We start from the raw sequence: 51,149 nt of genomic DNA, 5'->3' as shown, positions 1-51,149 counted from the left end.
TGCGGGCATCGTGAAAAATCTATGGCAAAGAAAGCCTTATGTTCTCATAACTGACGATTAAATCGCACCTTCCCTAATGACAGGGTTTTCCCCGCCTATTTTGAGCCGGGTAAACTCAAAAACTCGACGCTGGAACATCGACTGTTAAACCAGCGGGTAAGGATCGCCCTTGAGGAAAAAGGTGGCACAGGCTGGCTTAACGGCGACCGGGGAGAATTTATGTCGCGATACCCTGGCGTCCGGCACCGACCGGACGGCATTATTACCTTAAGCAGCGGTGCCATCATTGCAGTGGAAACAGAGCGAACGATGAAAACCCGCGCCCGTTACATCAGCATCATTAACAGTCATCTGGCCGCCAGCGACGCCGGACGCTGGCACTATGCAATGTATGTTATGCCGGATGATAAAACTACGGAGTCGTTGGTCAGGCTGTTTGGCAGCATCAGGACGGTGATGAGAAACAGCGTTCCTGTTCCATTTGATGTGAAGAACCGAGAAATGTTTATCTTCCGCACCCTCGATGAACTGGAAAATAGTGTCAAGGATAAACAAGGGCCCCCCTCCACATCTGTCGGTGATGATGAAGGGAGGGAACGCCATGCATGATATTCTGACTCATGGCGACTGCCTTGACGTACTGCGCAATATGCCGGGCAACTCTGTGGACAGCATCGTGACCGACCCGCCTTATGGTATTAAATTCATGGGTAAGACATGGGACTATGATGTTCCCTCACAAGCCATCTGGGAAGAATGTCTGCGCGTACTCGAGCCCGGTGGTCATCTATTGTCCTTCTCGGGATCCCGAACTCAACACCGGATGGCAGCGCGTATTGAGGATGCGGGCTTTGAAATACGTGACATGATTGTATTTCTCTACGAGACCAGCAATGCTGCGCAGGTCCTCATTGAAAGTTTGTCGCCGGAACAGCTCAAATTGCTGGATGCGGCATTTGGACGTGACGGAATGCTGGGCTGGGTATATGGCTCGGGTTTTCCGAAATCTCACCACGCGTTGAAACCGGCTATGGAGCCCATTACCCTTGCCCGTAAGCCATTCAGGGGATCCATGGCATCGAATGTTCGCGTTTATGGTACCGGCGCTCTGAACACCAGCGAATGCAGGATCCCACTGGCAGAGGGGGAATCACCCTATGATTATCCAAATGGACCGGGAGGTTCCGATCCTAACCACATGTGGCGAGGCAGAAATAAAGGTGATGGGGGTACCGCCAGGCAAGGAAACCCCGATGGCCGATGGCCTGCCAATCTTATCCATGATGGCAGTGACGAAGTGCTTGCCTGGTTCCGGGATAACCCTCAGCAGGTAGAAATTAGCAGCGCCAGTCGGTTCTTTTATTGTGCGAAAGCCAGCAGAAAGGACCGTGGTGAGGGTAACAATCATCCATGTGTAAAGCCCACAGAGCTGATGCGGTACCTTTGCCGCCTGATTACTCCACCGGGCGGCACTGTCCTTGATCCCTTTATGGGAAGTGGAAGCACCGGCAAAGCCGCAGCGATGGAAGATTTCTGTTTCATCGGTATTGAGCGCGAAGCGGATTATGTGAACATTGCTCGCAGGCGTATCGCGGCAGCACGTAGTACCACGGTTCGTTCTGGTAATGCAGAAAGGCACATTGATAAATGAAGTATCAGCCCTACAGGGTTTTAAATAGTGGCAAGGATACTCGGATGTTCTTTACCTATATTTTCGCATACCCACCACTGCAAAGAATTGAAGTCAGGTTAAATGACTCAAAAGTGTATTATCTCAGATTTGAACTTACACTTTTATGACTCAAGGCCATAACTTAATCTGAAAGGCAACTTTATGCTAAATGCAGACATTATTGTCAACCAAATCATCCGAAAGAGTAACTGATAAGGCACTGGTAGTATCTGCATTTTTATCAGTACCTTACTAAGATTTACTTTTCAATCTAATAATTAACCAGCCACTACTGTCTGCTCATTTAATTTTGGATTATTAATATCCATTGTTGCATCAATACGTATTTTCCTAACATAAATGATACCGGGTAAGGAACGTGTTTGGAGACGTCCTGCCGATTCTTTAGAACGGGTCGGCCAAGCGTTAGCATGCAAGGTCATGGTCAGGATTTCGGGTCAGGGTCACCGCCGCATCTGTAATTTGGTTTTTCTGGACAGTTAAGGTGGACTTCTTTTCACAGTTAGCGTTCATCGGTACTTCTCCTGCATGTTTCATATACCGGCAGGCAATGCACATTGTTTTCTGCCTGCCAGACCACAATTATGCTTTCCACCCGCCACCGAGCACTTTATAGAGAGTGACGTGCTGAGTAAGAGCCCCGACTCGCGCTGAGATTTCAGACTTTTTTGCGTCAAAGAGTGTGCGCTGAGCTACAAGAACATTGAGATAGTTATCAACGCCCTCACGGTACCGCTGCAGGGCAAGGTTGTAGTAACGCGTATTAGCCACTGTATCCTGAACACGTGCAGTCAGCTCATGACGGTAGGTATTCTGCCCGGCCATGGCATCTGATACTTCTTTAAATGCCGTCTGGACCGCTTTCTCATAATTTGCGATTTCCACGCGTTTGGATATTTCAGCCACATCAAGATTTGCGCTGTTTTTTCCGCCGTCGAAAATGGGGAGGCTGATGCTGGGCACAAAAGACCATGCGGCTGTTCCGCCCTCAAGCAGATGTCCGAGGCTCTCTGAGGCTGACCCGCCTGAGGCTGTCAGGCTTATGCTTGGAAAAAAGGCGGCTCTTGCTGCACCGATGCGGGCATTTGCAGCCCTGAGCGTATGTTCGGCAGCAATAATATCAGGTCTTCCCGTTAAAACTTCTGAAGGTATGCCGGATGGCAGTGACTGAAAACGCCAGTCATGCTTAAGCGTCGCATTGCCTGCAAGATCTTCCGGCAGCTCTGTCCCGACCAGTAACCTCAGCGCATTGATGTCCTGCTTAACCAGCCTCTCATACTGAGCGAGCTCTGCCTCAGCACTTCTGACCGACGTCTCAACCTGTACAAGATCCTGCTCGCTGCTGACTTTCATTTCATAACGCTGTCTCGCAAGCTCGTATGTTTCTTTCTGGCTTTTTAGCGTATCAGCAGCCAGTTTCAGCAGATCATTGTCGGCGCAAAGAGTCAGATAACTGCTCACAACGTCAGATACCAGGCTGATTTGCGTTGCCCGGGATGAAGCTTCCGTAGACAGATATTTTTCCAGTGCCTCGTCCCTCAGATTTCTGAGCCTGCCAAAGAAGTCGATTTCCCACGATGAAACGCCCAGGTTCGCCTCATACTGCTGGTAAGTAACCGGGCCGGTTGACCGTGTAGAATAGAGGTTTCCCGGAAGGTGTGCAGATGTCTGGCTTCCGTTCGTGCTGATGGCTGGCATCAGGGCCGAACGCTCAACCCTGAAACTTGCCCTGGCCGTCTCGACATTAAGTACTGAAACCTTCAAATCGCGATTGTTTTCCAGCGCCAGGCCGATAAGCTGCCGGAGTTGCTCATCGGCAAAAAAATTCTGCCATCCAGTCTCTGAAGCCAGAATGGCTCCCTGAACCTCTTTCCGATGGCCATCATTCTCTAAGCGGTCACTGACCGGTAACTCAGGACGTTCATAATGTGGCTGAAGATTACATCCTGTAAGAACGGTAACGAGTAATGCTGGTATGAATGAAAAACGTATAACTTTTATCATTTAAACATCCTCAGTCGCGCAGATTAAAACTTTAAGCACGATATCTTTTCCTGAAATAAGGTATATTTTCTAAAACTTCTGACGAGACGAAAATAATGATGAAGCAGAAACCCAAAGTTTCACTCCCGAAAATAGGTGAACGGAACATAATAACTGCAATTCAAAAATCCCGACTCAAGGTACCTTTTGTTCTTTTCTGTAAAACTGAATAATTCCAGGTCACAGCCTTTTTTTCTTACAACGCCGAGTTTCGGCAGGTGCACGCGGTTAACGTCCAGAATAAAATCCTGAAAACCGACAGATCTTCCGTTGTAGTGAAATTTCAGATAGTTTGCCGCTGGGATAGTAATTTCCGTCGTCTCTTTACAGCTAAAAATATCTTTTCCCTTTTCCGTCGCAGTTATATAACAAATATCGACTATTCCGGGCGTATCCGGACTTGAGTGAAAGGTTGTCATTCCCCAGACCTGCTCAGGAAGGAAGTGAGTGTCACATAAATATCGTCGAAAAAAACGGTGCCTGACGTCCATGTTAAAAAGTTCAAATTTTTCCAGAACACAGGAAAATTTGTTCACCGTACCAGAAAGTACGCGACACGGTAGAGACACCACTTCCGGTTTCCCTACCGGGTATGAAGTCTTACAGGCAGGCGGAAAAAGTTGTGAACAGTCCCAATCGCTTACTCTGCGGTAACGTCCTGGCGGTTGACCGAAGAGTTCTCTGAATGATCGGGTGAATGTCTGCTGTGATGAAAACCCATATTTAATCGCAACATCAATTACACCTGACCGGGTAAGCCGGAGTTCTGCCGCAGCGCAGGATAACTGGCGCCGGCGTATATATTCGCCCAGTGTCATTCCGGTCGAATTCAGATAAGCACGCTGCAGATGCCATTTTGAATACCCTGATCTTGACGCAACCTTATCGATGGTGAGCTTAGTACTGAGCTGCGTTTCAATCCACGCAACGAGTTCTGATATCACGTCATGATTCATTACTCATCTCCTTTTTTTCAAGAACCATATCAAACACAAGGTTCAGTGCATCCGTACCTTTGCGAAACAGCAGGGTATCTCCCGGCATCAGTGTCCCGGTCCTGAGCGCACCGATAAAAACATAGAAAATCAGCGGTGTCAGTGTTTCAGCCTCGGTATCAGATTTTACTTCTCCGCAGGCCTTTCCTCTGAGAACAGCAACGTGGATCAGGGCCAGTAGTTTGTCAGCACTGTTTTCACCCAACAGTTCCCGGGGACATTCACTGCCAAAAACGGCCAGTTCGATAGCATTTCTGAGATGCCTGTTCTTCTGAACTTCCTTCAGCCCTCTGAGCATGCAATGGCGCAGGCCGGAGAAGGGCATCGTGCTGCGGCTGACTGTCTCCGCTTCAGAAAAAAATACAAAAGGTGCCCGCTCTATAACTTCCCTGAGCAGATCGTGTTTTTCAGTGAAATGCCAGTAAATGGCTCCCCGGGTGCATCCGGCTCTCTCGGCGATCACCTGTAAGGTTGTACGCATGATCCCTTTTTCCCGGAAACACTCCTCCGCTGCATCGAGTATCTGCCGCCGGGTTTGCTCCGCTTCCAGCCTGGTTCTGCGCATATATGTTCCCCCATCGATAACCTGGCGCCGCTAAGTAAGGCGCTTTAGCAACCAGAGGCATTGCAGTGGCCCACCGGCATTTAGAGCGGTGGGCCACTGTATATCAGTGCCCCGAGTCTTCGCCGGCAGTAATAGAATCTGCTTTTTGTTTTTTACTGAAAAAACCTGCGACAAGAACGTAGAAGAGCGGGATATAGAATATCGCCAGTACCGTTGCCGTCAGCATGCCGCCAACGACACCTGTCCCAATGGCATGCTTACTTCCTGAGCTGGCACCGAATGCTATTGCAAGAGGAATAACTCCCACGATAAATGCCAGCGACGTCATGATAATAGGGCGCAGACGCACTCGTGCCGCTTCAAGAGCTGCTTTACCAAGGGGCATGCCGTTTTTTTCGTGTAGCTCTCTGGCGAACTCAACTATCAGTATGGCGTTCTTGGCCGACAGTCCGATGGTTGTCAGTAAACCGACCTGGAAAAATACGTCATTACCCAGCCCCCTCAGAAGCGTCGCACCCACAGCACCAATTACGCCCAGAGGAATGACCAGCATCACGGAGAAAGGAATGCTCCAGCTCTCATAAAGCCCTGCCAGACAGAGAAAAACAATGATCAGGGAAAGGGCGTACAGGGCAGGGGCCTGCGAGCCGGACAGACGTTCTTCAAAGGAGAGCCCTGTCCAGGCGACATTAACGCCAGAAGGCAGTCTGGCGGCGATATCTTCAACCGCCTTCATCGCATCGCCTGAGCTGTATCCCGGCGCAGGCTGACCAAGGATCTCAACCGCAGGAATGCCGTTATAACGTTCCAGTTTAGGGGAGCCGTAAATCCACTTTCCGGTTGCAAAGGAGGCAAATGACACCATTTCCCCGTCGCTGTTACGTACATACCATTTGTTAAAGTCCTCAGGAGAAATACGCGAGTCCGCCTCCCCCTGTATATAAACTTTCTTGACGCGGCCGCGATCATTGAAGTCATTCACATAAGTTGAGCCCCATGCCGCTGACAGGGTGTTGTTAACGTCACTCAGACTCAGTTTCAGTGCCTGAACTTTTTCATCATCAATCAGAATCTGGTACTGGGGCTCGTCGTTCATCCCGTTGGGACGCACCATCTGCAGCGCAGGATTTTGCGCCGCCATTCCCAGAAACATATTGCGGGCCTCCATAAGCTTTTCGTGCCCTCCCCCACTGTTATCCTGAAGGAAAAGGTTAAACCCGGTCGCGTTACCCAGTTCCATTACGGCTGGCGGGGCAAAAGAAATCACCGTCCCCTCTTTGATTGTGGAGAAATATCCCATCGACCGGCCGGCCAGTTCAAACACACTGCCCTTACGTTCACTCCAGGGCTTGAGTCCAACAAACACCATCGCGGACCCCTGGCCCCGGCCGGCAAAGTTGAAGCCGTTGATCAGCATGGTGGTTGAAACCATATCTTTTTCCTGTTCCAGAAAATAATCTGAAATTTTCCTCAGTATTTTCTGGGTCTGCTCTGCACTGCTGTTGGGCGGCATCTGAACCTGCACAAACAGATTTCCCTGATCCTCATCAGGCAGGAAGGACGTCGGTATCTGCGGGAACAAAGCAACCAGCAGCGCAATGATGGCCAGAAAGAAGAGCATGGCTCTTTTCCTGGCTCTGAGGGTGCGCTCAACACCCTTATGGTAGAGCGCCGTTCCATTCTCGAACTTGCGGTTGAACCAGCCAAAAAAACCTTTTCCTGTATGCCCATGTCCGGATGGTTTCAGAATGGTTGCGCACAGAGCAGGCGTGAAAATCAGTGCAACAATCACCGACAGCGCCATTGCAGAAACTATCGTGATGGAAAACTGACGGTAAATAACGCCGGTCGATCCGCCAAAGAAGGCCATTGGGAGGAAGACGGCTGACAGAACCAGTCCGATACCTACCAGCGCACCGGAGATTTGCTCCATAGATTTTCGGGTGGCTTCCAGCGGGGAAAGCTTCTCCTCCTCCATGAGCCTTTCCACGTTCTCAACAACAACAATGGCATCATCCACAAGAAGGCCAATCGCCAGCACCAGGCCAAACATGGTCAGGATGTTTATGGTAAAACCAAAAGCCGTCATCATGCCGAAAGTGCCCAGCAGAACAACCGGGATTGCCAGTGTGGGGATTAGGGTAGCCCGCAAGTTCTGCAGGAAAAGCAGCATGACGATAAAGACCAGAACGATTGCCTCAACAAGCGTATGGACAACGCCTTCAATCGAGGCACTGATAACCGGTGACGTGTCATAAGGATAGATAACCTCCACTCCCTCTGGCAGCCCTGGTTCCAGTTCCTTCAGTTTTGCCTTCACGGCATTAATGGTATCCAGTGCATTCGCACCCGTTGCAAGGCGTAAAGCGATAGCGGTACTGGGAAGATCTTTTCCGTATTTAGACTGTATGGAAAAACTCTCAGACCCCAGGCTGACTTCCGCAACATCTTTCAGTAAAACACGTGAACCATCCGGCTGGACTTTCAGCAGAATATTTTCGAACTGCTCGGGTTTAGTGAATCTTGTTTTTCCAATGACCGTCGCACTAAGCTCAAGATTATTTTTTGCTGGCAGCCCCCCCAGCTGGCCCGAGGATATCTGAACGTTTTGTGCCTGTATGGCCGAACTGATATCTGACGGTGTCAGTTTGTAGCCGTTGAGTTTTTCAGGATCCATCCAGATACGCATCGCATACTGAGACCCCATCATGGTGAAGTCCCCTACCCCGGACACGCGGGTCAAAGGATCCTGCAAATTTGAAACAAGGTAGTCCCCCAAGTCGAAACTGCTCATACGCCCGTCAGTGGAAACAAGGCCTGCAAGTATCAGGAAATTGATCTGATATTTCGCCACACGGATACCCTGCTGCTGTACCTCATCAGGGATCAACGGCGTCGCCAGAGATAACTTATTCTGCACCTGAACCTGTGCGATATCAGAATCAGTTCCCTGATTAAAGGTCACGGTTATCGTGAATGACCCGTCAGAGTTGCTCTCTGATTTGAGGTAGCGTAAGTTATCCAGCCCGTTAAGCTGTTGTTCAATTACCTGAACGACGGTGTCCTGAACGGTGTCTGCTGAGGCGCCCGGGTAAGAACCTGATACGGCTACCGCTGGTGCGGCAATATTTGGATACTGGTTGACAGGCAAAGTGATAATAGATAATGCCCCGGCGAGCATTATCACGATGGCGACAACCCATGCAAGAACCGGCCGGTCAATAAAAAAGCGTGACATCAGAGCTCCTTAGTGAGGCTGAGAATTTTTCTGGTTCTGCATTTCCGGGGATGCTATCCGGACTTCATTACCAGGGCGGGCATTCTGCGTACCGTCAACGATGACGCGGTCGCCACTCTCCAGCCCTTCGCTGATTAACCACTGATTAGCCACCACGCGCTCAGTTATGACTAGTTTGCGAATGACTTTGTTGTCCTCCCCGACTATTAGGGCTGAAGCCTGTCCGGTCGGGTCTCGCGTAATGCCCCGCTGTGGAACAAGTAATGCATTTTCCCGTATTCCTTCCTGTAACTTCGCCCGGACGAACATACCTGGCAGCAATCTTCCCTCCGGGTTTGGAAATTCAGCCCGGATGATGACCGAGTCGGTACTCTCATCCACGGTAACTTCCGAAAGCCTGATACGCCCCGGGTACTGATATTCCCGGCCATTGTCCAGCATCAGCCTGACTTCTGCTTGCTGCTGCCCATCTCTTTTCAGATGGCCTGCCGCAAATTCATCCTGAAGTTTTAAGAGCGATGTGGATGACTGCGGGATATCAACGTAAATGGGATCAAGCTGCTGTATCGTTGCCAGCGCATCAGTCTGATTAGCTGTCAGCAAAGCCCCCTGGGTGACTGATGAACGGCCAATACGGCCTGAAATAGGTGCAGTAATACTTGTATAGCCAAGGTCTATCCGCGCCGAATCAACATCCGCCTTAGCCTGCAACCAGCTTGATCGGGCGTCATCCCTGTCCTGCTGGCTGATGGCACTGGTTTTAACCAGTCTTTCATATCGCTGTGCCAGCAGCCTGGCAGACTCAAAACTGGCTTCGGCTTTGGCCAGCGTGGCCCGGTAGGGTGCAGGATCTATCTGGTACAATATTTGTCCCGCCTGAACCATACTCCCCTCTTCAAAAAGACGTTTCTGAAGGATGCCACCCACCTGTGGCCTGACTTCTGCCACACGGTAGGAAGCGGTACGGCCTGGAAGTTCGCTGGTCAGCGGGACGTTTGTCGTGGCAAGTGTTACGATCCCGACTTCAGGAACTGAAGATCGTGGCGGAGCAGGTGGCCGGTCACAGCTGGCAAGCAATACCACGGTTAAAATTGCCAGCAGAGGCCTGGCGGGTCGAAAATGCACTGACATTATGAAAGCCCTTGGCAGATTGAATATTCATTCTAGTATATTCATACTAAAACATATCTTGCAATAGCATTGAGACAGGAAAAGAAGATGAGTGATTTGCCTGACCTGGAAACGGGCGTTAAAAGTAAGGAAAGAAGAAAGCAGGTGATTGATGCAGCAGCAAAATGTTTCCGTGAACTCGGTTTTCATGGATGCAGCATTGCCAAAATCTCCAAAGCCGCTGGCATGAGCCCCGGACATATCTACTATCACTTCGCCAATAAGGAAGCGATTGTTGAGGCTCTGGTATCTCACCAGGAAAGTTCGCTTTATGAGCTCATCAACGAGATAGCGCTCTCTCCACCAGATGAAAGAATTGCGGTCAGTTTAAAACGGCACACAGCGAGAATGGTGGATATCCATACGTCCCCGGAATTCAACGGATTGTGGCTTGAAATTGCGGCCGAAGCATCACGGAATCCAGGCGTTGCTGAGGTTCTTCAGCTTTCCCACGATGGGATCCACGCCAAATTAGAGGAAGAATTCCTTAAAAGGGCCCGGACGAATTCGGATGCGGATATGCATAGAATTCGTACAGGAATGGATGTCATTGCCTCGCTGTTCAGCGGGCTATCGCAGCATGCCGCAACAAGGGCACTCGGTAGTGAGTGGGACAAGCAGTTATTCATAAATATGGTTAATGAGATTATCGAGTGCTTATTTGGAGAATACTGAGTCCGGCTGTGCCGCATGGCAGTGCGTCACTACCGTGAATCTGTGACACAGAGGTCTGTCATGCACCTTCAGGAACATAACGTGGCTCACACGGCGTCATAGGGAACGGGTTGACTTAATGGCGGGACTGCACCCTCAGTATGTCCTCACGCTCTATTCCCCTTCCAACTGCTGGTGATGCAGCATCGGGCCATCACTGGCGGTCGTTTCACGCCGCCAGCCTGAACTGATAGGAATTTTCCTTTACACGAATGGATTTTTAGCCAGTATCTGTCTGAGTTGCAGATGTTGGTCACCAGAGGGTTGTGTTGTTGATCTGCCTGTTTTGATTTCGCAGTAATGTATAAATTTCGCGTGAGATATATCGCTTCAGGCAGCGTATTGCTTCCATTTTTGTATGCCCCTCTGATACTCGCCTGGAGATATATTCCTTCGTTTTAGCGTCAGTTCGTAAACGTCCGATGGCTATGATGTGAAGTGCACTATTCGCAGCTCGATCTCCGCCCCGGTTAAGTCGGTAACGGTTCGTTTTTCCAGAAGAGACAGGAACAGGGCTGACACCACACAGGACCGCAAAACCCGATTCTGATCTTAATCGTTGGGGGTTGTCTCCGGCAGTGATCAGCAACTGCGAAGAGCTTTCGTATCCAATAGAATTACGTTTAATCAGTTCAGGTGCCAGCTCATCGACAATTGCCGCAATCATGACGTCCAGATCAGCAATTTCGTCATGTAATTCGAGATAGCGCCGGGCAAGGGACTTTAATGCAATGTGATAAACGTTTGTAACATTGTGGTATTCACTGGCATCAGGCCTACCGGATTCCAGAGTCCTGATGAGCTGCATGCGCGTCATATTTCTGAGCTGTTCACGTAATTCATCCGGAGCAGAGATAATATTGGAATGGATAATTTGGAGAGCGACTCTGCGGGCTGATATCGCTGTTTTTCGGCAAGTTTTTAAGACTCGCAGAGATTCAATCATGCCATCGCGCGTTTTGGGAGTAACTGTCCTTATACCGGAGAATGCTGCATAAGCAGCACACTCAGCATCAATCGTGTCACTTTTTCCCCGTTTGCGTCGTTCCATCCGATCTGGCGCAGTCACCTCAAGAACTTCTAACCCCGCATTCTGGAAATAGCGAAGCAGTCCTGAGCCATAGGTGCCTGTGCACTCAACGCCAATTCTCTTTAACGCCCCAAATGAAGCCATCCATGCCAGCATCTGCCGGTAACCTTGTCGTGTTGCTGAAAAATACTGGGTCCCCAGAACTTTATTGTTCTGATCTACGATAGCGGCAACGTGTAAATCTTTATGTGTATCCACGCCACCCACAACGGTGGCTTCGGTAACGTTATCAGCCATGACAGAACTCCTGTGAGGAAACAGAGTTGAATCTCCAGACAGATAACCCGGACAGGATAGTAATGAGACAAGCCGTCAGGCCCTTCTTGAGTCACGCGCACCGGTGAGGAGATGCCTCGCATGAATGCGCTTCCGGCAACCGACGAGTCCAGGGCAGGACACAAAAGGTCGATCGCTGTGTGAGTCAGGATGCGGGAAGGCCTTCACTGCATAAGTATTCACACCAATCAGGTTAAACGGTAAGCGTCCAGCGAAGACCGTATTGACAGGATGACCCGGAGATTATTCCCCGGGCAGGGAGGCGCGCCATGGCAGTAACTCACCGACGCGGTTCACCGGCCAGTCGGCTATTACCGACAGCACGTAACGAAGATAACATTCAGGATCGATGCCGTTCAGCCGACAGCTCCCGATAAGTCCGTACAGCTGCGCACCACGATCGCCACCGTGATCTGAACCGAAGAACAGCCAGTTTTTCCGCCCCAGACTGACCGTCCGCAGCGCGTTTTCCGCGATGTTATTATCCGGCTCAGCCCAGCCGTCGCTGGCGTAGTATTTCAGCGCTTCCCACTGATTGAGTGCGTACGCGAACGCCTTCGCCAGCTCCGAGTGCCGCGAGAGAGTTTGCTGTTTTTCACGCAGCCATCCTTCCAGCGCGTTCAGTAACGGCAACGTTTTTTCCTGCCGGACAGCAAGCCGTTCCGCCGCGCTTTTACCCCGGATGGCCGACTCGATGACGTACAGTTCGCCGATACGATGCAGCGCTTCGCTTGTCGTCTCCGAGGGCGTTCGCACGTGCACGTCGTGGATTTTACGCCGCGCGTGCGCCGGTAATCCCCCCGAAAAACCGGTGTGTTCATAAGTAGAATTCTCTCGTAATCTGAACCGGGGAGATCTCTATGAAAAAATCACGTTTTACTGACAGCCAGATCATGTCCATTCTGAAGCAAGCCGAGGCCGGAACACCGGTGGCTGAACTGTGTCGTGAACATGGCATGAGCAACGCCAGTTTCTATAAGTGGCGTTCGCGTTTTGGCGGGATGGATGCTTCCATGATGACTCGTCTGAAAGAACTGGAAGACGAAAACCGTCGCCTCAAAAAAATGTATGCTGAGGAGCGCCTCAAAGCCGAACTCATTCAGGAGGCCATGGCAAAAAAGTGGTGAAGCCATCGCATCGAAAGCAGATGGCTCAGGATGCGGTCAGGAGCCGGAATGTCAGTATAAGTTTTGCCTGCCAGTTGTTTGTTGTCAGCGAAAGTTGCTATCGTTATCAGCCTCAACTGAATGAGGAAAATGAGGTCATTGCTGACTGGCTGCTCCGCATCACTGGTATCTGCGGTCACGGCTTCCGGACGATTGCATGCAGTGCCCTGATGGAGTCGAGGTTATGGTCGCAGGATGCAGTTGAGCGCCAGATGAGTCATCAGGAGCGCAACACCGTGCGTCTGGCTTACATTCATAAGGCTGAGCATCTGGAAGCCTGTAAGGCAATGATGCAGTGGTGGTCGGATTATCTGGATGCCTGCCGGGAAGCATATGTGCCGCCGTATATCCAGGGTCAGGAAGACAGCCACAAAGTGGCGTAATGCATCGGGCATAATAAGAACATGAATAATGCCGTATCAGCCTATGCTGGCACGGCATTATTCATTTATCGGCCACCTGCAGTCCAACAAAGCGAAGTTTGTTGCCCGCTTTGCGGATGAATTTCAGGCGCCCGACAGTTTTCATACCGCTTAAGTTCTAAATCGCCACCTGACGGCGGAAGGCCGTTCACTTAATGTATGCGTTCAGGTCAATACATCGCGCGCCCCCAGTAAGTACGGGATGGAACCTGAAAAACTTGATGCCTTAATTCGCAAACTCCGTCCCTTTGAGAACCTGCGAGTGGAACAGGTTAAGCACGCTATTGCCAGCGGGTTGCAGTTCGCTCGTTGATCTCGACGGAAACTCATTAGTAAGCGTCAGACACCTGATGCTGAATGGCCAAGTGTCTGGTGAAGTTATAACTAGAAATCCCAACTCAGCTTCGCTATCACCGCACGCTCTGCCCCATAGAAACAGCCCTGAGATTTGGTAAAGCAACTGGTAACGTACTGACGATCGGTAAGGTTTTGGGCGGTGACCTGAACTTTTCCACCTTTTAGATTGGGAGTCAGATGTCCCAGATCATAATGCACTTCGGCATCCATCACACCATAGCCAGCGGTGCTGAACTGGTTCTCCATCGTGCCGCCTTTGGTGCCATTGCTGAAACGCCCCCCCACACCTGCACTAAACCCGGAAGCAAAGCTGGACTCCGGCGCTTCCCAATTGACCCACAACGAACCGAAGCGGGTAGGTATACGCAGTGGGGTGCGCCCAACGACATCGCGATTGCTGTCCTGGGTATATTCCACATTCTGCCAGGTCATGGATCCGATGATGCTGAACTGGTCAGTCAGCTGGCCACGCGCTTCTAACTCGATGCCGCGGGAACGAATCTTCCCGCCCTGTACCGAGTAGTTGATGTTGTTGGGATCGGTGGTCAGTACTTTATCCTGCGTCAGGTTAAACGTGGCAATGGAAAAGAGTGCTGGCAGCACTTTGGGCTGATACTTCACCCCGGCCTCGTATAGCTCACCACGCGAAGGATCAAATGCATTACCGTTAGCGTCAACGGAATTTGTCGGCTGGAATGATTGAGCGTATGTGAAATACGGGGCAACACCATTATCAAACAGATAATTGACGCCGGCACGCCAGGTTGTGGCTTCATCACGCTGTTTGGTATCTGCGCTGTAACCCATTAAGTCAGTGGTACGCACGCTTGACCAGTCATGACGCACCCCCACCGTGGCGCGCCATTTTTCATAGCTCAATTGGTCCTGAGCATACAAACCGGTCTGTGTATTCATCAGCCGCGTATCCTGATAGTTTTCAGGCGTGCCGTAGATGGCCTGGCCATAAACCGGGTTGTAGATATCCAGCGTGGGGACATCATAAGAAGCGGCGTAATTGCCGTGCCCGGTAAAGCGATCCCAGCTCATGCCAACCAGAAGTTGATGATCAATATCCGCCGTAGTGAAATGTCCGAGCAGCTGATTGTCGAGACTGATGGTATTGAAATGCTCATCAGAAGCGGCTATTGATCGGTTGATGGTACGCATATCGTCCTGCAATCCGGCAAAAATCACTGCGTTATATTTTGATGTCATCTGACTGTAGCGACCATTCAGGGTGACGCCCCAGTCATCATTAAAGTAGTGTTCTGCGCTATAGCCAACAGAGGCCTGCTTACGCAAAAAGGTATTATGATCCGGCTCGCCTGGATAAGCGTCTGTCGGTAATTTACCGTTAGGATTGTATTTGGCCGTACCGGCAACAGGCAGGGAAGTCTGGGCTGCCATTTTAGGATCATTTTGCGCACGCGCATAAATCGTGAGCTTGTTATAGTAGTCAGGCTGAAAAGTAATGGAAGGCGCTAACGCCCAGCGCCGCATTTCGGTGCCCCGCTCCTGACCTTCTTTGGTAGTTACCGTCCCGACCACGCGGTAAAGTACCGTGCCGTCATCATTGACTTTTCCGCCAAAATCGAAAGAGCCGCGCTGATACTGATGATTCCCCCCTTCCAGCTCAACATGGCGAATGGTCTTCGCAGTGGGAAGTTTACTCTGCATCGCGATAATTCCACCCGGACTGGCCAGGCCATACAGCACAGAAGACGGGCCACGCACCACGATAATATTCTCCAGCAGGAAGGGGTCAACCTGTTGATAGCCATAAACAATCCCGTTGTTCATGCGCAATCCGTCGAGAAACTGATCGTTAAATCCGGTGGAACCGTAATTGAATCCGCGAATTGAGAACTGGTCAAACGCACTCACCCCACCCCATTGCTCCGCCGCCACGCCTGGTGTGTAACGCAGCGCTTCATTTAAAGAGCGAACGTTCTGCATATCCATCTGTTGACGAGTAATCACTGAGATCGACTGAGGTGTTTCCAGTAATGGCGTATCACTTTTGGTTGCGCTCTGACTGTGCGTTGCGACCAATCCACTGCTGTCGGCAGATTCGGCGACGACATTCATCGTCTCTTCTGCACTGGCCTGCGATGCCACCATGATTGCCATCAAGGCCAGGCTGAGTGGTTTCAGCGATGACCATTTCCGTGCCCTGTTTTGCATAAGGTCCCAAACCCCCTAAAAGGTGAAATGATAATTATTTGCAATGTTATAACATAACAATTAACGCGTAGTCATCTATTCTGTTTTTTTTGTTGTCAGTACAGGGGGGAATGGAGGCACTCGATATTACTGTGAGTGCCTGAAGAGAAAGGATTATCTGTCGTGGGTAGGATGCTGAGCCTCAATTAATGTCCGATAATGCCCCTCTTTTATGGCCATTAAGCTGGCGTGATCGCCACACTCAACGCAGCGGCCTTGCTCAATAAAGGCAATTTGGTCGGCTGCGCGAATGGTGGATAAACGATGCGCCACAATCACCACCGTTTTATCCGCCACCAGTGCGTCTATCGCTTGCTGTACATGGTATTCAGATTCACTGTCCAGCGATGACGTAGGCTCGTCCAGTAACACGACCGGAGCATCTTTAAGAATGGCACGCGCAATCGCCACCCGCTGGCGCTCTCCACCCGACAACGCACTCCCCGCTTCACCCGCCCGTGTCTCATAGCCCTGCGGAAGACTTTCAATGACGTGGTGAATATGCGCTTTACGTGCAGCGTTGACGATCTCCTCCTGCGTGGCGTGCGGTTTACCTAACGCAATGTTATTCGCCAGCGTATCGTCCATCAGCCACACATCCTGAAAGACCACCGAAACCTGTGCTAATAGCTGATCGGGGGGGATATGCTTTAACTCCGCACCTCCAAACGTGATAGTGCCCTGCTGTGGATCGGCAAAGCGGCTCATCAATCGGGTTAGCGTGGTTTTCCCCCCGCCCGAGGGGCCGACCAAGGCTGTCAGGGATTTTTCCGCAATGTGTAGCGTCACATTCTGGAGTGCAGGTTTTTCCTGCTGCTGATAGTGAAAACTGACATTGTTCAGCGTAATCGCAAAGTGCTGTGGTTGGTGGAATGGCAGTTCAGTGATCAGATCCGCTTCGTTGAGCACCGCATTCACCCGCTGCAACGCCGCGTCCGCCAGTTCAAACAGGCGCACCATGGAAAGCCCCAATGTCAGAGGCTCGACCAGTTGCGCCACCAGCACCGTCAGGCAGAGCAGTGATGCCAGCGGCAACTGTTGCGTTGCGCATAATCCCATCCCCAACGCGACGGTAGCCACCAGAGTGAGCTGGATGATCAGTTGTGCTTTGGCAATCAGCCGCGCAGAATTGCCGCTTTGATGCTGCACCTGATGCTGGTGAGCAAAAACCCCGCGTAAACAAGGCGCGTTCAGGCCAGATCGGCTGCTGGCACGTAACATCGCCTGCCCCTGCACATACTCAACAATGGCTGCGCTGGCTGCCGCATCCACTTCATCAATGCGCAGAAAGTCCTGATTGGCATCACGCTGTGCCCGTCGTATCAGCGGCACGATGAGTCCTGTTCCCGCCAGAACCAGCGCCCCCAGACGCCAGTCCAGCATGAAGATCAACACCAGCACCACCGCAGGTACCACCGCCAGTTGAATCGCCAGCATAGCCAGTGAAGAGAGCGCCGTTGCCGCAAAGGTGACGTTATTGCCAAGGATCGTTGCCAGATCGCCGCTTTTTCGCTGGGCCAGCTGCTCCAGCGACATGGCACGCAAGCGATGTGCCAGCCGCTGACGCATGGCCTCCGTCACGCGATGCCAGTAGTCATAGACAAAAGCCATTTCACGCCAGCGCACCATGCCTTCAAGCAGCAGCAAGACAATGAGCACCACCAGCCAGCTCAGGATGTCACGCACGGGCAGTGCGCCCGGTGTTAACACGAGCGAAAACAGCGGCAGTGTGATAATCCAGCCCGCGGCCTGCAACATCGCCGCCGCCACCGCACACGCTAACGTCCGGCGAAATGGCGCAGCGAACTCCCCTGCCACCGCGATCATGTTGTGATAAATGCGCATCATGCTTCTCCCTCGCGCTTTAACGTCCACTGACTGGCAAGCTGATAGTGCTGCCACAGCCGCGCGTAATAACCCCCCTGATTCAGCAGGTCAGCATGACGGCCTTGCTCAGCCACTCTGCCTTTGTGCATCACCACAATCACATCCGCGTCGATGACCGTTTGCAAACGATGAGCAATAGTGATCACAATGCGATCCGGCGCGAGTTGCGCCAGTGCCTGCTGAATATGCCTTTCGTTGTGTGCATCGAGATAAGAGGTTGCTTCATCCATCACCAGCACGGGCGCATTGCTCAGCAGTGCGCGGGCCAGGCTCACACGCTGACGCTGGCCGCCCGATAACGAGCTCCCTCGCTCACCGATCTGCGTGTTTAATCCTTGTGGCAGTGCCGAAACGATCTCGCTCACCCCCGTCGCGGCCATAACGTGCTGCAACGCTGCATCACTGGCTTCGGGCGCAGCCAGTCGTAGATTTTCCTCCAGCGTGCCACTGATAAGAAACGGCTCCTGTAATACCAGCGCCATCTGCTTCAACAACACATCACTGCGCATCTGGCGGATATCGCAACCACCCAGCATAATGCTACCCTCTGTCACGTCATAAAAACGCGGGAGCAGGCGCGCCAGCGTCGATTTTCCCGAACCGGAAGCCCCGACAATGGCACAGCGTGTTCCCGCTGCGAGCGTGAATGACACGTCGCTGAGTGCAGGCTGCGGCTGATCCGGATAGTGAAAACTGACCTTGTTCAGGCTGAGTGCGTGTCCTTGCGGTTGCTGCGGATGTAGTGGCTCTGGCAGCACGTCCTGCCGCAGCACCTCTTCAATGCTGCCTGAGGCCGCGCCAGCGTCATTCAGATAGTTAGCCAGGTGCACTAACGGTTCGAGCGCTTTGATGGGTAACGTACCCAACATCAACGCCAGCAGCCACTGCGCCAGGGTAACCTGCCCGGCTTGATACAGCACAAAACCTGCTATCATCAGCACCGCAGCCGTCGGTAACGCGGCACCTGCCAGACGATTGATTTTCCAGGGCACTTTGCTACCTGTCATCCAGGTTTCCACCGCCAACGTAAACTGTTGCAGCCGCGCGTTAAAGCGCCGCCAACCCGCGGCGCCATTATCAAAGGTACGCATGACCGCCATACCCTGCACCAGTTCAATCACCCCGGCATTGACTGACTCACTGGCCTCATTGTATCGGCTGCGTTGCTGGGGATTTTCACGCGCCATCATTGCCATACACACGAGGTTTATCGGCAAAAACAGCAACGCCACCAGCGCCAGCCGCCACTGCACCAGCGCCAGCACCAGCAGCGCGGCCAGCGGTTGACTCAGACTGGCACCGATAAACGGCACCGCATCCGCCACCGCAATGTGCAGCGCTTTAACATCCTCCTGGAGGATTTTACGTAACCGCCCACTGCCCCATTGTTGTACCACTCCAAGCGGTAAACAACTGAGGTGCTCCACAAGACGCTCGCGCAGTACTTCCTCTAATTGATAACTGGCTTCGTGAGCCCGTGCTTCTGCCTGTAAGCGTAACCAGAATGCCAGCACCAACAGCAGCACACTGCCGGTGAGGGCGATAAATGACGACGGTGGTAACATCGGGACAGACAGTAATGGCGTCACCGCCCATGCCAGCAGAGCTATGCCGCTGACGTTTAGCAAGCCCGCCACGCTGCCAAAAAGAAGTGCAAGGTTAAGTGAGCGCGCCACCTTCGGCACGCCTGCCACTAACCTGCCAGGCTGGCCCAGTAACTTCATTTCAGTCCCTCATTCACCCGCTGCGCCACGGCTTGTGCGTTGGGCGTATCGATGCAACTGAAGTGATTACCCGCAATCGAAGTGACCTGCAGTTCGCCCAGGCAGACGTTACGCCAGAAGTTCAGCGTATTGTCATCCATACCCGGTGCGAATCCAGAGCCCTGATTGGGCAACAGGAAGCGGATATCGCCGACATAAGTGCTGGGGGTGAAGTGCGCGGCACGGAAACTTTGGCGGAATACGCGGAACAGGCCCAGTGCCATTTCGGCTGGCATCTGCTGACCGGTGAACTGTTCAACACCCGCGACATAACGCGCAAAACGCTCTTCAATCGGTAATGCCTGCATCTGTTGGAAAAACAAGCCCGCCGCGCCGGGTAACTGCGCCAGCGCACCCTGCGGAATGCGGCCATGATGTTGCTCAATCACCTGCATAAAGCCCTTCACTAATGCATCGCCATCGACCTCACCGAAACCGGCCTGCGCCAGCGTAATGTGCAGATTGGGGATAAACAGCGATTCGATCATCAGATCATCCTGCACCTCGAACAGTACCGGATGGCTGCTGATCAGCACCAGGTCAGCGATTTCTGCGCCCTGCTCACTGAGGCGACGCGCCACTTCTACAGCAAACAACCCGCCCAGACAGTAGCCAATCAGCTGGAAGCGGCTATGTCCGGTGGCCAGCAGGCGTTGTGCGTAATCATCTGCCATGCGCTCAACCGCCTGTTGTGGGGACAAGGCGCAATATTGTGCGGTATCGGCAATCACAATGCCGATGACCGGCCCGCGCGGATCTTTCTCCAGCTCCGCCAGCATCGGGCGGAAGCAATCCATGGTACCCAGGCCGGCATGGAACACCACCCGCAGCGGGCCTTCACTCCCGCCCCTCATCGGCAGCAGAATACCGTTGCTGCCCTCAGCCCGCCCCTCGATTTCTGGCTGCAGTTTCTCTCCGGCTTGAGGCGCTGCGGCAGCCGCATCAGGCGCATGCTGCGAACGGATAGCCTGCGCCAGCGCCCGCACCGTTGGGCCATTCAGCATATGACGCAGCAAAACATCAAAGGGTATATCTCCCATCTGCCAGGGGTCAGCGGCCAGCACCTGCCGCAGCTTGCCTGCCATGCGTGCCATGATCAGCGAGTCAGCCCCCAGGTTATACACATCCTGGTCGAGCGCGATCTGTTTAATTCCAAGCGTTTCAGCCCAATGCTGGCACAGCAACTGCTCAAGCGCATCCCCCTGCGGTTGCAGGCCTGGCGGCGTGTCATGCTCTGCAGCCTCCTCGACCCACCAGTTGACGACTGTATTACGATCTACTTTTCCGTTTGCCGTTAGCGGCAGTGCTGCAACCGACTGAATCTGCGCCGGGATCATATAGCGCGGTAATTTCTGTTGCAGCGCATCAAGTAGCACTTGCGGATACAGCGGCAGACGATCGCGTTTGATTTGTTGTGCCAGCAAATGGAAGCCCTGATGATGCAGCACGTGACCTGGTCGCGGCAGGCACAGCACCGGATCACCGCTGACCGATTGCATCAGCGCCTGCCAGCCATGCTGATCAAGATAGCTCTCATGCTGACGTTCGCTGTCTTCCGGTGGCGTCATCATGAATGCCTGAGAAGCCATGATCCACGGACATTCACGCGTCGGCTCCGTCAGGATCACCCAGCCTTGTGGCGCGGTCAGTAACTGGATATTTTCCAGTGCCCGGCGTTGGTCACGGGCGTTTTCCAGTACCCCGGCGGCCAGCACAATATCAAAGCTCTCCGGGCAATAGCCCTGCGTGCGAACATCATCGTCAATATTCAGCAGGCCAAAATGCATGCCCGCTCGTTGGCCGTAGCGGGCACGCGCTTCAGGCAGGAAGAAGGCCGCCACATCAGTAAAGTGGTATTCAATCGTCTGTTCGCTCAACGCTGCCAGCACATCCGCCGTCGTGCCGCCAGTGCCTGCGCCAACTTCGAGGATACGTAAAGGCCGCTGGACGCGCTGCTGTGCAATCAGGCTCGTCAGGGCACTGACAGCCTGGTTCAGGTACTTCGCCATCAGATTTTCACGATACAGCGCCTGCACGTTGGTCAGTTGCCCCTGCGGGAACAGCAGCTTCTGAGCATCAATACGCCCTTCGAGCAGCCCGGAAAGATTCTCCAGGTTGCTGCGGATGTAAGCCAGAAATGCCGGGGCATCGAGCAGAGGTTGCCACAGCGCGTCAACCTGCTGCCAGCTGTAATCAGGCAAAGCGCCAGCCTGCGCAAGCATCGCTTGCCAGCGGCGCACCAGCCAGAAGAAGCGAGAATTCACGGGTGTTTCTCGTAGCTGAGCTTCACTGAACTCATCATTAAGACCATAAGATTGCAGCGTGTCGCGCATCTGTTGTAATACCACAGCATCCAGGGCTGTCATCGCCTGTTGTAACTGCGTAGCGGTGATGTTCTGCACAAGACCTGCGGTTGCGGTATCAATACGATCTGTCAGGCGGTCGTAATCCACGGGGTTCGCTGGTTGACGCTGCGCGCTGACTAATGCCAGAAGTTGTCGCTGGTTACCTTCGCCATGGGGCACCACGCAAGCACTCTCCACGCCCTGTAAAGCGCTAAGCGCCGCTTCGATTTCCCCGGGTTCGATGCGGTGACCTTTGATTTTGAGCTGATTGTCCGCGCGGCCAAGAAATTCCAGTTCACCGTTCGGCAGATAGCGGGCGCGATCGCCGGTCCAGTACAGTCGCTGTTGATCATGCGGATGATGGATAAAGTGGCGCGCAGTTTTCTCAGCATCTTTAAGATAGCCTTGCGCCAGTCCCGCACCGCTGATGTAAAGATTGCCAGGCAACCACACAGGGCAATCCGCCATGTTTTCATCCAGCACGCGGAAGCCCTGATTGCTGAGCGGCAGACCGTAAGGGATGCTGCGCCACATGGCATCACGGCCCTGCCAGCAGTGATAGTTAGACCAGATGGCTGCTTCAGTCGCACCACCGAGCGCTACCAGCTGAAGCTGTGGCAGACGCGTCGCCAGTGATTCCGGCAGCGTTAAAGGGATCCAGTCACCCGAGAGTAATGCCAGTCGCAAACTCGCCAGTTGCTGGTGCTGGAGCGCACTCTCCAGCATCTGCATCAGTGCAGGCACGCTGTTCCAGAGGGTCACTTGTTGTGATTCGATGCATTCAATCCAGTGCGAGGGATCGGTGGCGCGTGCCGGTTCAGGATAGATTACCGCGCCACCCACGCTAAGCGGCCCGAACAGATCATAAATCGCCAAATCAAAGCCGAGTTGCGCCAGCGCCAGCACGCGGTCGGTGGCCCGCACGGCGAAACGTCGGTTGATATCTTCAACTGTATTCCGTACCGCCTGATGCCCCATCACCACCCCTTTGGGCTGGCCGGTGGAACCAGAGGTGTAAATGATATAAGCCGCATCGCTACTGCGTGACGCGTGTGGGTCCAGCAGAGGCTCGCTGGCGTTCAATGCATCCACATCAATACGCCACTCTCCACTGACGCCGCACTCTACTACCTGTTGCTGGGTCAGCACCCGTTGGATACCCGCGTTTGCCAGAATTTGCCGGCGACGTTCCGCCGGCTGTGAGACATCGACTGGCACCCAGACCGCACCCGCCGCCATGGCACCCAACACCGCCACGGCCTGCATTACGCCTTTTTCCAGAGTGATCGCGACCGGTTCGCCGATGGCAACGCCGTGCCGTTGCAGATGGCCAGCAATGCGCAAGGATGCGTCCGCCAGTTGACGGTAAGTCATCTGCTGCTGGGGATCGATCACCGCCAGCGCATCCGGGGTCAGGTGAGCCTGTACGAAGAATGTCTGGTGCAGCCCGCCCTCGGGTAGCGGTGCGCGGGTATCATTGACCTGCAACCGTTGTTCACGTTGCCATTCGGGGAGTGCAACCTGCGCGGTCTGCTGCCAAATCGCATCTTCTTGCGCCATGGCATTCAGCAGTGATTCAAAGCTGGCAAACAGATCGTCGATCATCCCCGACGGGAATACCCCGTCGCGCACATCCCAGTTGACCTGTAAACCGGCAGCACTGTCCATCGCCTGACAGTCGATAAACACCTGCGGCGTCTGGGTAATGCCACGGCCATCCAGTTTGCCCTGCAACGCATTTTCCGCATCGGCAGGCACCAGGCCGATGGCACTGGTAAAAACATAAGGCATCAAAGCGTAATCGCGCCCTTTGGCGCGAGCCAGTTCACGGATCACTTCGACGCCGGAACAAAGGCGATGACCCAGGTCATCATACAATTGCTGGCTGATGGCGCTGGCGCGCTCCGCCCAGCTCATTGGACGGCGTTGATCGACCTCCAGCAGGCTGACCGAGGTGAAATCGCCCACCAGACGATCCACCTGCTCATGCAGCGGCTGACGATTAAGTACCGTCAGATTCAGGCAGAAGTGTTCGCTGACAGACCAACGCTGCAGCACGCTGGCATAGGCGGTTAACACCGCCGCTGTAGGGGTAATACCGCACTGCGCCGCCTGCTGTTTGAGTGCCGCCCAGCGTTCCTCCGGCAGTTGCAAAAAACGTCGTGTAAAACGTGCGGGCTGTCGTTCCTGTGTATCAAGCAACGGGAGCTGCGGCGAGGCTGGCAACTGAGGAATACGCTGCTGCCACCAGGCGCGATCGCGTTGGGCCGCCGGTGACTCATCCCTGCCGCGCTCCGCCAGCAGATAATCGCGGAACTGAATCGTTAGCGGAGGCAACGGCTGGTCAGGATGCTGGTAACGCGCTTCAAACTCGCCCAGCAATAGCCAGATACTGGCCCAGTCGGCAATCAGGAAGTCCATCGATAAATGCAGCACGCTGCGTGCCGGCAACTGCGACAGACTCAGGCTGAACAGCGGCCACTGCTCGGGCTGGTAGAGTCGATGCCCCATCTGCTGCTTCACGCTGTCCAGCAGCGCTTCTCCCTGCTCTGCTCCGCTACTCGCGCAGTCAATGATCAGTTCCGGCACATCGGGTAAAACGCGCTGGCTGCCACTGCGATCAAATACCGCGCGCAGCATGTCGTGTCGCGTGACCAGCTCATTCCAGATAGCGCTGACTCTGGCATGTTGCAGCGGTGGATAATTCACCTCCAGATAAACATGGCAGGCTACACCGCCATAGCCAAAGGCATCATTACGCCCGACCAGATAAGCTGCCTGCACCTGGCTCAGTGGAAACGGTGCGAAACGCGCAGTCTCATCGGCTATGAGCGTGGTCTGCTGCTGTTCTCCGGCGAGAATGGCTAACACATTGGCTTTATGGGCCTTCAGCTTGTGTAAATCATCCGCTGAAATCACACCCTGCGGCGCACGGTAGTTTAGCTTGCCATGCTCCTCCCACAGTTGTGCGCCACGGTTGCGCAGGCGTTGAAGCAGTTCAAAGGCGATGGAATGGTCAGTCATGCTAAATCCTCCTTGCCCTGAGCCATCACGCGGGATGACCGGGGCGGAATATTGACGTTAAAACGCAGGCGATTAGTCGGGTCGAATCTCTGTTTGAGTGCCGCCAGGCGTGCCCAGCCGCTGCCATACGTGGCCTGCGCCCAACGCGGTTCATGGTCAGGCAGCAGGTTGGCGTAAGGACCGCAGCTCACCGCTTGCAGCTGTTGCCAGGCCTCAATGGCGGGTGCCAGCATCGCTGGGTTATCGGGTTCGCCGTACCACTGGGCACAGACTTCAACAAACCAGTTGGCATCTCGATGAGCAAACGCGGTTGCGCCCGCCGGGGCACGGGCAATGGCACCGCCAAGGGCACCAAACACCAGCGAGAAATTCGGGCCAGCACGCTGGAACAGCGCCAGCAGTCGTTCGAGCGTGTCATCATCCAGTTCACGCAGCAGTTCGCCACGGTTGTAAACATGCTGCTGTAGGTAGTTGGGCGCCGAGGGCAGAAGGCGCTGATAATCGACGTAACGCATCGGTTGCAGCGTGTCGCACAACGCGCCCACCTTGAGGGGCGCAAGCACTTGTTCCGCCTGCTCTGGCGCACCAAACCAGGTGGGAATGAGCATGATACTACGCTCAAAATGCAGTGATTCTGGCAAAAATGGCAGCGGCGGTGCCGTCCAGACAAGGGCAATCAACGAGGCCTGATCCGGTGCCTGCGCCAGCCAGTTACGTGCCCGGCGCAACACAACAGGAATGTCCCGTGCGGGCCACGCGAGCACGCCGGCCACGACGCCCTCAACGGGATGCAATTGAAACGTAAAACGCGATACCACGCCAAAATTGGCGCCCGCGCCGCGCAAACCCCAGAACAGTTCAGCATCGTGCTGTGGGTTCACTTCCAGCACGTCACCGGACAACGTAACCAGCTCGCAGCTCACCAGGTTATCGCTGGTCAGGCCAAACTGGCGCGACAGGTCACCAACGCCGCCGCCCAGGGTGTGCCCGGCGATACCGATCGTGGGATTACGCGGGCCGGGTACCGCCAGACCGTACGCCTGTGTTGCCGCATCCAGTTCGCCCCAGGTGGTCCCAGGGGCGACGTGCGCCAGGCGTTTATCCGGGTCAATAGTGATCTGATTCATGCGGGACAGATCAAGCACCAGCCCATCCTGGCAGGTGCCGTAACCGGCCACGTGAGCGCCACCACCGCGCAGCGCAACCGGCAGTTGCTGATTCTCCGCCAGTTGCAGTGACTGTTGAATATCCTGCACGCTGACGCAGCGCACAATCGCGGTGGGCCGGCAGTCAATACGGGCATTACGTACCCGGCGAGCAACTTCGTATTCCGCATGCTGCGGCAACAGTAAATCCCCTTCCAGCACCTGCTGTAAGGCAGAAAATAGCTCGCGCATTACGCCTCCTGCGACGGGTTAAATAACGACTGAATAAAATCGGATGTCTGCGGCAGTGCCTGCCACCCCTGTAAAACCACGCTGCTGACATAGCGCCGCTCACCGTGCTGACTATTGAGCCAGCGGTCCGCAGGCAACAGGCGTTGCAACTGGCAGTGGCTGGGCAGCGGTATATGAAAATCCACCCGGGCCACGGCGCGTGCGCCATTGGCATGCCGGACGCAAACCGGCCGCTGCAGCGGGTGGTAATGAGAGACGATAAACGGCAGATGGTTACCGCGCGGCATCATAAAGCAGTAGTTCACCCTTTCACCCTGTACCGATTTACGGCTGCCGTTTACGACGCGCGAACCTGCCAGCGCCTGCTGACGCAAATGCTGGCTGACGTTATCCAGGCTAAGTGGCGCTTCGGGCTGATACTGTTCAGGTTCCAGAGCTACATCACACCAGCCCTCGCCAGCTTGCGCCCAATCTCTAAGACGCTGACCGGCGCTGGAACCGAAGCGCCAGCCAAAGGGATAGCTCAGCCAGCGGAACCAACGCGGCAGTTCAAAGAACTCCAGAAACGGCCCCTCTTCAAACCACACCAGAGCATTGTGTGCCCGAGCCGGATCGCCCCCCCACTGCACGCTGAACCCAGCCTGTTCAAGCTGGGCTACGCAGGCACGAATGTTATCGACTTTGCAGAGAATATGGCTGCACCTAAGCATTGCCTGGCCTCCGCGCGATAAACAGACACTGTCCGAGCGGTGCGAGCACATGCCCCTCGTCGGGCAGGCAAGCCTCACAAATCAACCCGGCGCGCTGCAGCAGATCCTGCCACTGCTCTGGTGAGAGAAAACGCTGTTCACTGCGCTGCCGGTCGTCCTGTGGTGGCGGCATCATAAAGGCCTGTGAGGTGAGAATTTCCACATGTTCCCGCGTCGGTTCGGTGATTAGCATGACGCCGCCCGGTTGTAACACCTCAGCCAGCCAACGAATGGTTTGCTCGCTGTTCTGTGCATTGTTCAGTACCCCCGCCATTACCAGCAGATCCTGGGAATCTGCAGCGACGCTTTGTTCGGTCAGGGGGCGGTCAATATCGATCAGTGCAGTCGAGAGCCAGGAGAGATGGCTATAGCGCTGTTGCGCATTCACCAGGAAAAAGCGTGAGACATCGCTAAACAGCCAGTTGAGCGGCGGCGTTTCCCCATACACCTCATGCAGCCGTTCCCGTACCTGTTCGGTGGTGGCACCGGTGCCTGCGCCAATCTCCAGTACTTTTAGCGGTGCCGCTCGCTGGCTGAGCTGCTTCAGGACCCAGTCGGCAATCAGGGTGTTGAGATAACGGGCGGTGATGGTATGGCGATAGACCGCATCGGCTATATCGTTACGGCCTTCCGGGAACAGCAACAGTGCCGCCTTCTGTTCGCCGCGCATCAGCTCACCCAGCTTTTCCGCGTTTTGCCACAGATAATCGATAAATGTGGCAGAGCCCAGGCGGTTGTCCCACACCCTGTGCACCGCCTGCCAGCTGTGATGCAGCTCGGTATAGCCGATCGTTCGTCGGCAAAAGTAGTGCGCGCCTCGTTGCATCACCAGACCGGCATCGGCCAGCAGCATCAGCCAGCGTCCAATCAGGGCGTGATGCGCTTCGGCCACCTGGAGTTGTTGCAAAATCCCTGGCAGGTCGTGACCCTGATCGGGATGCGTCAACGCGCCTCCCTGTTGCAGACTAAACAGCATGGCGTTCAGGCAAGCTTCATCCATCCGCGCGACAAAATCCGTCACCTGCTGAGCAGTAATGCCACTCACCAGCAGCTCTGCCCGCTGGGTAAAATCCCACTGTGGGGTGGCTTTGCGTTCCAGCCCGGTCGTGACAGGCAGCAAGGTACGCGCCAGAGGTTCAAACCGCTGGTCCGGATTTAGGCGCGGATAGCCGAGTGTTTTGGTCAGCGCCTGCCACATCTGACATTGAGCTAACAGGGATTGCGGACTCCAGCGGGGGGCATCAGGAGACAGGATGCTCTCCGCCAGCGCCAGTAAATCCTGGGCAATGGCTTCTGGCCAGTGTTCCGCCAATGTGGTGCGCCAGCTGGCACGCTGGACCTCGCCGATAATGGCGCTGGTCTCTTCCATCAGATGTGCTGATTGCGGGCTGCTAAAATCGCGGTCGCGTTTTACCGCCTCAGGGATATGCAAACGCGGGAACCACATCACGGGTCCATGTGTATCGATCAACGATAACCGTCCCGCGGGCAAGCCCAGCGTGATCTGTTGCAACAGCTGGAAATGGTTGTCAGGGTCCTGCGGATCGACTTCGTTATGTACACTCAACGTTAAGGGGATTCCGGCCAACTGTCCCTGCACCACCTGGAAAGGTGCCTCTGGTAATTGTGCCTGGGCATGAAACTGCCACGGGCGAGGTGCACCAAGGGCTTCCACCAGTATCGCGATCAGTGGGAACGCCACCTGGCTGGCACACGCAGCATCAATAAACTGAAGCTTTTGCCGCCGCAGTAGGCGGTGGGCAGACTGAATGAACTGCTGCACCGCCGGCAGATGTGGATAGAGGTTGCCGACCCGATACTGCACACCGAATTCACGCGCTGAGCGCAGGTTCGCCACCACCTCATCATGATGTACGGGCTGCTCCTGAATGATATGAATGCACCTGGCCATCAGTTGCTGTGCCAGAACGCTGCCTGCACCGCCCATCACGGTAGCACGCAACACCACGCAGGCCAGGTCAATGTCTTCAGGTAATGAGGCGATATCGGTGTAGAGCGGAATGTCATAGCGTTGCGCGCAATCACGGCTACGTTCGCTGCCGCTCGCCAGTAGCCCCACCACTTTAAAGCGCAGTGGATAACGCTGCAGTGCTGCCAACCAGAACTGGCCAAAAGTGGAGCCACACACCAGCACCTTTAACGGTACCGCGTTCATAGCGCACCTCCGCTCATTTCGTTTAAATGCTCAATCCCGCGGTCAAACAACTCAATATCAATACCGATTTGCTCCTGGCAGAACAGCAGCATGAACGCTTCGATATCGATGCATTCGGCTGCCAGCCCCAGGACTGGCTCAGGTGACTTCAGCAGCCATTTAGCGCATGCCGCCGCACAGGCGGCGGTTAACTGAGCAATGCCCGGCGCTCTCAGCAATAAGGTTAACGTGGTGCTAGTGCCCTGACGCACGCCATCTACCTGGATCAAAAAGTTAACCCATGCATGTCGACCCGCCACATCCAGTGTCGCCCCCTCCACCACCGCCTGTATTGCTGCCTCTCGTGGTAATACACGCGCTGTTTCTAACGCGCGGGCCAGGTGTTCACCATCAAGTGCGAGATACCATCGACTGTAACGAAGCGCCAGTTGTTCGGTGACCCGGAGCGACTCCTCATCTTCATACGGCTGCAGCAGCACCGGGCGTGGAAAGAAAGGCAGGATGACGTTGGACTGTCGCCGCGGCAGGGTATGCTGAGAGGCTGGCGTGCGCAGCACACCCTCAAGATAGTCTTCTGCTCCGCCTGGGGTGAAACGATCAAACACGCCAAACCAGCAGTGCAACACATCGACGCGGTCAAGCGTACGCGCCAGCCACACAGGAAGAATGCCGGACAAGCCTGGCAATGCGCCTGCTGCGAACAACGCGCTGCCCGGATGCCGTCCAACCGGAGGTTTTAACGCTGCCGGACAATCAATTCCTCCTGCGTCAACCAGCGGAATACCTGCGGCATGCAGTCGGTTCGCCACCTGTTGTGACAGCCGTGCCGAAGGCGCAGCACAGTTCACGATCAACCGACAGTCGGTGGCGAAAGCCATGAGACTTTCTTCGTCACTTACATCCACATAGCAGCTTTGGGCCCAGGCGACAGGTTGCGGGTGACGCCCTCCCACGCGCAGCGAAGTTTCCCCCCACTGATGCAGGATACGTGCGACCTCGCTGCCTACGGTACCAAATCCTCCCAAAATACCAATCACAGAACACCTCCTTCCATGGTGGCAGCCTGAGCCTGCTGTGCCTCAATCCCGGCAGCCATTGCCTGCAGGCCAGGTGCGCTAAAGATTTTTCGCAGCGCGATATCGACGGCAAATTCATCACGGATAAGGTTAATCAGGCGTGTGGCCAGCAAACTATCCCCCCCTAATTCGAAAAAGCCCTGCTGGCGGCCGATGTGCGGCGTAATGCCAAGTAATGTTCCCCATAGCTGAGCTAGTTTTTCTTCAGTTTGACTGAGTGTTTCCTGCTGTTGTTGTGACCTGGGCAGATTGTCATACAGTGATTGCAGGCGCTTACGATCAACCTTACCGTTTGCGGTCAATGGCAGATGTGTCAGCAGAACCAACCGCTCCGGCACCATGGCTTTGGTCAGTTTTTCCGCCAGCTGACTCGACCAGTTATCGGGCAGCGTATGATGATGTGAAGGGCGTAGAGTTAAAGTGGCGGCGAGACCGCTGAGGTTGCACTCACAGGATGTAAAACCACTGGCCTGAGCTCGTTGCAGCCATACCGCGCCAGTACGCAGCGGATCTTTTCTGCTATTGCCATATCCTCCCGCCAGCAGCCCGGCGCTGATCATGGCAACCGGTGTCAGGCACTGTCGCTCCATCATCCACAGCTCTCCTGTAGGCCTCAGCAACTGAGAAGCTGCCTTCAGCCCATGTAAGGGTTGGATGTAGCGGTGCAACGCATTCGCCGCCAGCACGATGTCAGCCGAGTTTTGCAGTTCTTCCGGCACATACAGTTCATTCAGCAACATGAAATCGATCTGATGACCACTGTTTGCGAGTTGAGCCCGCGCTTGCTCCAGCGCCAATGGGGAGGATTCCAGCAAGGTGTAATGCACGCTGTCCTGCGGCAGGCGCGCCAGCAGCGCAGCGCTGTGCTGACCGCTGGCCCCGTTGAGTTCCACGATGTTGATCGGCTTGCCGCTCTGGTGGTGCAGGCTGTTAACATGCAGCGCCAGCTGTGACAACCATTGCCGTGTCTCATCATCCGCGGCCGACAGGCTGGCAGGGCTGAATACGCTGTCGGTCAGCAGTGCGACATGGTCCTGCTCACCCCGCAACATGGCGCGCCAGCTGGCATAACGGGTGCGTGCCGCAACGATCTGCGCCGTTTCAGGTCTGGCGATCACGGCAGCGGTTCCAGTGGCAATGTAGTGTGTATCCTGTGGCTGAACCACACCACGCGACACCAGCCATTTCAGCCACAGCTGCAGCACCTGCTCGCCCTTTTCATCGGGCTGAAGCGCGTTCACTTGCCAGACGGCACCGACTTCCGCGGGCAGTTGCAGGAGCTCCGTCAGAATGTGTTCGACCACCGCTGATTCATACTGCAACAGACCGCGTTGAGTACTGTCAGGATGGAATACCTCATCCTGCTCGACACGGGTAGGGGTGTGGGGGGCGACGGCAGCTACAAGTCGCTGTGTGATGCCATCGTGCCACAATGAGACCACCGCCTGGTCGATGCCTTTAAGCGTCTGCAATGCCTGTTCAACCTCACCGGCCTCAATGCGATGGCCGCGCAGCTTCATCTGCGTATCCAGTCGACCCATGAACTCCAGCGTACCGTCTGGCCAGTAGCGGCCGCGGTCGCCGGTACGATACCAGCGCTCGCCATCAAGCACAGGGAAACGAGCCTCAGTCAGCGCTGGATCGCCGAGATAGCCGCGAGCCAAACCCGCACCGCCGATGAGCAGTTCGCCTTCCACCCAGTCAGGACAATCGGCATTGACCGCATTAAGCACACGCCAACGCTGATTATGTAGCGGGTAACCATAAGGGAGCGAACGCCAGTCAGGTTTGATCGTGGTCACCGGGAAAATGTTTGACCAGATAGCGGCTTCAGTGGCGCCCCCCAGCGCCAGTAAACAACATCCCGGGGCGCTCATTTGTAATCTCTCTGGCAGCGACAGGGGGATCCAGTCACCGGAAATCAACGACGCCCGCAGCGCAGGCAACGTGACGTTCTGCGCGGCTGTCAGCAGCATCTCCAGCAGCGCTGGCACCGAATTCCACAGGGTGACCCGATGAGTTTGCATTAAGTGTATCCAGTGAGCTGCATCGCGACGGTACTCCTCATCCACCATCACTAGCGCAGCCCCGCAGCCTAACGGCGCAAACAGATCAAATACCGAAAGATCAAAATCGAGTGCCGAGAGCGCCAGAATGCGGTCTTGCGGCTGTATCGCCAGTCGCTGGCGCAAATCGTGCACCGTGTTATGGCTGGCGGCGTGGCACATCTCAACGCCTTTAGGTTCTCCGGTCGAGCCAGATGTGAAGATGACATACGCCAGCTGTTGGGGAGAGATTGCTACCGGATGAGCCAACGCCGCGACTTCCGTCTGCACAGCCTGATCGCCGGTCAAGGGCGTGTCCTGATCGAGCATCAGCCGTACGTCAGCCCGTTGCAAAATCGCCTGTTTGCGTGCCTGTGGCTGATCGATACCAATCGGTACCCAACTGGCCCCCGCAGCCAACACCCCCAGCACCGCGATCACCTGCTGCGGGCCTTTCGGCAGTGAAATCGCCACCCTATCGCCCGTCAGCGTCCCCTGCAGTTGCAACCAGTGCGCCAGTTTCAGCGCCTGCTGTGCCAGCTCAGCATAAGAAAGCTGACAGGTTTGCTGCTCTTGCATCCAAATCAACGCCACCTGCTGCGGTGTCTGACTGGCCTGATGGAAAAAAGCGTGATGCAATGTTTCCGCTACATAGGGGCGATGTGCAGCGGCAGTGATTGCCTCTCGCACCTGACGCTGGGGCACAGGCAAGAGGTCGGGAAGCGACTGCAGCCAGTTATGGTCACATAAATGATGGATGAGCTGCTGATAGGCGGTGAACATCGCATCCAGCATACCCGCCGGGAACAGAACCTCTACCGCATCCCAGACCAGCGAGACACCGCCTGCCAGCTCGGTTAACTGGTGATCCAGCCAGACCTGCGGCGTTTGTGACAGGCCATAAACGGGTTGACTGAAGATGCCCTGCTCCGGTTCTGCGCTAATTCCCAAAGCGCTGGTAAACACCACTGGCATCACCAGTTCAGGCGCCTGATGCAGACGAGCCAGTTCACGGAGTACCTCAACGGCTGAGAGCGAACGGTGATCCAGCGCGCTCCACATATCGCGTTGTACCTGGCAAACTTCATCCAGCCAGCCGCCGTCGGCATGACGACACGGCACCAAAACCAGCGAAGTGAAATCACCCATCACCTGGGTCATATCATCGTGGCCTTCAGGACGATCAAACAGGGTCAAATTGAGGGTAAAGTCCGGCTGATGGCTCCAGCGCCGCAGTACTGTCGCAAATGCGTTGAGCATCACCGCTGAAGGTGTTACACCGTGTTGGCGGGCTTTTCGCATCAGCTGCTGCCAGCGCTCCGAACCCAGCCAGTACTCACGGCGGGTAAACTTCGGTACCGATATCGCTTCAGGTTGCCGGGCCAGCGGCAACTGCGGAGCCAGCGGCAGGTGGTCGAGACGTGGCCGCCACCAGTCCCAGGCAGCCTCACGTTGCGCCTGCTGTGGCAGGCGTGCCAGTAGCGCATCACGGAACTGAACAGCGGGGACGGTCGGCAACGAACGCTGATGATAGAGCGCGTCCAGTTCCTGATAGAACAACAGGATACTGAGCGCATCAAGGATCAGGTTGTCGATAGCAATTGCCACTCGATACTCTTCACCCCGCTGCGCCACGCTGACGCTAAAGAGCGGCCAGTGCTGCGGATCGAAGCTGTGTGAGGCATATTCTGCGCGTTGCAGACCAATGTTATCTTCACCCGGCTGGTTGAACAGCGGGATCTGATAGTGCGGCACCTCTTTTTGAACCTGCTGCTGGCCGTTACTGAATACCGCCCGCAGCATGTCATGGCGCACAATCAACTGGTTCACCGCGCGTTCCAGTTGTGCGAGATCCAGATGATTAACCTCAAATTCACGATAGAACGTACAGCCAATGCCGCCCAGCGCAAACTCATTTTCCCGGCCAAACAGGTAAGCCTGCTGCACATCCGTCAGCGGGAAGGTATCGTAACGCCCGTTAGCATCATGAACGATGGCAGGCGTGGCGGTTGTCGGTTGATTGCCGCTCAATGTCTGGCAGAAATCTGCCAATACCGGATGAGCAAAGAGTTTTGAAAGGGTAACATCGCTAAATCCCTGGCGACGAAGTTCTGCCACGGCACGGGTAGCCAGCAGTGAATCACCGCCTGCCATGAAGAAATTATCCTGACGACCCGGTAATATACCGAGTGTTTTATGCCAGATCGCAGCCACCTTTTGTTCTACACCTGGCAAGGCAGCCTCGTAGGTATGGGCCGTTTCCGGTGTAAGGTCGGCCAGTAACTGTCGCAGTAAATTGCGATCAATTTTGCCGTTGTGGCTGAGCGGAAGTTCAGACAGTGCCACCAGTCGTTCCGGTACCATTTCCTGCGGCAGATAACGTTGCAGATGCTGACGCAGCGCCGCACTCTCCACCGGCTGCTGGCTGGTATAGGCCGCCACCAGATGTTGTTCATCATCGAGCAGAACAATGCCGCGTGCCACGCCTGGGTGGGAAATCAGCGCGGATTCAATTTCGCCCAGCTCAATACGGTAGCCCCGCACTTTCACCTGATGATCGCGCCGCCCCAGAAACTCCAGAGAGCCACTGGGGTGGTAGCGTGCTAAGTCGCCGGTGCGATACCAGCGTTCACCCTTCTCTACGACAAAACGGTCGGCGGTACGCTCGGGATCGTGGCGATAGCCCAGCGCAACGCCTGCGCCGCCAATCCACAGTTCACCGCTGACCCAGTCACAGCGATCCCGGCCCAGGCTGTCCACGACACGGCAACGAACGTTGTTAAGCGGATATCCGTAAGGCACCGAGCGCCATTCAGCCGGCACAGTGGTGATCTCCTGAACCGTCGAGTGGATCGCCGTTTCAGTCGTGCCGCCCAGCGCAATACAGCGACACTGCTCAGCGACTATGCGTAACTTCTTCGGCAAATCAAGCGGGACCCAGTCGCCGCCCAGCAGCACAATCCTGAGTGGTAACGTAAGGTTATCCGCAGCGGCACTGGTGAACGTCATCTCCGCAATGGCGGGCACACAGTTCAGTACGCTGACCTGATGCTGCCGTATCAACGTCACCCAGCGCTGCGCGTCGCGCCAGCTCTCATCCTCAATGCATACCACCGCCCCACCCACTGACAGCGGCGCGAAGATATCGTACACCGCCAGGTCAAAGCTCAGCGCCGACACCGCCAGAGTGCGCATGCGATCGCCCAGTGGATAGCGGCGGTTAAGATCGTCGATGGTGTTTTTAGCTGCCAGATGGCTGATCTCCACCCCTTTCGGCGTGCCGGTTGAGCCAGAGGTGTAAATAACGTAAGCCAGATGCTGCGGATCGCTGTGAGTGACTTCCGCCAGAGGGAGCCGCGAATCTTCATCCGGTAGTTGGTCAATAACCTGTTTCACCCCGGCATTTTGCAGGATGGCTTTAATGCGCTGCTCCGGTTGCAGGTGGTTGAGCGGTAGCCACGCAGCACCGCTGGCAAGTACCCCCAACACCGCAATGATCTGCTCCTGTCCTTTGGGCAAAGCGATCGCCACCAGTTCCCCTGGCTGCACGCCCTGATTGAGCAGATGCGTCGCCAGGCGGCGTGCACGTTCAGCCAACTCACCATAACTGAGCACCTGATGGGGTCCAAACAACGCGGGAGCTTCCGGCTGCAGCTGTGCCAGACGAAAGAAAGCGCTGTGCAAATCGCTCTCAGGTAAAGGGGCATCGGTGGCATTCGCCCGCTGGCGTACGACCTGTTGTGCTGAGGGTAACGCACTCTGCACCGACTGTTGCCACGCCTGTTCACTGGCGATGAGTGCCTCAATCAGCCCTGTAAATTGATTGAACATCAAATCAAGCATGCCCGCTGGAAAACGGGACTCACGCGCATCCCAGTTCACCAGAATACCTTGATTTAACTCGGTAATTTGCGCATCCAGCCACACCTGTGGCCCCTGTGAAACAATCCAGCCGGGCTGCCCAAAGGCCTGCTGGACGCGTTCGCTGAACAGCTCTCCCAGTCCCAAAGCGCTGGTAAATACCACGGGAGCAAACTGCTGCTGACCGCGCACGCGTGCCGCTTCACGCAGCACTTCTACGCCGGAAAAACAGGGATGTGCCGCATCCTGACGGAACTGCTGTTGCAGGCGTTGCGCGCGTTCAAGGAAACTGCCGGGGTTGCTGCCCCGCCATTCCAGCAACACTGACGAAGTGAAATCTCCCACCAGCGCAGGTACGCTGGTGTGCAGGGGTTCACGATTGAACAACGGCAGGTTAAGAATGAAATCTTCGTCGTCACTGAACTGTGTCAGCATTTCGGCAAACGCAGCGGCAATCATCATCGGCAAGGTCAGTTGATGTTCACGCGCACTGGTCTCCAGCTGTTGACGGGCCCTGGCATCAAACCAGCGATGGCGACGGACCACCGTCTGCTGCGCATTGTCCGGGTTTAACCCAACGCTGGGTAACATCGGTGCGCCAGGCAAATCGGCTAAACGCTCCAGCCACCACTGCTTGTCTTGTGCGTAGCGCGCCTGCTGCTGCGGTTCCTGCAGCCAGGCGTGGCGTAGTTGTTGATACTGGCAATACGAGAGATCCAGCACAGGCAGCGGCTGTTGCGGCTCCAGATAGAGCCTCGCCAGATCGTCCAACAGAACGCGCAGGCTCAAGGCATCCGCCGCGATCATGTCGAGATTAAAATGCAGGCGGCAACCACCACCGAGGGCGGCGGGCTTATGCGTCACACGCACATCAAACACCTCGCCTTGCGCAATATTTAGCTGGCGATGTGACAGCGCGGCGCGAATCGCCTCCATTCGCAGGGTGGCGGTATCTGCTGTCTCCTGGCGTAAATCATATTCCCTAAGCCCGGGCCACTTCGCGTGTTCAAGAACCTGCTGCTGCCCCTCCTCCAGAATGGCCACCCTTAGCATACCGTGACGGGCAATCAACTGATGTACCGCATTTTCCAGGCGTGCAACATCCAGTTGCGGTAGATCGAACTCATGGTAGAAATGCGCAGCAACGCCCCCCAGATGCTGAGCACTGTCGCGTCCCACCCAGTATGCATGCTGCATGAGCGCCAGAGGGAAAGGTTCGTTTTCATCTGTGCCTGGCAACACTGCCTTTTTTTCCTGCTCCGCGGGTGGTGTTTGTTTCGTCATCAAAGCCAGCCAGGCATCCAGGCGTGGCTGTTCAATCAAGCGGGCAAACGACACATCGTAACCTTGCCGACGCCACATAGCGGCCAGTTTCATCATCGCCAGTGAGTCGAGCCCGAGGCCGATCAGGTCGCAGTCATTAGCGAGGCGATCCGGCAATATGCCGGGGAGAAAGGGGGCCATATCTGTGCATATTTTGTGCTGAAGGGTACTTGCCATAGTCCTTGTCCTTCTCTCAATTACATCATAAAGCCATTAAAAAAATTTATATCGCAGGGTTGGCTTAACGTATTGCCGCAAATATTTATATGTTATAACGTTACTGAAGACAAATATAAATGATAATCATTATCACGATGGTTTTTTAATACAATTTGTAAATGACGGGATGAAAATAAGGAATAACGGCATGTTAATGAATGAAGAACAGGCAAAAAATCGTAGATGGACCACACTGGTGGCCGCATTGAGTGCTGCTATCATGACGCTGGACATCACAGTCGTGAATATTGCGCTACCAAAAATAGGTGAAGGTTTCCTTACTAATCTCGCACAGTTACAGTGGGTAATTAATGGATATACCCTGAGCTTTGCTGCCTTGTTATTGCTGGCTGGCGCCATCTCCGACCGGCTGGGTCGGCGCCCGATATTTTTGTGTGGTAATGGATTATTTGTTTTGGCTTCACTGGGCTGCGCACTGGCACCTACCATCAATGCGTTGATCGTTGCCCGTATACTCCAGGGCGCTGGCGGTGCCATGGTATTGGGGACTGCGCTGGCACTGATTGCCAGTGCCTGTGAGGGTGAATCACCCAAGATTCGCACCAGCGCGGTGGGATTATTTGCCGCAGGGGGAGCCGTGTCAGCAGCAACTGGCCCCCTGATTGGCGGTATACTCATCCAATGGGCCAGTTGGCCATGGCTGTTTGCCATCAACATCCCCGTCGGATTACTGATCATTTTTCTCACCCTGCGCCATGTTGATGAAAAACCCGTACCCGCACCGCGTTATCCTGTCGATGTTGCTGGCGCGGTTTTCGTCACTCTCAGCCTGTTTAGCCTCAACTACGCCGTACTCAACTTTTCATCTGATGCCACTCCCTTTGTCCGCCTTGCACTGCTCATCGGGATCGCTTCGGCTTTATTGTTTTTATGGATTGAGGCTCAGCGGGGCGATCGCGCCCTGCTGCATTTACGTTTGTTTCGCATCCCTACGTTCCTGGCGGCAATCCTGCTCAGCTTTGCAGGCCGCATTTTCAGTTTTGGCTTGCTGCCGTTTATTACGCTTTGGCTGAGCGGCCTGTTGCACTATTCGGCGTGGCACACCGGTTTGATTCTTTTGAGTCAGTCACTGGCGATGGTGGTCGCCGCCGGATTAAGTGGTCCGCTTTCAAGACTGATTCCAGTCCGCATAGTGCTGGCAATTGGCATGTTCATTGTGGCTCTCGGTCTGACCCTCAGTAGCCATGTGCAAATCCACAGCGACTGGCTGGTGATCCTTCCGCTGCTGTTGATGCTGGGTATCGGTGCTGGATTAACCATGCCGCATCTGATGGATCTTGCTGTTAGTGTTGTTCCTGCACATCAGGCTGGCGCAGCATCGGGCACTGCAAATACGTTCTTCCCGCTCGGTACCGCCGTGGGTATCGCGTTGTTTGGACTGTTACTCAACCATGTGATCCAGCAAGCTTTGCCGCTCTCCCTGTTAAGTGCCACTGGTATCAGTCAGCCTGCATCAGCCCTTCAGGCCATCAGCAGCGCGCAGTTTGATGTGCTGAATGCCGTGCCCGAATTGCAGCAACGGGCCTTGCGGGCATGGGTAGATGGATTAAACCTCTCATTCCGCGTTGCCGCCGTTGCAAGCGCCCTCGCTGGTCTGGCGGCACTGTGGTTGATTCGTCCGGTACAACCACAGCCAGAACAGACTCAGGACAGTGTCTGAACCTCACTTAAGCGTGCCAGTAATCTTGAAAGAAGTGGCTGTAAGTGTTCCCTGAAGTAAAAATGTCCACCGCAAAAACAGTCCAGGGTGAAACTGGCTGTTGTCCAGCTTGCCCATCCTTCCGCCTGCTGCTGATCAAGTTCCGGATCTTCGCTGCCCATGAAGGCGGCGATGGGACATGACAGCAGCTGTCTGGAACTCAGTTGCCACTGCTCAATCAACGCATAATCCGCCCGCATCGTGGGCAGAATGAGTTCGCGCATCTCGGGTAGGGTCAACAACACGGGATCGGTGCCGTCCAGGCGCAGTAACTCACGGCACAGTGCTTCATCATCCTGTTGATGTAAAAGGCCGGGCTGATGAAACTGCGGCGCCTCACGGGCGGACACCGCCAACAGTTGCGGTGGAGGTAAATCATCGCATTTCAATGCCAGAACCGTTTCATGCGCGACAACGGCTCCCATACTGTGGCCGAAAATAGCCCAGTTCTCGCCAAGATGCGGAGCAATAGCCCGCGAGACTTCCCCCACCAGCTCCGGCATTGTCGCGGGGATGGGATGCTGCCAACGCTCCAGACGACCGGGATAGCAGATCACATTCAATTCTATTTCCGGCGGAAGATGTTCACGCCAGCCGCGATAGAGACCAGCGTTGCCGCCCGCGTGCGGCAGACAAAACAGTTGCAACTCAGGCTTAATGTATCCGCTTAATGTTCGTATCCAGGGGGAAGTCAACGCGTTGTCTCCTCTGTAAGTTGTACTGCTGAAATGAGCCGGGATGTCACGGAATGCGTGGGCCTTGCAAGCAATTCGGAAACGCGCCCCTGTTCGACAACCCGCCCGTGCTCGACGACCATGAGTAAACCACCCAACTGTACTGGAAGGGTCAAATCATGAGTGACCATTAACAGAGCGATACCCTGCTGTTGCAACTTTTGCAACAGCAGGGTCAGCCCCATACGCGTCGGCCCATCTACGGCGCTGGTCACTTCATCACACAACAACACGTCAGGGCGGGTAATTAATGCTCTCGCAAGTGCCACACGCTGCTGCTGACCGCCGGAGAGTTGCGACGGTTTTCGAGCAAGCAAATGGGCCTCAAGCCCGACCTGCGCCATCACGCTGATGACCCTCTGTTCACACTGTTCAGCACTTAATGTAGGATCGCTGAGACGCAGAGGACGGCGCAGCAACGCACGCACGCTATAGAAAGCATTCAGGGAGCTGGCGGGATTTTGTGCGACATATTGCAGCTGCCATTTTTGCGACGGGCTGCGTTGATGAATGCTGAGAGGTAGCGGCATGTTATGCAGACTTAAGGTGCCGGTGGCATCAGTTTGTAAACCTGCCAGAATGCGCATAAGAGTGGTTTTACCGCCGCCGGATCGGCCCGCAATGGTCAGTGTCTCACCACGTCTCAGAGAAAACTGTACTGAGGTCAGTGCAGTGCGTCCGCCATAAGCAGCCCCTACGGCCTCAGCACTCAGGACGACCTGAGCAGAGGAGGCTTCCTGCTCAGGGATGGGGCAAGGCAACCAGGCATTGAGCAGGCGCTGACCGGCCTGGGTACCAGGTGTGCGCAAAAATGCCTGAGTGGATTGTTGTTCAACCACTTCCCCCTCTGACATCACCAGAATCCGGTCGGCTATCTGACTCGCCTGTGGTAAATCGTGTGCGACAAACAGCACGCTCATCTGATGCGCGCGCGCAGTGGAGGCGATCCAGTGCATCACCGCCTGGGTACTCAATCCATCCAGCGCGCTGGTCGGCTCATCCATCAGTAGCAAGCCAGGATAGCCAAGCATAGCAGCCACTGCCATCACGCGTTGCAGTTGTCCGCCAGAGATTTGATGTGGATAACGCCGCAAAAAAGCCGCATCATCGGGCAGCCCCAGTTGACGGAAATGAGACGCCACCTGCTGATCGCGTTGAGCATCTGTGAGTCCGCGACGCGCGGCCATCCATCGTAAATACGTGCCCAGCGTTTGCGAAGGTACCATGCTCAGACGGGGATCTTGCGGTACAAAGCCAACGTGCCGGGCACGCAGCTTTCTCAATGCTCGGGCATTGATTGAAAAGAGCGACTGCCCCGCGAGCCATACCTCACCGCGAATGGCAGTTGTGGCGTCAGGAAAGTGCCCCAGTGCCGCACGCAGCAAAGTACTTTTACCACTGCCTGAAGTACCAACCAGCGCCGCAATTTCCCCCCTTTTTATCTGCAGCGAAACGGTGTTGATCAACGTCTGTTCAGGAAGTTCCACGCTAAGCTGTTGAATATTTAGCCTGCTATCGGCAATGCTTTGTGCGTGCGAAAACGAGGCCACCGGAGGAGGCGCATATCTTCTGCGCGCATAAACAAACAATCCATCCAGACTCAGGTTCAGAGGAATAAGCAGCAGCAGGATAGCAAAGATCGGCGCGAGGGTTGCCCAGGGTTGAAACGATAACCCCTGACGGTTCTCCATGATCATCAGCCCCCAGTCAGCCAGGGGTTGTTGCGCCGCCAGCCCAAGGAAACTGGCGGTGGCCAAAATGAAAATGGCTGCCAGCAGGCGAAGGCCAACATCTGCACTGAGCAGGGGTAACAGGTTAGGCATGATCTCCCGAAAGAGAATCGCTGCCAGTGACTCCCCCCGACAGCGCGCCATGTCGACGTAATCTTGCTGTAATTGTTGCAACGTCGCGGCACGAACCAGACGGAAAATATCGGGCACCATCACCAATATCGCCGCAACCACTGCGGCCGTATAACCGCGCCCGCTAACGGTGACCACCAGTGTCAGTAACAGCAGCCCCGGAATACTGAGCAGGATGTCAGCCAGCAACAACAACATCCGTTCAATCCAGCGTCCTTTCAACGCCGCAAGCATCCCCATCAGTCCGCCAATCAGCCAGGCCAGTAATACGCTCAGGCAGGCCAGCAATAAGAGTTGTTGACCACCGCTGAGCAGGCGGCTGAAGACGTCTGCGCCGAGATAATCTGTCCCCATCCACGCCGCTGAATTTGGCGAAGCAAAGGGCATATCACGTATCTCATCGATCGCATAAGGTGCCAGCCAGGGGCCGATAAGACCGATGAATGCCATCAGGCTGAAGAAGACGAATCCTGCATATGGCCGTTTACGCATCGCGCCCTCCCCGGAAAGCAGCAGGGTTAAGCAGCCCGGTCAAACTATCCGCGAGGAGATTCAGTAGCACCGTCAGTGTACACATCACCATCGAGATGCCCATCACCACTGGCGTATCGCGCGATAGCGTGGCATTAAGAAGTGCCGCTGCCAGGCCTGGCCAGCCAAACAGTTTTTCTGCAACCAGTGCGCCAGCAAACAGATAAGTGATGTAACGTGCCAGGACCGGTAAACAGTGGCCTAATGCTTCGGGCAGGATCCAGTGCAATACCACGCGGTATTCCGCTATTCCATTCAACCGGGCGCATTCACAGGCTGGAGACTGAGAAGCACGCATAACACCAAGGCGGACCAGTTTGATGTTCTGCGCTAACGCGACACTGAGCAGTGTCATTATTGGCAAAATAAACAGTGACCACTGTGACCACAACGACTGGCCCGGGGAGAGAAGCGAAAGCGCAGGCAACCAGTGAAGCGTTAACGAAAACACCATTACCAACAGTGTGCCCGTCACAAATTCCGGTAACGCCGCGAATCCCAGGGAAAGAAGACTGATGCCCCTGTCGATGACACTGCCTGGATGAAGCCCACAATAGATGCCTAAACCCAGGGCGATCACCACCAGCAACACGCTGGCGCTGGCCCCTAATGCCAGTGAGCTCCCTCCACGCTCGCGAATGAGCGTACTTACGGATCGCCCGTTTAAGTAGCTGGTCCCCCAGTCACCGTGCATGACACCCTTGGCCCACTGCAGATAGCGTGCAGCTAAAGGCTGATCAAGACCCAGTTGCGCGCGTAACGCCGTCACCTGCTCGCGACTCCCCGTCCCCGCCAGACGCTGGCTGGCAGCATCACCTTTAACCAGCGACATGGCACAAAAGATCATCACCGAAAGAAGCCACAAGGTGAAAACCGTCTGCGATGCACGCCATAGCAGGCGCTTAATTAAAACCTGACACTTCATGCTGAACGCAGCCAGGCATCACGCAGCAGCGGATAGTCAAAGAAGCCAGCCGCTTTGACGCCAAACACACCTGGTGCAGAAGCGGCAATAGACGGAATTCGCGCAAATATCGCGTCACCGCCATGCTGCCACAGGTAGTGCTGGACATCAGCAACACGCTGGCGCAACGCATCACCGCGTGCTGCCTGCATCGCATTCATCAGATCGTCAAGTTGCGGCGTAGCCGGGCCGGTGAATGACCAGGGAGCCGCATGGCCATAATAGAATGGCAACGCAACGGGCAGCGGCATCGGGCGATAGAGATTGGTTTGTAATGGTGTATTCAGCAGCAGATTAAAATCGCTGTAGTAATCGGCAGCGGGAACGCGGTCCAGTTGCAGATCAAATCCCGTCCCTTTTACCTGGCGTAGCAGTAATGTAGCGCTTTCGGCCGTACCGTATTCGTAGTCGCTGGTGCGTATCTTTGCAGCAACAGAGGCTATGCCTGCCTTCTGCAACAGCGCACGGGCACGTTCAGGATCGTAATGGCGGGTCGGCAATTCCCCATTGAACCACGGTTGCCCCGCGCCCAGGGCATCATTTGCGACTTCGCCTAATCCCATGGTCACTGCGCGTACCATCGTTTCCCGGTCAATCGCATATTTCAGCGCTTCGACAACCGCGGCGTGATTAAAGGGCGCCTTACTGAGATTCATACTAAATGCCAGATTGCTCATCTCCGATTTCGGAGAGTGCCACAGTTTCACTGCCGGATTAGCTTGCTCTGATCGCGCGGTGAGTAGCGCCATCCCCCCCACATAATCAAACTGCCCCGTTTTCAAACCGTTGAGACGTGCAGTGGTGTCACCGACGCTGTAGAGTTGAATCTCATCCAGCCACGGACCACCGTTTGCCGCATCCCAATAGTCTGAACGCGCCTGCAACACACTTTTATCCTGTGACCAGGATTTGAGTATGTAAGGTCCACTCCCCACTGCCGCAGTAAAGTCCTGCGTATTTTCTGGAAAAATAAAGATTGACTGCGCCAGTAATAAATCAAATGAACCCACCGGTTTGTGCAACTGCAATGTCAGTGTGCGATCATCCTCAAGACGTGATGCCGTCAGATCGAGCGGCTTCAGCCAGCCACTTTGGCTACCCGGCTGGCTCATCCAGGTACGCAGGCTGAACATCACATCTTTGCTGGTGAGTTGACGACCATCACTGAATGTGACGCCCTGCCGAAGTTTTACGGTCCAGCGAGTCGCATCGTGATTAGGATCTGCAGATTCCATCAGGCGCCATACGATACGTTGATTGTCTACTTCCGCTAATGAATCCCACACTAAGCGTGCGCGTACATAGTCGATATTACTGTTGGTGGATCGCAACACGTCGGTTGAATCACTGCTGGAACCTGCGAACGCGGCACGCAGTATTCCACCTCTTCGCGGCTTGGGTTCATCTGCCCATGCCAGCGGTAAAAACCCATTGCTGAGCGCGATACCCGCGCCAATACCCATTGTTTTTATCAGTGTTCTTCTGGTTAAACTCTGGTTCATATCCCCGCCTCTCCCTTAACGAAATCTTTAAATTTCCGCTTCATTAATGACCACGTCATATGTTATATCATTACATAACCACCAACACTATTGATAATCATTCTCAAAATAAGCATTAAGAAAACCTTTTATTATTTTCAGGCAGAGGATTGTTATGGAACGCACCGCTTCGTATTTGGCAGGAAAAAAAATCACACAACGCGCAGTAACGGGCCTTTCACTTTCATTATTCACCCTCGCGCTGCAAAGTGCCTGGGCGCAGCAAAATAATTCGACCATAACAGTGATAGCACAGGATGAGGTGTCACACGGAAGCAGGCTTTCGGCAAAGGAAAGCAGCAGCGCAACTAAAACCACGACACCGCTGGTGGAAACACCGCAATCAGTGTCAGTGATCACCCGTCAGCAGATGAATGACCAAAACTCACGCAGCCTGAACGAAGCACTGCGCTACACGCCAGGCGTGGCGGCCGAGCAATGGGGCGGCGTAACCGCACTTGATCAGTTCACTATTCGCGGGTTTAATTACAGCGACACTGGCTATTCCGATGTGTTTCAGGATGGTTTACGCAATACCAATGGCCTGCTCTTTGGTGTGCAGCAGGTCGACCCTTTCCTTCTGGAACAGATCGATGTCTTACGCGGACCCGCGTCCGTGCTGTATGGGTTATCAAATCCCGGCGGTGTCATTGCTCTCACCAGCAAATTGCCGACGCGTGAAACGATTCGTCATGTAGAAGTTGAAGGTGGTACGCAGAATTACGGACGGGTCGGCCTGGACTTTGGTGGCGCAGTGAATGACAGCGGAAGCGTACTCTATCGCTTCGTCGCCACCGGCCATCTCGCCGACGGCATGCAGCAGGGCACGAAACTCAAAGGCTATGCGCTGGCCCCCTCCATCACCTTTAATCCTGATGACAACAACAGTCTTACGCTTTACTCACGCTTTCAGTACGACCCGGATTTGGGGGTGATCACTTCTTTGCCTGCCTATGGCACGGTGTTCACCAACCCAAATGGCAAACTGCCGCGGGATGCTTACCCGGGTGAGCCAAACCACAACACCTTTAGTCGTAAACAATCAACCGTGGGCTACAGCTACACCCATAATTTCAGCGAAGACTGGTCCACGGTCTTAAAAGGCCGCTATTTCGGCGAAACGTCCAATTATGATGCAGTGATCATGTCAGGTCTGAACGACGATATGCGCACCATTAGCCGCAATACCGCAGTCTCTGACGAGCATTACAACACACTCAATTTTGATAATCAGATCCACGGTTTTTTCGATACCGGTGCATTGAGTCATGAGTTACTGACGGGTGTGGGCGTTGACCATATGCGCGGCCAAACTTACTACGGTAGTGGCAGCGTGTCATCTCTTGATATTTATCATCCTGACTATGGTGTCGCCGAATTTGGCCCAACCGCGCTGTGGCAGGATAGCCGCGTTTCATCCACGCAAACGGGCGTCTATCTGCAGGACCAGATTGCCTGGCAGCAGTGGCGTACCACGGTGGGTATCCGCCACGACTGGAGCAAAATCATCAATAAAGATTTTCTCTACGGCCAGAATTACGAGCAACACGATCAGGCCACCACGGGACGTGTTGGCCTGAATTATCTGTTTAACAATGGCATCTCGCCTTATTTCACCTGGGCGCAATCTTTCCAGCCGGTTGCCGGTCTTTCTCGCGATCAACAACCCTTTAAACCCAGTCGCGGCGAACTCTATGAGTTTGGCGTGAAGTATCAGCCACCGGGCACCACGACCCTGCTTTCTGCCGCTGTGTACAACCTGACACAGGACAAGAGCCTGAGCACTGATCCGGCGAATTCCGCTTTCCAGACCCAGGGCGGAAAAATTCGTGCACGCGGGCTGGAGCTGGAGGCACGGGGCGCCTTAACCGAACAGTTCAGTGTGATCGGTAGCTACACACTGCAGCAGGTGAAGTACACCCAGGACACTCAAGGACGCGAAGGCAAAACCCCACTGCGCGTACCACGGACATTTGGTGCGCTATGGCTGGACTGGCAGGCGCCAGCAGGCACAGAGGTTGAGGGTTTAGGCGTCGCTGTGGGGGGGCGTTTCAGCGGCGGCACCAAAGGAGGGACCATGGACAATCAGTTTAACACCGGGGGTTATGGCCTGATGGATGCTTCAATTCGTTATGAGCTCGGCAAACTCGATCCTTCTTTACGCGCTGGCAAAGTGCAACTGACAGCACAAAACCTGCTGGACCGCAAAGTTGTCGCGGGTTGCTATTCCACCGATACAGGCTGTTTCTGGGGTGCAGGCCGTCAGGTGATTGCCAAATTTAGCTGGGACTTTTGATGTAATTGCCGGCCAGTAGTCGGCAATCCTTTTTCGGCAAGGAGAAAGATGATGAACGAACGTCAACGTTACAGCGCCTGGAGTGACAGTGAGCGTGAACACTATCGACAAAATGACTATTGGGTCGATCAACCACTGGGCGAACAGTTACGCCAGTGGGCAATTCGGCAACCCACCAGCATAGCACTGGTGGCAGGAAAGCAGCATCTGAGTTACGCCGGGCTGGATAATCTGGCCGACAGACTTGCTGCGGGATTAGCCGCGCGTGGGATTCGCTCACAAGATAATGTGTTGCTGCAGTTGCCAAACTGTATTGGCCTCGTGGCAACACTGTTCGCTCTGTTCCGTCTCGGCGCACGCCCGATTCTTGCCATGCCTGGCCAGAAAGCGGCAGACATTGATGCCTTGAGTCAACTGGCAGAACCCAAAGCCTGGTTTTATCCTCATCACTATCTTGGGCATGACTATCAAACATTGGCATCGGATATGGCAGTTAAACATCCCGGTATGCAACGCTGGCAGGTGAATATCCATGACGATGCAGACTCAGTGATGACAGCGTTTCAGTCCGAGCCCCAGCCTTTGCCTGCACCGCATGCAGAAGATATTGCCCTCCTCCTCCTTTCTGGTGGCAGCACCGGTACGCCCAAATTAATACCACGCACGCACGCCGATTACTTTTACAACGCACGTCGCATGGCGGAGATCTGCCAGCTTTCCAGCCAAAGTGTGTATCTGGCGACATTGGCTGTGGCACACAACTTCACCCTCTCCTGCCCGGGAGTGCTGGGCACGCTATTCTCAGGCGGCAAAGTGGTGCTGGCGCAAACCTCAGGCTGTGATGAAGTGTTCCCTCTTATTGAGCAGGAGAAAGTCACTTTCACTGCACTGGTACCACCGCTTGTCACCCTGTGGCTGGAGTGTCGGGCATGGGATGAAAGTGACCTCTCCAGTTTGCAATTTATTCAGGTAGGGGGAGCACGGCTGGATAGTCAACTGGCAGCAAAAGTCAAACCCACCTTTGACTGTCAGCTGCAGCAAGTTTTCGGTATGGCTGAGGGACTAATTTGTTGCACACGGCTTGATGATAGCGATGACGTAATTTTACACACTCAGGGTCGTCCGATTTCGGATGCGGACCAAATAAGAGTGGTGAATCAGGATGGACTTCCCGTAGGAATCGAAGTCTCCGGTGAACTTCTTACCCGCGGCCCCTATACTATCGGCGGCTATTATCGCGCTGAAGCGCAAAACCTGCAGGCGTTCACACCGGATCATTTTTACCGTTCTGGTGACCTGGTGCGCCTGACCGATGCGGGCAACTTCGTCGTGGAAGGTCGGCTCAAAGAGCAAATTAATCGTGCCGGTGAAAAGGTGGGTTGCGCAGAGATTGAGTCGTTTATCGCTAATCACCCTGATGTGGCAAGCTGCGTCGTAATTGGTGTTGAGGATGCACGCCTGGGTGAACGTATCTGTGCCTGTTTACCGGGTGATACCCACCTGACACTGGCTGATTTACGTGGCTACCTGCAGCAACAAGGTGTCAGCAATAATAAACTGCCTGACCAGTTATTACCTGTTAAGCGTTGGCCATTAACCGCCGTTGGCAAGATCGATAAGCGTCAGCTGGCGGATATTGCCATGCTTGCCCTGGACAGCAGTGAGTCCAGCCATACCCTCATCCTGCAGGCTGACCCGCTCGATGTCATTTATCACTTGCTGAAGAACGAATCTGATTGTCACATTGCCTATGAGCGCGACGAATGCTGGGATATTGGAATAGGCAGTCAGGTAAAAATCTCACTGTATGTTGATCGTGCTGAACTTACCCTGCCCAACGCCGTGGAAAAGAGCTGGCAAGGTGGCAGCTGGCAGACAAATCTGCAACAGGCGCTGGATGCGATTCCCTTTAGCGACTGGCAGGCTTATGGTGTGAGCCATTTCGAGTTCTCACACCTGATACACGATGTGCAGCCAAAACACTTACCTGGGGCAACGCCCCTGCTGACCCTCTTTATCCCGCATGTGCAAATCAAATTAAAACCGGGGGAAGCACAACTGATCGCGTCTTCTGATCAGGATTTATCGCAACTGGTGAAGCGTGTTCAGGCGGCGGATCGTGTTGCAGTGTTTCCAGAACCTGATGCTCAATGGCAAGCTTCAATCGCCAAACAGATTCGCGAACAGGATGCGCGCGACTATTGCCAGCGCGTTGCCCTGGCAGTGGAAGAAATTCAGCGCGGTGAATATCAGAAAATTATTCTTTCTCGTCGAATAACCCTTGCCGCTCAAGTCGATTTATTAGCTAGCTATCACGTTGGCCGCCGATTCAATACCCCGGCACGTTCGTTTGTTGCCCGATTGAATGACGATCACTTCATTGGGTTTAGCCCTGAGACGGTGGTTGAAGTCTCTGATTCAGGCGCGGTCAGCACTCAACCACTGGCCGGTACGCGAGCACTTACCGCTGACGAGGCCGAAAATCGGCGATTGCGCGAAGTGCTCAGTAACGATACGAAAGAAATTGCTGAGCATGCAGTGTCCGTCAAGCTCGCCATTGAAGAACTGCTCCCCCTATGTGAGAACCATTCAACCCACGTCAGCGATTTTATGCATGTCTCACTGCGTGGCAGTGTGCAGCATCTGGCCTCTCGGATAAAAGGACAACTTCGCAAAGAGTTCAATGCCTGGGATGCCTTTGGTGCACTGTTTCCCGCAGTAACTGCTTCGGGGATACCTAAGCGCCCGGCGATAGAAGCGATTCAGCGACTGGAGCCGGTCTCACGCGGTGCCTATAGCGGCAGCGTGTTCATGGTCAATAGCCAGGGTGAAAAGGATGCGGCGCTGGTGCTCCGCTCGCTTTATAAGCATGGTCGTGGCGTGGCGTTACAGGCTGGTGCGGGGATTATTGACCAATCGTTGCCTGACAGGGAGCTGGAAGAGACCATCGAAAAATTACAGTCGGTTAGCCGTTTTATTATTCCAGATAAATGAGAATAATTTTAAAGGGCTGTTATGGCCCTTTAAAATCAGCCATGTGAGTGATTGGGGGGTGCGACAATTCCCTGGGCTCGTTTATTGAGTGATGCCGAGTTTTCGTTGGTACCTTTCCAGGCTGACTTCACCTGGCGACAGCTTGATACCGGCCTGTTCGCCACAATCGTCGAAGCCGATGTTCCCCACATTACGTGCCCGAAATATGGCTGCCAGACGTTGCCAGTTCCGTGGACGGGGCCATGCGGCCGGTATACGCTGCTGTTTGAATCGTTCGTTCTCTCATGGCTGAAAATCAAAACGTTGACGCGGCCATGAAACAACTTAAGTTCAGCTGGAATGCGGTTTACGACATTATAACCCGGACAGTTAAGCGAGGTCTTGCCCGAATAGAAAAGCCATTATCAGCCCGTCATATGAATGTGGATGAGGTAGCCTTTAAAAAAAGGCAGCGTTATATGATGGTGAGTTCCGATCGCTATGGACGGGTGCTGGCCTTAACGGACGCCCCTGGTACAGATAGTCTTACTGGCTATGGAAGGTGCGATTTAATCGTCAATTATGAGAACATAACCCTTTCTTTGACATAGACTTTTCACGATGCCCGCTCTTGCCAGCTATTCCTCCCGCAAAAAACAGTTCCTCGACCGTATGGAGGTTCTCGTCCCATGGCACGATATCGTTGATATG

General features: G+C 54.6%; 24 protein-coding genes and 6 pseudogenes. 10 read left to right on the top strand and 20 right to left on the bottom strand.

Going from position 1 to position 51,149, the window contains the following annotated elements; genetic code table 11:
• Window positions 1–72 precede the first annotated feature (72 nt).
• A pseudogene (gene mobC / locus ACSZO4_RS06805) lies at window positions 73–609 on the top strand (MobC family replication-relaxation protein); the annotation flags it as partial.
• Complete coding sequence (locus ACSZO4_RS06800; protein ID WP_437888102.1) at window positions 602–1,651, top strand: DNA-methyltransferase; 1,050 nt, start codon at window positions 602–604, stop codon at window positions 1,649–1,651. The pseudogene mobC and the gene ACSZO4_RS06800, both read left to right, overlap by 8 nt.
• A 624-nt stretch (window positions 1,652–2,275) precedes the next feature.
• Here the strand turns inward: ACSZO4_RS06800 and ACSZO4_RS06795 are convergent.
• The 5 genes from ACSZO4_RS06795 to ACSZO4_RS06775 all read right to left on the bottom strand — a co-directional run bounded on the left by ACSZO4_RS06795 (window position 2,276) and on the right by ACSZO4_RS06775 (window position 9,665).
• Entirely contained in the window at window positions 2,276–3,697 is a 1,422-nt protein-coding gene (locus ACSZO4_RS06795; protein ID WP_437888100.1) for an efflux transporter outer membrane subunit, read from the bottom strand.
• A 119-nt stretch (window positions 3,698–3,816) separates the two neighbouring features.
• Window positions 3,817–4,692, bottom strand: coding sequence for a helix-turn-helix domain-containing protein (locus ACSZO4_RS06790; protein ID WP_437888098.1), 876 nt, complete (start codon window positions 4,690–4,692; stop codon window positions 3,817–3,819).
• Complete coding sequence (locus tag ACSZO4_RS06785) at window positions 4,682–5,212, bottom strand: TetR/AcrR family transcriptional regulator (RefSeq protein ID WP_437888097.1); 531 nt, start codon at window positions 5,210–5,212, stop codon at window positions 4,682–4,684. Before ACSZO4_RS06785 ends, ACSZO4_RS06790 begins: the two co-directional genes overlap by 11 nt.
• A 187-nt stretch (window positions 5,213–5,399) precedes the next feature.
• Window positions 5,400–8,534 (bottom strand): efflux RND transporter permease subunit, encoded by a 3,135-nt coding sequence (locus tag ACSZO4_RS06780; protein ID WP_437888095.1) that lies wholly within the window; start codon window positions 8,532–8,534, stop codon window positions 5,400–5,402.
• A gap of 9 nt (window positions 8,535–8,543) precedes the next feature.
• The gene (locus ACSZO4_RS06775; protein WP_437888094.1) at window positions 8,544–9,665 is read right to left on the bottom strand and encodes an efflux RND transporter periplasmic adaptor subunit; all 1,122 of its coding nucleotides are present in this window, start codon (window positions 9,663–9,665) and stop codon (window positions 8,544–8,546) included.
• Window positions 9,666–9,752: 87 nt separating this feature from the next.
• Here ACSZO4_RS06775 and ACSZO4_RS06770 point away from each other — a divergent pair, with 87 nt between their 5' ends.
• Complete coding sequence (locus ACSZO4_RS06770; protein WP_437888092.1) at window positions 9,753–10,379, top strand: TetR/AcrR family transcriptional regulator; 627 nt, start codon at window positions 9,753–9,755, stop codon at window positions 10,377–10,379.
• Window positions 10,380–10,671: 292 nt separating this feature from the next.
• On the opposite strand, the gene ACSZO4_RS06765 is transcribed toward ACSZO4_RS06770, so the two are convergent.
• Both ACSZO4_RS06765 and ACSZO4_RS06760 read right to left on the bottom strand, forming a co-directional pair.
• Complete coding sequence (locus ACSZO4_RS06765; protein ID WP_437888091.1) at window positions 10,672–11,745, bottom strand: IS110 family transposase; 1,074 nt, start codon at window positions 11,743–11,745, stop codon at window positions 10,672–10,674.
• A gap of 282 nt (window positions 11,746–12,027) precedes the next feature.
• Window positions 12,028–12,573: pseudogene (locus tag ACSZO4_RS06760) on the bottom strand (IS66 family transposase); the annotation flags it as partial.
• 71 nt (window positions 12,574–12,644) lie between these two features.
• On the opposite strand from ACSZO4_RS06760, the pseudogene ACSZO4_RS06755 reads away from it, so the two are divergent.
• A pseudogene (locus tag ACSZO4_RS06755) lies at window positions 12,645–13,075 on the top strand (transposase); the annotation flags it as partial.
• Window positions 13,076–13,078: 3 nt separating this feature from the next.
• Window positions 13,079–13,333: pseudogene (locus ACSZO4_RS06750) on the top strand (integrase); the annotation flags it as partial.
• A gap of 423 nt (window positions 13,334–13,756) precedes the next feature.
• Here ACSZO4_RS06750 and ACSZO4_RS06745 read toward each other — a convergent pair.
• From ACSZO4_RS06745 to ACSZO4_RS06705, 9 genes are all read right to left on the bottom strand, one after another.
• On the bottom strand, window positions 13,757–15,913 hold the full coding sequence (locus ACSZO4_RS06745) for a TonB-dependent siderophore receptor (protein WP_437888089.1): 2,157 nt from the start codon (window positions 15,911–15,913) through the stop codon (window positions 13,757–13,759).
• 153 nt (window positions 15,914–16,066) lie between these two features.
• A complete protein-coding gene (locus tag ACSZO4_RS06740) occupies window positions 16,067–17,800 on the bottom strand; it encodes an ABC transporter ATP-binding protein (RefSeq protein WP_437611695.1) in 1,734 nt (577 codons plus the stop codon).
• Window positions 17,797–19,563, bottom strand: coding sequence for an ABC transporter ATP-binding protein (locus tag ACSZO4_RS06735; RefSeq protein WP_437888088.1), 1,767 nt, complete (start codon window positions 19,561–19,563; stop codon window positions 17,797–17,799). Before ACSZO4_RS06735 ends, ACSZO4_RS06740 begins: the two co-directional genes overlap by 4 nt.
• On the bottom strand, window positions 19,560–24,971 hold the full coding sequence (locus tag ACSZO4_RS06730) for an amino acid adenylation domain-containing protein (protein ID WP_437888087.1): 5,412 nt from the start codon (window positions 24,969–24,971) through the stop codon (window positions 19,560–19,562). The genes ACSZO4_RS06735 and ACSZO4_RS06730 overlap by 4 nt, the downstream gene beginning before the upstream one ends.
• Window positions 24,968–26,368, bottom strand: coding sequence for an FAD-binding oxidoreductase (locus ACSZO4_RS06725; RefSeq protein WP_114446495.1), 1,401 nt, complete (start codon window positions 26,366–26,368; stop codon window positions 24,968–24,970). Before ACSZO4_RS06725 ends, ACSZO4_RS06730 begins: the two co-directional genes overlap by 4 nt.
• Complete coding sequence (locus ACSZO4_RS06720; RefSeq protein ID WP_181853706.1) at window positions 26,368–27,078, bottom strand: VOC family protein; 711 nt, start codon at window positions 27,076–27,078, stop codon at window positions 26,368–26,370. The genes ACSZO4_RS06725 and ACSZO4_RS06720 overlap by 1 nt, the downstream gene beginning before the upstream one ends.
• Window positions 27,071–29,293 carry a Gfo/Idh/MocA family oxidoreductase gene (locus tag ACSZO4_RS06715; protein WP_437888086.1) on the bottom strand — a complete coding sequence of 741 codons (2,223 nt, stop codon included), beginning with the start codon at window positions 29,291–29,293 and terminating at the stop codon, window positions 27,071–27,073. The genes ACSZO4_RS06720 and ACSZO4_RS06715 overlap by 8 nt, the downstream gene beginning before the upstream one ends.
• Entirely contained in the window at window positions 29,290–30,330 is a 1,041-nt protein-coding gene (locus ACSZO4_RS06710) for a hypothetical protein (protein WP_437888085.1), read from the bottom strand. Before ACSZO4_RS06710 ends, ACSZO4_RS06715 begins: the two co-directional genes overlap by 4 nt.
• Window positions 30,327–37,775 (bottom strand): amino acid adenylation domain-containing protein, encoded by a 7,449-nt coding sequence (locus ACSZO4_RS06705; protein WP_437888083.1) that lies wholly within the window; start codon window positions 37,773–37,775, stop codon window positions 30,327–30,329. Before ACSZO4_RS06705 ends, ACSZO4_RS06710 begins: the two co-directional genes overlap by 4 nt.
• 190 nt (window positions 37,776–37,965) lie before the next feature.
• Here ACSZO4_RS06705 and ACSZO4_RS06700 point away from each other — a divergent pair, with 190 nt between their 5' ends.
• Entirely contained in the window at window positions 37,966–39,498 is a 1,533-nt protein-coding gene (locus ACSZO4_RS06700; RefSeq protein WP_197803185.1) for an MFS transporter, read from the top strand.
• Here ACSZO4_RS06700 and ACSZO4_RS06695 read toward each other — a convergent pair.
• Genes ACSZO4_RS06695 through ACSZO4_RS06680 form a run of 4 tightly spaced genes read right to left on the bottom strand, consistent with a single transcriptional unit; the run spans window position 39,483 to window position 45,130 of the window.
• Complete coding sequence (locus ACSZO4_RS06695; RefSeq protein ID WP_323711225.1) at window positions 39,483–40,232, bottom strand: thioesterase II family protein; 750 nt, start codon at window positions 40,230–40,232, stop codon at window positions 39,483–39,485. The genes ACSZO4_RS06700 and ACSZO4_RS06695 overlap by 16 nt on opposite strands.
• Window positions 40,229–42,625, bottom strand: coding sequence for an ABC transporter ATP-binding protein/permease (locus ACSZO4_RS06690; protein WP_437888081.1), 2,397 nt, complete (start codon window positions 42,623–42,625; stop codon window positions 40,229–40,231). The genes ACSZO4_RS06695 and ACSZO4_RS06690 overlap by 4 nt, the downstream gene beginning before the upstream one ends.
• Complete coding sequence (locus ACSZO4_RS06685) at window positions 42,618–43,589, bottom strand: ABC transporter permease (RefSeq protein WP_437888080.1); 972 nt, start codon at window positions 43,587–43,589, stop codon at window positions 42,618–42,620. Before ACSZO4_RS06685 ends, ACSZO4_RS06690 begins: the two co-directional genes overlap by 8 nt.
• Window positions 43,586–45,130 carry an ABC transporter substrate-binding protein gene (locus tag ACSZO4_RS06680; protein ID WP_437611716.1) on the bottom strand — a complete coding sequence of 515 codons (1,545 nt, stop codon included), beginning with the start codon at window positions 45,128–45,130 and terminating at the stop codon, window positions 43,586–43,588. Before ACSZO4_RS06680 ends, ACSZO4_RS06685 begins: the two co-directional genes overlap by 4 nt.
• A 301-nt stretch (window positions 45,131–45,431) precedes the next feature.
• On the opposite strand from ACSZO4_RS06680, the gene ACSZO4_RS06675 reads away from it, so the two are divergent.
• The 4 genes and pseudogenes from ACSZO4_RS06675 to ACSZO4_RS06660 all read left to right on the top strand — a co-directional run.
• Window positions 45,432–47,465, top strand: a complete 2,034-nt coding sequence (locus tag ACSZO4_RS06675) for a TonB-dependent siderophore receptor (RefSeq protein ID WP_437888079.1) — start codon at window positions 45,432–45,434, stop codon at window positions 47,463–47,465.
• Window positions 47,466–47,600: 135 nt separating this feature from the next.
• A pseudogene (locus ACSZO4_RS06670) lies at window positions 47,601–49,109 on the top strand ((2,3-dihydroxybenzoyl)adenylate synthase); the annotation flags it as partial.
• Window positions 49,107–50,459 carry a salicylate synthase gene (locus ACSZO4_RS06665; RefSeq protein WP_437888104.1) on the top strand — a complete coding sequence of 451 codons (1,353 nt, stop codon included), beginning with the start codon at window positions 49,107–49,109 and terminating at the stop codon, window positions 50,457–50,459. The pseudogene ACSZO4_RS06670 and the gene ACSZO4_RS06665, both read left to right, overlap by 3 nt.
• Before the next feature lie 132 nt (window positions 50,460–50,591).
• Window positions 50,592–51,001, top strand: a pseudogene (locus tag ACSZO4_RS06660) (ISL3 family transposase); the annotation flags it as partial.
• Between the last annotated feature and the right edge of the window lie 148 nt (window positions 51,002–51,149).

It is taken from the genome of Phytobacter sp. V91 (genome assembly GCF_965644225.1).
Lineage (GTDB): Bacteria > Pseudomonadota > Gammaproteobacteria > Enterobacterales > Enterobacteriaceae > CBFFRJ01.
Note: the sequence above shows the minus strand (reverse complement) of the source record. Positions and strands in the feature narration are given on the sequence as shown.

Excerpts from the sequence above, each read along its gene's own strand:
- ACSZO4_RS06800 (WP_437888102.1), top strand. The coding sequence starts at position 602 with ATGCATGATATTCTGACTCATGGCGACTGCCTTGACGTACTGCGCAAT.
- ACSZO4_RS06795 (WP_437888100.1), bottom strand. The coding sequence starts at position 3,697 with ATGATAAAAGTTATACGTTTTTCATTCATACCAGCATTACTCGTTACC.
- ACSZO4_RS06790 (WP_437888098.1), bottom strand. The coding sequence starts at position 4,692 with ATGAATCATGACGTGATATCAGAACTCGTTGCGTGGATTGAAACGCAG.
- ACSZO4_RS06785 (WP_437888097.1), bottom strand. The coding sequence starts at position 5,212 with ATGCGTACAACCTTACAGGTGATCGCCGAGAGAGCCGGATGCACCCGG.
- ACSZO4_RS06780 (WP_437888095.1), bottom strand. The coding sequence starts at position 8,534 with ATGTCACGCTTTTTTATTGACCGGCCGGTTCTTGCATGGGTTGTCGCC.
- ACSZO4_RS06775 (WP_437888094.1), bottom strand. The coding sequence starts at position 9,665 with ATGTCAGTGCATTTTCGACCCGCCAGGCCTCTGCTGGCAATTTTAACC.
- ACSZO4_RS06770 (WP_437888092.1), top strand. The coding sequence starts at position 9,753 with ATGAGTGATTTGCCTGACCTGGAAACGGGCGTTAAAAGTAAGGAAAGA.
- ACSZO4_RS06765 (WP_437888091.1), bottom strand. The coding sequence starts at position 11,745 with ATGGCTGATAACGTTACCGAAGCCACCGTTGTGGGTGGCGTGGATACA.
- ACSZO4_RS06745 (WP_437888089.1), bottom strand. The coding sequence starts at position 15,913 with ATGCAAAACAGGGCACGGAAATGGTCATCGCTGAAACCACTCAGCCTG.
- ACSZO4_RS06740 (WP_437611695.1), bottom strand. The coding sequence starts at position 17,800 with ATGATGCGCATTTATCACAACATGATCGCGGTGGCAGGGGAGTTCGCT.
- ACSZO4_RS06735 (WP_437888088.1), bottom strand. The coding sequence starts at position 19,563 with ATGAAGTTACTGGGCCAGCCTGGCAGGTTAGTGGCAGGCGTGCCGAAG.
- ACSZO4_RS06730 (WP_437888087.1), bottom strand. The coding sequence starts at position 24,971 with ATGACTGACCATTCCATCGCCTTTGAACTGCTTCAACGCCTGCGCAAC.
- ACSZO4_RS06725 (WP_114446495.1), bottom strand. The coding sequence starts at position 26,368 with ATGCGCGAGCTATTTTCTGCCTTACAGCAGGTGCTGGAAGGGGATTTA.
- ACSZO4_RS06720 (WP_181853706.1), bottom strand. The coding sequence starts at position 27,078 with ATGCTTAGGTGCAGCCATATTCTCTGCAAAGTCGATAACATTCGTGCC.
- ACSZO4_RS06715 (WP_437888086.1), bottom strand. The coding sequence starts at position 29,293 with ATGAACGCGGTACCGTTAAAGGTGCTGGTGTGTGGCTCCACTTTTGGC.
- ACSZO4_RS06705 (WP_437888083.1), bottom strand. The coding sequence starts at position 37,775 with ATGGCAAGTACCCTTCAGCACAAAATATGCACAGATATGGCCCCCTTT.
- ACSZO4_RS06700 (WP_197803185.1), top strand. The coding sequence starts at position 37,966 with ATGTTAATGAATGAAGAACAGGCAAAAAATCGTAGATGGACCACACTG.
- ACSZO4_RS06690 (WP_437888081.1), bottom strand. The coding sequence starts at position 42,625 with ATGCGTAAACGGCCATATGCAGGATTCGTCTTCTTCAGCCTGATGGCA.
- ACSZO4_RS06685 (WP_437888080.1), bottom strand. The coding sequence starts at position 43,589 with ATGAAGTGTCAGGTTTTAATTAAGCGCCTGCTATGGCGTGCATCGCAG.
- ACSZO4_RS06680 (WP_437611716.1), bottom strand. The coding sequence starts at position 45,130 with ATGAACCAGAGTTTAACCAGAAGAACACTGATAAAAACAATGGGTATT.
- ACSZO4_RS06665 (WP_437888104.1), top strand. The coding sequence starts at position 49,107 with ATGCTTGCCCTGGACAGCAGTGAGTCCAGCCATACCCTCATCCTGCAG.